Annotated in this window: 65 protein-coding genes and 1 riboswitch (2 of these 66 only partly in view); of the genes, 54 read left to right on the top strand and 11 right to left on the bottom strand. The window is 44.0% G+C overall.

All coding sequences use genetic code 11. The features are described 5' to 3' along the window. The 8 genes from FZC88_RS10180 to FZC88_RS10140 form a co-directional block, all read left to right on the top strand. A protein-coding gene (locus FZC88_RS10180) for a DUF488 domain-containing protein (protein WP_148994720.1) crosses the window boundary here: on the top strand, positions 1–355 show its 3' portion. 200 nt of this gene lie to the left of the window's left edge; 355 of the gene's 555 nt are visible here — the last part of the coding sequence; the start codon falls outside the window, past its left edge; its stop codon occupies positions 353–355. A 276-nt stretch (positions 356–631) separates the two neighbouring features. After that, the gene (locus FZC88_RS10175; protein ID WP_187443572.1) at positions 632–1,519 is read left to right on the top strand and encodes an alpha/beta hydrolase; all 888 of its coding nucleotides are present in this window, start codon (positions 632–634) and stop codon (positions 1,517–1,519) included. A gap of 241 nt (positions 1,520–1,760) precedes the next feature. Continuing rightward, on the top strand, positions 1,761–3,248 hold the full coding sequence (locus FZC88_RS10170) for a phytoene desaturase family protein (protein WP_148994718.1): 1,488 nt from the start codon (positions 1,761–1,763) through the stop codon (positions 3,246–3,248). Positions 3,249–3,263: 15 nt separating this feature from the next. Further along, positions 3,264–3,749, top strand: a complete 486-nt coding sequence (locus FZC88_RS10165) for a glycosyl-4,4'-diaponeurosporenoate acyltransferase CrtO family protein (RefSeq protein WP_148994717.1) — start codon at positions 3,264–3,266, stop codon at positions 3,747–3,749. A gap of 87 nt (positions 3,750–3,836) precedes the next feature. Continuing rightward, complete coding sequence (locus FZC88_RS10160) at positions 3,837–4,943, top strand: glycosyltransferase family 2 protein (protein WP_148994716.1); 1,107 nt, start codon at positions 3,837–3,839, stop codon at positions 4,941–4,943. A gap of 476 nt (positions 4,944–5,419) precedes the next feature. Next, positions 5,420–6,826: a right-handed parallel beta-helix repeat-containing protein gene (locus FZC88_RS10150; protein WP_187443571.1), complete on the top strand. Its 1,407-nt coding sequence runs from the start codon at positions 5,420–5,422 to the stop codon at positions 6,824–6,826. 140 nt (positions 6,827–6,966) lie between these two features. Next, positions 6,967–7,155 (top strand): hypothetical protein, encoded by a 189-nt coding sequence (locus tag FZC88_RS10145; protein ID WP_262371820.1) that lies wholly within the window; start codon positions 6,967–6,969, stop codon positions 7,153–7,155. A 121-nt stretch (positions 7,156–7,276) separates the two neighbouring features. After that, the gene (locus FZC88_RS10140) at positions 7,277–8,194 is read left to right on the top strand and encodes a TVP38/TMEM64 family protein (protein ID WP_148994715.1); all 918 of its coding nucleotides are present in this window, start codon (positions 7,277–7,279) and stop codon (positions 8,192–8,194) included. Between the two features lie 334 nt (positions 8,195–8,528). On the opposite strand, the gene FZC88_RS10135 is transcribed toward FZC88_RS10140, so the two are convergent. Then, complete coding sequence (locus FZC88_RS10135; RefSeq protein ID WP_148994714.1) at positions 8,529–9,020, bottom strand: hypothetical protein; 492 nt, start codon at positions 9,018–9,020, stop codon at positions 8,529–8,531. 242 nt (positions 9,021–9,262) lie between these two features. Here FZC88_RS10135 and FZC88_RS10130 point away from each other — a divergent pair, with 242 nt between their 5' ends. From FZC88_RS10130 to FZC88_RS10060, 15 genes are all read left to right on the top strand, one after another. After that, complete coding sequence (locus tag FZC88_RS10130) at positions 9,263–9,646, top strand: DUF6069 family protein (protein ID WP_148994712.1); 384 nt, start codon at positions 9,263–9,265, stop codon at positions 9,644–9,646. A 155-nt stretch (positions 9,647–9,801) separates the two neighbouring features. After that, positions 9,802–10,719: a sensor histidine kinase gene (locus FZC88_RS10125; protein ID WP_148994711.1), complete on the top strand. Its 918-nt coding sequence runs from the start codon at positions 9,802–9,804 to the stop codon at positions 10,717–10,719. 10 nt (positions 10,720–10,729) lie between these two features. Then, entirely contained in the window at positions 10,730–11,350 is a 621-nt protein-coding gene (locus FZC88_RS10120; protein ID WP_148994710.1) for a response regulator transcription factor, read from the top strand. Next, a complete protein-coding gene (locus tag FZC88_RS10115; protein ID WP_148994709.1) occupies positions 11,343–11,546 on the top strand; it encodes a hypothetical protein in 204 nt (67 codons plus the stop codon). Before FZC88_RS10120 ends, FZC88_RS10115 begins: the two co-directional genes overlap by 8 nt. Positions 11,547–11,712: 166 nt before the next feature. Further along, a complete protein-coding gene (locus tag FZC88_RS10110) occupies positions 11,713–13,500 on the top strand; it encodes a sensor histidine kinase (protein ID WP_148994708.1) in 1,788 nt (595 codons plus the stop codon). Beyond that, positions 13,475–15,067 (top strand): response regulator transcription factor, encoded by a 1,593-nt coding sequence (locus tag FZC88_RS10105; RefSeq protein ID WP_262371819.1) that lies wholly within the window; start codon positions 13,475–13,477, stop codon positions 15,065–15,067. Before FZC88_RS10110 ends, FZC88_RS10105 begins: the two co-directional genes overlap by 26 nt. Next, the gene (locus FZC88_RS10100; protein WP_148994700.1) at positions 15,064–16,401 is read left to right on the top strand and encodes an ABC transporter substrate-binding protein; all 1,338 of its coding nucleotides are present in this window, start codon (positions 15,064–15,066) and stop codon (positions 16,399–16,401) included. Before FZC88_RS10105 ends, FZC88_RS10100 begins: the two co-directional genes overlap by 4 nt. Positions 16,402–16,592: 191 nt before the next feature. Beyond that, positions 16,593–17,558 (top strand): ABC transporter permease, encoded by a 966-nt coding sequence (locus tag FZC88_RS10095; RefSeq protein WP_397541181.1) that lies wholly within the window; start codon positions 16,593–16,595, stop codon positions 17,556–17,558. A 15-nt stretch (positions 17,559–17,573) separates the two neighbouring features. Next, on the top strand, positions 17,574–18,452 hold the full coding sequence (locus FZC88_RS10090) for a carbohydrate ABC transporter permease (protein WP_148967672.1): 879 nt from the start codon (positions 17,574–17,576) through the stop codon (positions 18,450–18,452). A 28-nt stretch (positions 18,453–18,480) separates the two neighbouring features. After that, entirely contained in the window at positions 18,481–20,094 is a 1,614-nt protein-coding gene (locus FZC88_RS10085; protein ID WP_148994699.1) for an ABC transporter substrate-binding protein, read from the top strand. A 64-nt stretch (positions 20,095–20,158) separates the two neighbouring features. Continuing rightward, positions 20,159–21,676 (top strand): glycoside hydrolase family 32 protein, encoded by a 1,518-nt coding sequence (locus tag FZC88_RS10080; RefSeq protein ID WP_262371818.1) that lies wholly within the window; start codon positions 20,159–20,161, stop codon positions 21,674–21,676. Beyond that, positions 21,669–22,631 (top strand): carbohydrate kinase family protein, encoded by a 963-nt coding sequence (locus FZC88_RS10075; RefSeq protein ID WP_148994698.1) that lies wholly within the window; start codon positions 21,669–21,671, stop codon positions 22,629–22,631. The genes FZC88_RS10080 and FZC88_RS10075 overlap by 8 nt, the downstream gene beginning before the upstream one ends. A 577-nt stretch (positions 22,632–23,208) precedes the next feature. Then, complete coding sequence (locus tag FZC88_RS10070; RefSeq protein WP_148994697.1) at positions 23,209–23,445, top strand: hypothetical protein; 237 nt, start codon at positions 23,209–23,211, stop codon at positions 23,443–23,445. Between the two features lie 142 nt (positions 23,446–23,587). Then, on the top strand, positions 23,588–23,800 hold the full coding sequence (locus tag FZC88_RS10065; protein WP_148994696.1) for a hypothetical protein: 213 nt from the start codon (positions 23,588–23,590) through the stop codon (positions 23,798–23,800). A 527-nt stretch (positions 23,801–24,327) separates the two neighbouring features. Beyond that, a complete protein-coding gene (locus tag FZC88_RS10060; RefSeq protein WP_148994695.1) occupies positions 24,328–24,843 on the top strand; it encodes an SRPBCC domain-containing protein in 516 nt (171 codons plus the stop codon). A gap of 46 nt (positions 24,844–24,889) precedes the next feature. On the opposite strand, the gene FZC88_RS10055 is transcribed toward FZC88_RS10060, so the two are convergent. Both FZC88_RS10055 and FZC88_RS10050 read right to left on the bottom strand, forming a co-directional pair. After that, positions 24,890–25,234, bottom strand: a complete 345-nt coding sequence (locus FZC88_RS10055; RefSeq protein WP_148994694.1) for an ABC transporter — start codon at positions 25,232–25,234, stop codon at positions 24,890–24,892. A gap of 56 nt (positions 25,235–25,290) precedes the next feature. After that, complete coding sequence (locus FZC88_RS10050) at positions 25,291–25,725, bottom strand: hypothetical protein (protein ID WP_148994693.1); 435 nt, start codon at positions 25,723–25,725, stop codon at positions 25,291–25,293. A 195-nt stretch (positions 25,726–25,920) separates the two neighbouring features. On the opposite strand from FZC88_RS10050, the gene FZC88_RS10045 reads away from it, so the two are divergent. The 9 genes from FZC88_RS10045 (at position 25,921) to FZC88_RS10005 (ending at position 33,299) form a co-directional block, all read left to right on the top strand. Further along, the gene (locus tag FZC88_RS10045) at positions 25,921–26,616 is read left to right on the top strand and encodes a response regulator transcription factor (protein WP_148994692.1); all 696 of its coding nucleotides are present in this window, start codon (positions 25,921–25,923) and stop codon (positions 26,614–26,616) included. Then, a complete protein-coding gene (locus tag FZC88_RS10040) occupies positions 26,606–27,970 on the top strand; it encodes a HAMP domain-containing sensor histidine kinase (RefSeq protein WP_148994691.1) in 1,365 nt (454 codons plus the stop codon). Before FZC88_RS10045 ends, FZC88_RS10040 begins: the two co-directional genes overlap by 11 nt. A 218-nt stretch (positions 27,971–28,188) precedes the next feature. Next, positions 28,189–28,764: a type 1 glutamine amidotransferase family protein gene (locus tag FZC88_RS10035; RefSeq protein WP_148994690.1), complete on the top strand. Its 576-nt coding sequence runs from the start codon at positions 28,189–28,191 to the stop codon at positions 28,762–28,764. 106 nt (positions 28,765–28,870) lie between these two features. Then, positions 28,871–28,970: riboswitch (purine riboswitch) on the top strand. A 54-nt stretch (positions 28,971–29,024) separates the two neighbouring features. Next, on the top strand, positions 29,025–30,020 hold the full coding sequence (gene add / locus FZC88_RS10030; protein ID WP_148994689.1) for an adenosine deaminase: 996 nt from the start codon (positions 29,025–29,027) through the stop codon (positions 30,018–30,020). Between the two features lie 223 nt (positions 30,021–30,243). Beyond that, positions 30,244–30,585: a PadR family transcriptional regulator gene (locus tag FZC88_RS10025; protein WP_148994688.1), complete on the top strand. Its 342-nt coding sequence runs from the start codon at positions 30,244–30,246 to the stop codon at positions 30,583–30,585. After that, positions 30,582–31,568 (top strand): HAAS signaling domain-containing protein, encoded by a 987-nt coding sequence (locus FZC88_RS10020; RefSeq protein WP_148994687.1) that lies wholly within the window; start codon positions 30,582–30,584, stop codon positions 31,566–31,568. The genes FZC88_RS10025 and FZC88_RS10020 overlap by 4 nt, the downstream gene beginning before the upstream one ends. A 533-nt stretch (positions 31,569–32,101) precedes the next feature. After that, a complete protein-coding gene (locus FZC88_RS10015; protein ID WP_148994686.1) occupies positions 32,102–32,497 on the top strand; it encodes a DUF4181 domain-containing protein in 396 nt (131 codons plus the stop codon). Between the two features lie 13 nt (positions 32,498–32,510). Beyond that, positions 32,511–32,867, top strand: a complete 357-nt coding sequence (locus FZC88_RS10010; protein ID WP_262371817.1) for a cell division protein FtsK — start codon at positions 32,511–32,513, stop codon at positions 32,865–32,867. A 78-nt stretch (positions 32,868–32,945) separates the two neighbouring features. Further along, positions 32,946–33,299, top strand: a complete 354-nt coding sequence (locus FZC88_RS10005; protein ID WP_148994685.1) for a Na(+)/H(+) antiporter subunit C — start codon at positions 32,946–32,948, stop codon at positions 33,297–33,299. Positions 33,300–34,019: 720 nt separating this feature from the next. On the opposite strand, the gene FZC88_RS09995 is transcribed toward FZC88_RS10005, so the two are convergent. After that, on the bottom strand, positions 34,020–34,688 hold the full coding sequence (locus FZC88_RS09995) for a Type 1 glutamine amidotransferase-like domain-containing protein (protein WP_148995150.1): 669 nt from the start codon (positions 34,686–34,688) through the stop codon (positions 34,020–34,022). A 334-nt stretch (positions 34,689–35,022) separates the two neighbouring features. Here FZC88_RS09995 and FZC88_RS09990 point away from each other — a divergent pair, with 334 nt between their 5' ends. The 14 genes from FZC88_RS09990 to FZC88_RS09925 all read left to right on the top strand — a co-directional run bounded on the left by FZC88_RS09990 (position 35,023) and on the right by FZC88_RS09925 (position 45,997). Beyond that, the gene (locus FZC88_RS09990; RefSeq protein ID WP_148994683.1) at positions 35,023–35,442 is read left to right on the top strand and encodes a GNAT family N-acetyltransferase; all 420 of its coding nucleotides are present in this window, start codon (positions 35,023–35,025) and stop codon (positions 35,440–35,442) included. A 377-nt stretch (positions 35,443–35,819) separates the two neighbouring features. Beyond that, positions 35,820–36,821, top strand: a complete 1,002-nt coding sequence (locus FZC88_RS09985) for a LacI family DNA-binding transcriptional regulator (RefSeq protein WP_148994682.1) — start codon at positions 35,820–35,822, stop codon at positions 36,819–36,821. An 18-nt stretch (positions 36,822–36,839) separates the two neighbouring features. Next, positions 36,840–37,793 (top strand): sugar kinase, encoded by a 954-nt coding sequence (locus tag FZC88_RS09980; RefSeq protein ID WP_148994681.1) that lies wholly within the window; start codon positions 36,840–36,842, stop codon positions 37,791–37,793. Between the two features lie 9 nt (positions 37,794–37,802). Beyond that, on the top strand, positions 37,803–38,426 hold the full coding sequence (hxlA, locus tag FZC88_RS09975; RefSeq protein WP_148994680.1) for a 3-hexulose-6-phosphate synthase: 624 nt from the start codon (positions 37,803–37,805) through the stop codon (positions 38,424–38,426). Next, positions 38,423–38,971 (top strand): 6-phospho-3-hexuloisomerase, encoded by a 549-nt coding sequence (gene hxlB, locus FZC88_RS09970; protein WP_148994679.1) that lies wholly within the window; start codon positions 38,423–38,425, stop codon positions 38,969–38,971. Before hxlA ends, hxlB begins: the two co-directional genes overlap by 4 nt. A 16-nt stretch (positions 38,972–38,987) precedes the next feature. After that, on the top strand, positions 38,988–39,638 hold the full coding sequence (locus FZC88_RS09965) for a bifunctional 4-hydroxy-2-oxoglutarate aldolase/2-dehydro-3-deoxy-phosphogluconate aldolase (protein ID WP_148994678.1): 651 nt from the start codon (positions 38,988–38,990) through the stop codon (positions 39,636–39,638). Between the two features lie 22 nt (positions 39,639–39,660). Next, positions 39,661–40,683 (top strand): TRAP transporter substrate-binding protein, encoded by a 1,023-nt coding sequence (locus tag FZC88_RS09960; RefSeq protein ID WP_148994677.1) that lies wholly within the window; start codon positions 39,661–39,663, stop codon positions 40,681–40,683. A 69-nt stretch (positions 40,684–40,752) separates the two neighbouring features. Continuing rightward, entirely contained in the window at positions 40,753–41,229 is a 477-nt protein-coding gene (locus tag FZC88_RS09955) for a TRAP transporter small permease (RefSeq protein ID WP_148994676.1), read from the top strand. Continuing rightward, complete coding sequence (locus FZC88_RS09950; protein WP_187443570.1) at positions 41,226–42,515, top strand: TRAP transporter large permease; 1,290 nt, start codon at positions 41,226–41,228, stop codon at positions 42,513–42,515. The genes FZC88_RS09955 and FZC88_RS09950 overlap by 4 nt, the downstream gene beginning before the upstream one ends. Positions 42,516–42,564: 49 nt before the next feature. After that, positions 42,565–42,846, top strand: a complete 282-nt coding sequence (locus tag FZC88_RS09945) for a cupin domain-containing protein (RefSeq protein ID WP_148994675.1) — start codon at positions 42,565–42,567, stop codon at positions 42,844–42,846. A gap of 76 nt (positions 42,847–42,922) precedes the next feature. Continuing rightward, positions 42,923–43,903, top strand: a complete 981-nt coding sequence (locus FZC88_RS09940) for a Gfo/Idh/MocA family protein (protein ID WP_148994674.1) — start codon at positions 42,923–42,925, stop codon at positions 43,901–43,903. Between the two features lie 194 nt (positions 43,904–44,097). After that, entirely contained in the window at positions 44,098–44,295 is a 198-nt protein-coding gene (locus tag FZC88_RS09935; RefSeq protein WP_148994673.1) for a hypothetical protein, read from the top strand. A gap of 598 nt (positions 44,296–44,893) precedes the next feature. Beyond that, entirely contained in the window at positions 44,894–45,427 is a 534-nt protein-coding gene (locus FZC88_RS09930) for a GNAT family N-acetyltransferase (RefSeq protein WP_148994672.1), read from the top strand. A gap of 126 nt (positions 45,428–45,553) precedes the next feature. Beyond that, positions 45,554–45,997: a GNAT family N-acetyltransferase gene (locus FZC88_RS09925; protein WP_148994671.1), complete on the top strand. Its 444-nt coding sequence runs from the start codon at positions 45,554–45,556 to the stop codon at positions 45,995–45,997. A 124-nt stretch (positions 45,998–46,121) separates the two neighbouring features. On the opposite strand, the gene FZC88_RS24440 is transcribed toward FZC88_RS09925, so the two are convergent. Together FZC88_RS24440 and FZC88_RS09915 are read right to left on the bottom strand one after the other, a co-directional pair. Continuing rightward, positions 46,122–46,535, bottom strand: a complete 414-nt coding sequence (locus tag FZC88_RS24440; protein ID WP_262371864.1) for a hypothetical protein — start codon at positions 46,533–46,535, stop codon at positions 46,122–46,124. Continuing rightward, positions 46,442–47,008, bottom strand: a complete 567-nt coding sequence (locus FZC88_RS09915; protein WP_262371853.1) for an HNH endonuclease family protein — start codon at positions 47,006–47,008, stop codon at positions 46,442–46,444. The genes FZC88_RS24440 and FZC88_RS09915 overlap by 94 nt, the downstream gene beginning before the upstream one ends. Between FZC88_RS09915 and FZC88_RS24435 the strand changes: the two genes are divergently transcribed. The 3 genes from FZC88_RS24435 to FZC88_RS09905 all read left to right on the top strand — a co-directional run bounded on the left by FZC88_RS24435 (position 46,914) and on the right by FZC88_RS09905 (position 49,228). Next, entirely contained in the window at positions 46,914–47,156 is a 243-nt protein-coding gene (locus tag FZC88_RS24435; RefSeq protein ID WP_262371863.1) for a hypothetical protein, read from the top strand. The two genes, FZC88_RS09915 and FZC88_RS24435, sit on opposite strands and share 95 nt — an antisense overlap. Before the next feature lie 487 nt (positions 47,157–47,643). Next, on the top strand, positions 47,644–47,904 hold the full coding sequence (locus FZC88_RS09910; RefSeq protein WP_148994668.1) for a hypothetical protein: 261 nt from the start codon (positions 47,644–47,646) through the stop codon (positions 47,902–47,904). Between the two features lie 178 nt (positions 47,905–48,082). After that, entirely contained in the window at positions 48,083–49,228 is a 1,146-nt protein-coding gene (locus FZC88_RS09905) for a serine hydrolase domain-containing protein (protein ID WP_187443569.1), read from the top strand. 55 nt (positions 49,229–49,283) lie between these two features. Here FZC88_RS09905 and FZC88_RS09900 read toward each other — a convergent pair whose 3' ends face one another. From FZC88_RS09900 to FZC88_RS09890, 3 genes are all read right to left on the bottom strand, one after another. Then, positions 49,284–50,474 (bottom strand): MFS transporter, encoded by a 1,191-nt coding sequence (locus tag FZC88_RS09900; protein WP_148994666.1) that lies wholly within the window; start codon positions 50,472–50,474, stop codon positions 49,284–49,286. A gap of 158 nt (positions 50,475–50,632) precedes the next feature. Beyond that, positions 50,633–51,646, bottom strand: a complete 1,014-nt coding sequence (locus FZC88_RS09895) for a hypothetical protein (RefSeq protein ID WP_148994665.1) — start codon at positions 51,644–51,646, stop codon at positions 50,633–50,635. Then, positions 51,639–52,523, bottom strand: a complete 885-nt coding sequence (locus tag FZC88_RS09890) for an ABC transporter permease subunit (RefSeq protein ID WP_148994664.1) — start codon at positions 52,521–52,523, stop codon at positions 51,639–51,641. Before FZC88_RS09890 ends, FZC88_RS09895 begins: the two co-directional genes overlap by 8 nt. 112 nt (positions 52,524–52,635) lie before the next feature. Between FZC88_RS09890 and FZC88_RS09885 the strand changes: the two genes are divergently transcribed. Together FZC88_RS09885 and FZC88_RS09880 are read left to right on the top strand one after the other, a co-directional pair. Continuing rightward, positions 52,636–53,352, top strand: a complete 717-nt coding sequence (locus FZC88_RS09885; protein ID WP_148994663.1) for a hypothetical protein — start codon at positions 52,636–52,638, stop codon at positions 53,350–53,352. 371 nt (positions 53,353–53,723) lie between these two features. After that, a complete protein-coding gene (locus tag FZC88_RS09880) occupies positions 53,724–54,227 on the top strand; it encodes a DinB family protein (RefSeq protein WP_148994662.1) in 504 nt (167 codons plus the stop codon). 93 nt (positions 54,228–54,320) lie between these two features. On the opposite strand, the gene FZC88_RS09875 is transcribed toward FZC88_RS09880, so the two are convergent. Then, the gene (locus FZC88_RS09875) at positions 54,321–54,794 is read right to left on the bottom strand and encodes a GNAT family N-acetyltransferase (protein ID WP_148994661.1); all 474 of its coding nucleotides are present in this window, start codon (positions 54,792–54,794) and stop codon (positions 54,321–54,323) included. 14 nt (positions 54,795–54,808) lie between these two features. After that, positions 54,809–55,327, bottom strand: a complete 519-nt coding sequence (locus FZC88_RS09870; protein WP_148994660.1) for a hypothetical protein — start codon at positions 55,325–55,327, stop codon at positions 54,809–54,811. A gap of 164 nt (positions 55,328–55,491) precedes the next feature. On the opposite strand from FZC88_RS09870, the gene FZC88_RS09865 reads away from it, so the two are divergent. The 3 genes in view from FZC88_RS09865 to FZC88_RS09855 are tightly spaced (each overlapping or abutting the next) and all read left to right on the top strand, a layout consistent with a single transcriptional unit that may run on beyond the window. Further along, positions 55,492–55,989 (top strand): GNAT family N-acetyltransferase, encoded by a 498-nt coding sequence (locus FZC88_RS09865; protein ID WP_148994659.1) that lies wholly within the window; start codon positions 55,492–55,494, stop codon positions 55,987–55,989. Then, a complete protein-coding gene (locus FZC88_RS09860; RefSeq protein ID WP_148994658.1) occupies positions 55,976–56,530 on the top strand; it encodes a GrpB family protein in 555 nt (184 codons plus the stop codon). The genes FZC88_RS09865 and FZC88_RS09860 overlap by 14 nt, the downstream gene beginning before the upstream one ends. Then, positions 56,527–57,130, top strand: the 5' portion of a protein-coding gene (locus FZC88_RS09855; protein WP_148994657.1) for a hypothetical protein. 20 nt of this gene lie beyond the right edge of the window; 604 of the gene's 624 nt are visible here — the first part of the coding sequence; the start codon lies at positions 56,527–56,529; its stop codon lies beyond the right edge, outside the window. Before FZC88_RS09860 ends, FZC88_RS09855 begins: the two co-directional genes overlap by 4 nt.

The following is a 57,130-nucleotide window of genomic DNA, read 5'->3' as shown; positions in this document are numbered from 1 at the left end:
CAGGAGGCGTTTGTCTGGGGTGATTGGTGAAGACCTGAACGCCGGCTGGAACAACCGATCGTTTCACAATTATGCAGATTACACGTTGACGGATGAGTTCAAGGATGGACTGGAAGAGTTGAAGGAGGTTGCGGCTGAGACCAAATTGGCCTATATGTGCTCGGAACGCCACCCGGCCAGGTGCCACCGCCTGTTGATCAGCAACGTGCTGAAAGCAAATGGCTGGGATGTCTCCCACATCATCGATGATTCTGACGGAAAGGCTGAAGTGATCAGTCACGAACTCGGCCAATGGGGAGCCTTGCCGATCATTGAAGAAGATGGGACAGTCGTGTATCCGGGGCTGAATGGATAGTATGGAGTGGGTACGATGCCCACTTTACCCTTCCCCTTTTACTTGTTATGAACCACATTCTGGGTTCACAACATCTATCAGAAAATGAGCTAAGAACCATCCTGAGTTCACCCATAAAGAAGGGTAATATCACCTATTCATATCAAAATCTCTACATATTGCCTGAAATGTCGACCGTTAATACTTTTATCCGGGAAGAAGACGGACACGCCCCATTGCCGGAGCAGCACGTGTCGAAGAATGGAAGCTACTATACTACCAAGGGAGGTAACGTTTATGTTCCGTGTCATGATGGCAAAATTACTGCGTCTCTTTTCTCATCCATCCAACAAAACACCTATGATCCCTCGGCAGGATGTACAAACGAAAAAAGATGTGTTAGTTGAAACAGCTGTCGGGCGCACTTACGTTTCCTTCTATTATCCTTTGGCAGCAAATCAGAAAAAACTCCCTGTCTATATCAACTTCCATGGTGGGGCGTTCATTATGAATGATAAGGAGATGGATGATCCCTATTGCCGTTACCTGGCGAATCAGGCCGAATGTGTGGTTCTGAACGTCGAATATGGCAAGGCACCCGAGTATCCTTTTCCGAAAGCCATTGAACAGGGCTATGAAATCATTCAATGGGTGAAGGGAAGAGCGGAGGAGTTGGGCATTGAGGCAGAGAAGGTCATGGTTGGCGGACAAAGCTCAGGTGGAAATATTGCTGCTGCCCTTTGCCTCTATCTTGAAGAGAAGGGGGACGAGCAGCCCCTGCTCCAAGTGCTATCGTGTCCTATGCTGGATTTTGTCACCCCTCATGCTGAGAAGCCGGAACCAGACAAGTGGCGTTCCCTTTTTCCAAAAGCAGCCCATTTTATCCATATGTGTTACGTCCCAGAGAAGGGACAAGCGGGGCAACTTCTCGCTTCCCCTGTCCGTGCCGAGGTTAGCGGCCGCTTAGCCTCAGCCCTGATTCTCATAGCTGAGTCCGATGCATTCAGGCCGGAAGCCGAATGTTATGCGGAGAAATTAAAAGCAGCAGGGGTGAACGTTCAAGAGGCGATATTCAGGGGCTGTGCCCATGCGTTTACCCATCTGGGACCAAAAGAAAGGGCAGAAGATGCCTGGCGATTGATCGCAGGGAAAATCAAAGCTGTGGCTGAAGCCCCTCCATATTGAACCATGACCCAAACACATTCAACGTTTTTTCTTAGAGGCATTGAGGGTATAAGATAAGTGCAAAGGATACAGACTTGATGTATTGGAAAAAGCAGGCCAAACCGGGTCTAGTTCCATGATCCAGAGATGGGTAAGGAAGAGCTTGATTTGGAACTGGCACAAGGACAGGCGGATGTTGAATGTGTTTTAGATAAACATACATACTCCAATCAAGATTTCGGAACAGGAGGAACGGTAACCATTGAAAAATAAAACGGTACTTATCATTGGAGGGGGACTCGGCGGGGTGTCGGCTGCGATTACACTCGCACAGGCGGGATACGATGTCTCCTTATATGAAAAAAACGATCACATTGGAGGAAAGTTGAATCGGCTGGAGCAAGACGGTTTTGGGTTTGATCTTGGCCCGTCCATTTTGACGATGCCGCAGATCTTTGAGAAATTGTTTGCGGCCAGCGGTAAATCGATGAAGGATTATGTCCAAATTGAAAGGCTGGATCATCAATGGCGTTCCTTCTTCCCCGATGGAAATGTCATAGACTTGTATGAAGATATGAACGACATGCGAGAGAAGAACGCCTCTCTCAGTGAAAAGGACATTCGTGAATATCAACGTCTGCTGGAGCATTCGAAGACCCATTACGATATGACGGATAAAACCTTATTTAAAGGTGCGGATACGGCAAGAGGAATCGTCAAGCAGGCGGGACTGTTCAGTGTTATGAAAAACATTGACTTGTTATCCACGGTGCATAAATCCCTCGATAAGCGGATCAGTCATAAGCAATTTCGCGATATGCTCTCTTATTTTATCAAGTATGTCGGTTCGTCTCCTTACGATGCGCCGGCCGTGATGAATATGATGATCTACATGCAGCATGACCAGGGGGCATGGTATGTTCCCGGCGGATTGCACAAGCTCGCGGACGCTCTTGTGAAGCTGGCGGAAGAAGTGGGGGTGACCTTCCACCTTGGACAGCAAATCGTCAAACTTGAAAAGAAGGATGGCGACATTACCGGAGCCCTATTGGAAGACGGGACACTGGTGACGGCCGATCATTATGTTTCCAATATGGAAGTCATACCGGTTTACGAGCGATTACTGGAGGAAGACAGCGATTATATTGAAAAATTAAAAAAGAAATTCAAACCGGCCAGTTCCGGTCTTGTCATGCACCTGGGTGTGAAGAAGAGTTATCCGCAGCTGCGTCATCATAATTTCTTTTTCGCGGAAAATATGAAGGAGCAAATGGAATCGATCTTCCACCGCCATGAACTGCCGGAAGATCCGGTCATTTATCTCGTCAATGTGAATAAGACCGATCCGACTCAGGCCCCTTCAGGACATGAAAATATCAAGGTGCTGCCTCATATTCCTTTTATCCGGGATGAGAACCCGTATACGCAAAAGGACTATGAACAATTCGCTGAACGGGTCCTGATCAAGTTGGAGAAGATGGGCCTCGATGGCTTGCGTGAAAACATTGTCACCAGGGATATGTGGACACCGGAAGATATCAGGCGTACGTACGGCTCCGACCGCGGTGCGATTTATGGGACGGTGTCAGACAGTAAGAAGAATAAAGGGTTGAAGCATCCGAAACAGAGTGAACGCTACGACAACCTCTATTTTGTCGGGGGGACGGTGAACCCCGGCGGCGGAATGCCGATGGTTACCTTAAGCGGCCAGCTCGTAGGCGAGAAAATTATGGAGAGGGATTCTGGATAATAAAGGGGTGATGTCATGATCATCTCACTGCCTGACCATTGGATCATCCTCATTGATGTGATTGCCTGGACGTTCTTTCATCTCTTCATTTCAAGCATGTGCTTGAAACTGCCGTTGACGTGGTTCTTGAAAGACCACTTCTTGTTCCGGACGTTCCCTTTTGAACAGTCCGGGGCATTGTGGCAGCGTTTATTCCGGGTAAAGAAGTGGAAGGGACTTATTCTGGACGGTACGATTTTTTTCAAAAAGGGATACAGTAAAAAGGGGTTGCATGGAACGAAGTCGAAGGACTTGATCGTATTTGCGGCGGAAACGAAACGCGCGGAATTCACCCATTGGCTCTCCATTCTCCCTGCTCCGCTGTTCTTCATATGGAATCCAGTATCGATAGGATGGGTGATGGTCCTGTATGCAGTTGTCTTCAACCTTCCGATTATCGTGGTTCAACGGTACAATCGCGGGCGTATATCGGCCATTACGTCAGGCGGTGGGAAGAAATGAAGCAGACTACTGTAAGGAAATGCAGCTACATAAAGGGTGAACGGGGATTGTCACGTTGGTGAGTTCTAGGGGAAGGAGGCAGGTTACATGATAGCTTCAGAAGTGATCAATCTCATCCTGGGTTTCCTTGGGGTTATCATTGGCATTCTCATGTTTTGGTCCTTGCCGGTACCAGGTTTCACCGCAAGAAGTACGGCGGGCTTGCCGTTTCTGTCCATCATTATTCCTGCCAGGAATGAAGAAGGCAGGATCTCCCCGTTATTGCAGTCATTGCAGGAACAGCGATTCAAGGGATTTGAAATTCTGTTGGTGGATGACGATTCATCGGATCGTACCGTGGATGTCGCAGAAAGCTACGGTGTCACGGTCCTGCAGAATAAAGGGGCAGGAAAATCGTCTGCCTGCTGGCGCGGTGCCAAGGAGGCAAAGGGGAACTGGCTACTCTTCCTGGATGCAGATACAAGATTCACTAGTGTGGATGGATTACGTAATCTTCTGCATTACTACGAGAGGAAAGGAGCGAGGGGTATCCTCGCCTTGCAGCCCTATCACACAGTGGAGCGTGTGTATGAGCATCTCTCTATTGTATTTAACATCATCGTCGTGGTGGGGATGAATCTATTTACCGTCTGGGGATCCCGGTTCAAAGCCGCTGGCTCGTTCGGTCCTTGTATTCTATGTAATCGCGACGATTACTTTTTATCCGGAGGACATGAAAAGATAGAGGGGGCCATCATGGATGATCTGGCACTGGGAGAGGCCTTTCTTGATCAGAACCTTCCCGTTCGCTGCCTAGGCGGCAGAGGGATCATTTCGTTCCGCATGTATCCGGAAGGTTTGGGAAGCCTTATCGAAGGCTGGTGCAAAAGTTTTGCCGTTGGTTCCAAGTCCACTCATCCTGTCGTCATGTTGATGGTCATCCTCTGGATTACCGGAAGTTTAACCACCGCGTCTTCATTGATCTCTTCGATTATGGAGGAAAGAACCGCCGCTATGATCGTCAATGGGGCATTGTATATCCTCTATTCCGTTCAAACAGCATGGTTTGCCCGCAGGGTCGGGGATTTCAGATGGGTGTATTTCCCTTTTTATCCTTTGCTGTTTTTATTCTTCGCAGTGATTTTCCTTTATTCTTTCATCCGGGTGAATATTTTTCATTCTGTGAAATGGAAAGGGCGTAAAATAAAGGTGTGAAAGGCGTAGAGCTCTTTTCTAACTGGAAGGGTGAACCACGGGGATGGTCTCCGCGCTTCTCGTAATACAAAATTGTAAACTAGAAAAACGCGTCCCCACGCGTTTTTTCTTATGCCCTAACCAACAATCCAACAAATTTTTGCGCCATGGAAACAGGTCCCTTGGCTAAGGGTTAAATGATGAAAATGGGGGATTGATTGGGAGGGAGAGGGTTAGTGGGGGAAGTTGGGTGAAGCATACTGGCGGTTCGGCTTTATAAGTGTACAAAAAAAGAGCGATCCACTCAGGTTGCCCCCGATCGCTCTGCACTCCCACTTCAATATGGGTTTAATATCCTTGATTAGTCAAGGAGACAGGTACCATAGCCCCTTTTATATATAAGCCATGGTACTTGTCCCCTTGGTTCTTTTTTCGTCCAAGCATTACATTAAATTCATCATACTATTATATTAAATATTGTTTTTAGAGGTGATGAAATGTATAAAAAAAACCGAATCCAGTGTGATCCGAATCGTATACTCCCTCCTGAGGGGTGTGACTTTTACCCTCCTCCACCGGGACCACCAGGACCACCAGGACCGCCGGGACCACAAGGACCACCAGGACCACCAGGACCGCCGGGACCACAAGGACCAACTGGACCACAAGGACCGCCGGGACCACAAGGATCACAAGGACCACAAGGACCAGCTGGACCAGAAGGACCTGAGGGACCACAAGGACCGGCTGGTACTCCCGTTTTAACAGGAGTGGGATCACCAACATGCGATATTGGTAATGATGGAGATCTATATATTGATATATCCACAGGTAATACTTTTTATAAGCAACAACAACCTGTTCCTCCCACAACAAGGACGATACCTCCTCCAACAGGGAATACCCTGCTTGTAGGCTCCACTAGACCATTTACCACGATCCAAGCTGCTTTAACTGCGGCAGTAAATGGGGATCGATTATTACTCGACGCTGAAACCTTTATCATTAACTCCACCTTGAATGTGAACAAGTCGGTCACAATAGAGGGACAAGGTAAAGGCGCAACGACCGTTATTACTGCAAATAATGCTGTAACGTTCATGTTCAATGTCACGGTATCGAATGTAGTTTTCCAAAACATGTCCCTCGTTCAAAATTTCCCATCCATCGTATCCACTGAATCGATCATTCGAGTGGGGAATGTATCAGCTACCGGAATTTATGTCGATGATTGTGAACTCTCTGTATGTGAGTTCGGTATTTCACTGATTGCCTCTGAATTCCAGATCACCAATTGTGACTTTAATTATGCACCGGCTGCGGCGCTTAACAATAATTATCGGTATATCAGTATTTCTTCTACTTCAGGGCAAAGTATCATTGACACCAATACGTTTGTCTCTGATTCAGGGGCTGTCAGGTGCAGCTTCATCATTATCACGAATATAGCAGCCAGTTCAGGTACACTAAAGGGAGATTTGGTCATAAGGAATAATACACAATTAACCTCCCCCTTTACGCTGCGTCACCTTCTTCTCATGGAAGAATTTACAGGTGAAAATTTTGGATTGTATATCATCGATAATACGACCATCAGTGAAGGAAATGTTCCTGTCTTACTGTTTGGGCCCAACCTGAATATTTTTAAATTTTTAGCTTTTTATGGAAATACCGTTCAAAATACTGCAGGGAAAGGACTCGCTGGAATCGATAACAACTATTTGGGCAGCGCAGATGTTTTCAGTACGGGTAATACCATTGTAAATGAATCTTTCACTGCGGGATGGGCATCTGCGACTGATCCGGCAAGCTTTATCGTCGGATATAATTCAGCCGTTATTCCAGTACCGCCTAATCTGCCGCTAAATCCTTGTTATTGGTTATTGTTGAGTGAATTTATTTAGAGAGGGACTGCTTCTTGATTTAAGTAGTTCAGTTTTTGTGGGGAACATAAGAAATAACAAATCAATTTAAAGACCAAATCGCATAGTGATTTGGTTTTTTTCTTTTAATTGGACAACCATTTAAAGGAATGAAAAATTTCGTGCAATTCATCAAGCCTAAGAATAATAATGCTGATATAGTCGATTGGCAAATTTCTGAACAAGTTCGTGAAATTGTGAAGAATTATGCGGTATACTGCGAATATAGAGAGTGTGAAGTAGTGGATATGTTCTCAAAGGCGAAGAATTTCTTAAATGGGTTGATGGCATACGTAACAATAAAACAATGAGAAGAAAAATGGGTTAGAGGATGTCATGGAAGGACAAACAAAAACTTGACTAAATTACACAGATTGGTGATTGCTGATAAAGTTTACAATATAAACGGTATAATTTATAGTAGATAGATTAATGTGGACAAAAGGGAAACAAGGTTTCCTTCACAACCTAAGATGGGCTAAACCTGAATTTTATATGGAGTGTAAAATGATAACTAAAAACAATTTCAAGTATTATGTAGAACAACTTTTATTGACTTTAATACCGATTTTAATCTTTAACATAGGATTACCACATCTTTTACCTATTTTAAAAGTAGTTGGTTCCACTGTGTTCTTACTTATTTTAGTCATAGCAATGGCAGCTCTTGCTACTGGGAAAAGAAGATTTATCCAAGTTATTAGGTTAATATCAATAGTCAACTTCTTAGTTGTATTAGCCATGTTTCTTACCTTCTATATCAGCAGTTTCCTTGTACTGACTGACGCAATCGGATTCGAAAATTTTCTGAGACAAAACATTTCAACTGCTAAATATATATATTTTGCTATATGCTTTGCACAACCAATCATTTTACCTTTACCAGAAATGGTTACAGTGGTTGCGGCCAGTGCAGCATTAGGTTCATTCACGGCTTTTATTCTCGGCTTTTTTGGAACAATACTGGGGATTATTACAATGTTCTTTGTTTCGAGAATTGGTGGAATGAAGATAGTGAAAAGACTTGTCAACGAGAAACATTTAGAGCAGTACCATCAATATGTTCAAAAGAACGAATTACTAATTCTTGCGTTACTTTTTATTATTCCAATTTTACCTGATGAGATCATTTGTGTGGGTGCTGGTGTTAGTGGCGTTAGTGTTAAGAGGTTTTTAAGCGTTGCTATTTTTTCCAAAATAGTTACATCCTTCTCGCTTGCATATTCGATTGAATTAGCTTCTGCTCTTTCCTTAACTGCATCTCAATTAATGGTTTTTGTTTCGGCTGCTGCTTTACTTTTATTTGGTATTGGGATGTTGATCAAAAAAGTGTTGAATAAAAATGGTTAATTCAATTCGATTTGTACTCTGGAAAGGCATTTTCTCCACACAAATACACAGAGCGCATCTATCAATGAACATCACAATAAAGCCATTCTCATGGAATAGTGAGAATGGCTCTATTCATACTGAGACTATGGTTGATCCCTTGGCTTACAGAATCGTCTACGATCGGCCAGGTGCCTCATGAATTTTCACTTGCAGCGGATCAGGTATTTTAGGTTTTTCATTGTGGAAAGTCTAACAAAAGAAAAATCGAAGAAATGAAGTGTGGATCATGGTGAGAGGGAACGAAGAGTAGGTATAGGGGAACCGTCATTACTATTATATCGAGATATGACGATTACCCTTCAGCTCGATTCTCGAGGGTGAAAACCCGTTTATCAATATCTGTGATTCTTGTGTTCAGATAATGAAAGTCCGTTTCAGAACGTTGGTTACCTACTTTTAACAAAGCAATGACATCTTCTGTTTGTGAAACTTCGATTCTGTTAACCGTTTCCTTTATCTCTTTTAAGTCACTTCTGAACTCCTTCATATTTCCATCGAGTCCTTGCACATTACTTTCAAGTCCTTGCATATTTTGGACGAGTCCCTGCACATTACTGTCAAGTCCTTGCATTTTTTGGCCGAGTCCTTGCACATTACTTTCAAGTCCTTGCATTTTTTGGCCGAGTCCTTGCACATTACTTTCAAGTCCTTGCATATTACCTTCGAGTCCTACCATTCTTCCATCGAGCGCTTTCATATTACGGTCAAGCTCTTTCAAGTTTTGGTCGAACACCTTCATGTTCCGTTGAATATCGGATAACATGTTTATGATTTGCTTTTCCATTTTATCACCTCCCTCATACAATTATAATGGAAATGAATCGATGATACTACCCTGATATTTTGTGAACTTGCAAGCCAAGTAACAGGTACCTGAGTCCACAAATAGACGATAGTATAAGGGTGCCGACGGAAGCACGAGAACCGTCCCCACGCTTCCAAACAAATGATATATATAACTATTTCCTCCTACCTCTACATGCTACGATTTAAGCAGATTTTTAGTTTATGAGAGTAGGTGCATGTATGAAGAATGGTTTAAAGGTTGGCTTTATGGTGGGGGCGATTTCCGGTGTGGCAGCGATCGTGGTGTATTACTTGCTATGCTTTGTGTTAGACGTTACATTTGAAAAGATAACACCCGGGTCGATCCTCTTTATGTCGATTGTCGTGAATATGATCGGGACATTGATTTATATGAAATTAAAGAAACAAACGACGAGACCACGATGGATGTATGCTTTCATCACGATTGGGGTGGCACTGGCCCTTTCCCTATTTGACTGGGCTTTTCCTGCAGAGCCTGGCATAGCAGGTGTAGCGAATACGTTACATGGATTTGTGGCTACTCTTTCCATTGCATGGCTTCCGGGCTGGATGGATAGGACGGTCAGAAGAACAAAAGCTTGAGATGTAAGAATACGTATGAGGAGAGGGGGATGACCGATGCCATCTATCGTCAAATTTAACTGGTCAAGGCTGCTCATTATTCCTTCTTTCTATTGCTTGCCCTTGCCTTTTGGAGAAGCACCTCACACGTAAAATATCGTGAACTAGGCATAGTAATGCAGCATATGTGTGTGATGGTATTGATCGTCCTCTTTAACCCGTGGAATATCTGGTTCGGACTATACCCTTCTATTGTGACCGGATTCCTTCCCTCGTTTACACTGATCACGGTCTATACTGGATCGATGGTTGTCTTTTATATCGCTTCCGTATGGTATCATGTTGAATTTGACTTAGGAACACAGGATTTGTCCTGGATCCCAATCCTCATCCTTCTCATTGGGTTGCCGTATTTCCTCCGTAATCAACAGATATCGAATCAAATGAAATCAGAGCTTCTGGGGGCAAATGAAGAAATTGCACGACTCATCAAAATAGAGGAAAGAGAACGGATTGCCAGGGACCTTCACGATACGCTCGGTCATACATTGTCCCTCTTAACGTTGAAAGGTGAACTGGTGGAGCAGCTCATACGGCGAAATCCTGATGAAGCGATCCAGGAGGTACGCGAGCTTCAACACATTTCCCGAAATACGTTGATACAAGTGCGGAAATTGGTCAGTGATATGCAGTCTGTCCGACTATCAGAAGAAGTGGTTCAGGCATCGCAATTCCTTCAATCAGCAGGTATAGCGGTACATCTGAATTCGGTGGATTTGGAGAAAATACCCCTCGTGAATGGCAAAATACTCGGTTTGTGTCTTCGGGAATGTGTGACCAATATCGTGAGGCACAGTCAAGCTGCAAATTGCTGGATGACCATTCATGAAAATAGTGGCTCGTTCATCCTGGAGATTGAAGATGATGGAGTAGGCATGGAGAGTGTGAATAGAACCCATGAGGGGAGCGGTTTGATGGGGATGAAAGAGCGCCTCCGTATGATTGAAGGGACGTTACATTGGAAATCCAATTCCGGCCAGGGTATGAACATAACCATCTCTGTACCGAAAATCGAAAAACCATTTAGTGAATAGAGGTGAAAGCATGAGAATCGTAATCGCAGAAGATCAAGGTATGGTGAGAGGCGCTATCGGAAAGCTATTATCCTTAGAACCTGATATAGAACTGGTGGGTGAAGCTGAAAATGGGGAAGAAGCCTTGCGCCTAATAAGAGAGAAGTCACCCGACATTGCCATCGTAGATATTGAAATGCCCATCCTGAGCGGCCTTGAAGCGGCGGAGACATTGAAAGACGAAGGGCATCCTTGTCGCATTGTGATTGTGACAACCTTTGCACGAAGTGGTTACTTGCAACGAGCGATCCAGGCAGGGGTCTATGGCTATCTCCTGAAAGATTCCCCCGTTTCCCAATTGGCTGTGAATTTACGAACCATCCAAACAGGTCAAAAAGTATTCAGTCCGCAACTCTCCCACTCGATGTTCGAAGAAATGAATCCGCTTACGAAAAGGGAACAAGACATCCTACGCCATCTCGAGGAAGGATATTCCGTAGGCGAAATGAGTAAACTCTTATATCTTTCTCCTCCCACCATACGAAATTACATCTCTGAAATCATCCAAAAAGTAGAAGCGAAAAATCGTCTCGATGCGGTGATGATTGCGAGGATGAAGGGGTGGATTGGTTCTGGGGCGGGGAATGAGTAGCCCAATTGAAGATGAAAACGACTTACCCTGGACAGGAAGAGCAATGATTTGGCTCTTCTTTTTATTATTTCTTTCAATGAAAATAGTGATCCATGTAGAATTTTGCTTATGTGGTGATGGGTTTAACCCAGATGATTTAACTAAATGCCTTGTAATTGGTTGCCTTGCTCCCCAGCATGGTAAATCTTTAACGTAGCGGGGGCAGGCAACGCTTTTCATACTTCCTGGGATACTTTCTCGTATTCCCGCCTCTCCACATTTTTCTACCTTTTTACCCCACCTATTCTATGGTAAATTTAGTAGAATAGTAGTTTCACTTTTCAAACAATAGAATCCTATTCTGCATTAACCTTGGAGGCACTATGTTTTTCTCACTTCGCAACCGATTATTTATGATTTTCACCTTGCTGCTGACCTTTCCTTTTCTAGTTCTATCGATTCTCATTCCCAACTGGTTTACGTCCATAATGGAAGAACGTACCAAGAGTTCGACGATTGAAATGATGGAGCAGTATTCGCTGTATATTGATTCAATCACGTCACAGGCAGAGGATTTAGGAAAACAGGTACTGGTTAACCCTACGACTCAGGAATGGATCAAGTCCGAGGAGAATGATAGGGAGGTATCCGATGCCGAACGTCTTCTGATGAAGAACCAGTTAAAGGCGGAATTATCTTCGATGATGATCAACAATTCCAAGGCGATGTCCGTATCCGTTTACCTGAACGATGGAACCGGGACAGCTGGGAATCTTCCTCCTCTGGAGAAAACCATTTGGTTCGATGAATTCTATAAAGACGATCAACGCTGGCTTCGATCTCATAATGATCTGATGGCGGATCAGGTGAACAGTTACCTTCTGCCACTCTTTGATATCAATACCCTTGATTTATCCGGGGTGATCAAGGTGAATTTTCCATCGTCCCTTCTTGAGAATGCCTTAAGCAAGATCAAGCTGGGTGAGAACGGGAGAGTCTATCTCCTGGACAGCCTCGGAAGAAATGTGCTGACGGGCAGTGTCGATACACCGGAGAATGTAGTAAAGGAAAGCTTAAAGACTATTAAGACAGAGACGAACAGCTCGGGATTAATAGAGGTCCCTTTCGAGAAAGAAGAGTATATGATTTTCTATCAGAAGGCAAAGGTAGGAGAATGGGTGCTGGTCAGTGAAATTACCAAGTCCGAACTGTTCTCTCAGGTTAATGAGCTTCAGAGGAATCTCCTTTTGACGAGTGGATGGATATTCTTATTGACGATCATGGCGTCTTATCTCTTTTCTTCTACCATCGTAAAGCCTTTGGGGAAATTGACCGGTGCCATGAAGCTTGTTGAAAAGGGAGAATTTAAGAAAGCGAAGCAATTGATTCCTTCCATTAAGACAGCGAATGATGAGATTGGTTATGTGGTGGATGTGTTCGGCCAGACGGCCAACCGCCTCGATACCCTGATTGAAACAGAATATGAAGCCAACATACGCAGGAGGGATGCGGAATACAAGGCACTGCTACTGCAAATCAATCCCCATTTCTTAAATAATACCTTGGAAACCATCGGTGGTCTCGCAGCTCAAGGGAAGAACAAAGAGGTGATCGATGTCACGATCCATTTAGGGAGGATCATGAGATATTCCCTCAATACGGAATCTGACATGGTGACCCTTGGGGAAGAAATGACCTATATACGGAGGTTTATGGAAATTCTGAAGCTGCGATATGAAGAGGCGCTCTCCGTTTCCATTCAGGAGGATCCTGCAGCCTCTCCGCTCCCGATCATTAAGTTCGTTATCCAGCCACTCGTGGAGAATTCGGTTAAATATAGTTTCATAGAGAAAACGGAGGCCGTTCTTCGTATTTCGACGAAGAAAGTGAATGACTGGGTGGAGATTGTGATTGAGGATAATGGAATCGGGATCCCTGAGTCTATTGTGGAAGAATTGAAGCGTGACCACGGTCCTCATGAATCCAGTCATGTACTGGAAAGCAAAGGACGAAGCATCGGACTTAAAAATGTCCTGGGGCGTTTAAAGCTGTATTACGGAGAAAATTTCACCTATCATATTTCATCAAAAGAGTATCAAGGTACAACCATTGTCTTACGCATAAAAAGTGGAGAGGGGGATCTTCATGCTGAAGGTGATTCTGGTCGATGATGAAATTCAAATCCGAAGAGGGTTGAAGTGGAAAGTGGACTGGGAAGAAGAAGGCTTTGTTATTGCCGGCGAAGCCTCCAATGGCAAGGAAGCGTTACAGGTTATCGAAGAAGTGATGCCTGATGTTGTCCTGACCGATGTCAGGATGCCGGTCTTGGATGGGATGCAGCTTGTGAAAGCGTTATCGGGTAAGTATCCTGATATCAAGGTGATCGTCCTGTCGGGATACGCGGATTTCGAATATGTACGTTCCTCTTTGGTCGAAGGAGTGAAGGATTATCTGCTTAAGCCCGTCGATCCCGAGGAATTGACGGCTGCCCTCAGGAAGATCAGGGGCGAGATTGAAGCGGAGAAGCAGAGAAGAATGGAAACGGTCAGAATGAACCAGTTCCACGCCGAGGAAATGAGAGAGCAGTACCTGCTTCATTTGGTGAAGGATGAATGGGCAGGGAAGAATATTTCCGGGGAGAGACTGAGTCAGCTGAAGCTTGATGTGCTGGCAGGTGAGGACACGGTTGTTCAGTTCATCACCGTAGAGATTCGAAGTAGTGACCCCGAACAGGTTAGGGATTTGTTTCTGCCCTTCAGGATGTTGTGCCGGGAATTATCCTATGAGCATGAAGGAATCATGTCCTTCTACGACACGAGCTATCAGAATATGATTCATTTCTTATGTCTACAACACTCGGGAGGGAATTCAATCCATACTTTTGTTCAGGAACTGCAACGGAATGTCAGCAGCTATCTGAATGTTGAAACGGTCATTGGGGTGGGGAAAGTAGTCATTGGTTTATCTCAATTAAAGAACGGATACATATCCTCCCTTCTCTCCTGGAGCCAAAGTTCCGCTGATGCCACGTCCCAATTCATTGACGGGTCAACGAGTAAACAGACGGTGGAATTCACTGACGATGTGGAATGGAAGTTGTCAAACAGCATGGAGCAGGGCGATTATGAGACTTTCAAGAAACATCTACTGACTACCCTTGCTGAATGCGACCGGCAATCGGTGATGTCTTATTCCTTTGCAGCCAGCCGGGTGCTCTTTATGCTTGGATCCATGGCAAGGAAATATGATCTGTATACCGAGGATTTAGAGAAGAAGATGTGGAATTGTCAATTGGGTATATGGGAACTGACTTCCCGGTACCGGGTTAAAGGACAACTGCTGGACCTTTCAAGAATGATTGCGGATAAGGTGAGTGAAACCCGGCATTCCTCTAATGGAATTGCCATCGTGGAAAATGTAAGGCGGTATATGGACAAGCATTACACCAATGAAATTTCACTCTCCTCCCTTGCTGATCAATTCCATATCAACTCGGCCTATTTATCGGAGATGTTCAAAGAACTGGTAGGACAGAATTTCAGTGATTATCTCGTCAACCTCCGAATGGACAAAGCCCGTTCCCTGTTGATGGATGAACAGTTAAAGATCATCGAGATTGCACATCTTGTCGGCTATTCCAATTCCGGCTATTTCAGCACTGTATTCAAGAAGCGATTTGGACAAAAGCCACTTGATTACAGGAAATCCAGGACAGTGGATAAGGGGGAGGCACGATGAAGTATAAGTTAACTGCCATCTATGTACTGGCTGCGCTACTCATGTTGACAGCAGGGATCTACAGCATCTTAACTTTTACCTCATTCCAGGAAACCAGCAGAGAGAAGGACGGAGAAAAGCTGGATGAACAAGCCCAGATCCAACTGACATTCTGGAGAAACAAGGGGACAGAGCTTGAGAATCAGGCGTATGAAGAGCTGGTGGCCGACTTTAATAAGGAGCATCCCGCGATCGAAGTGGAGATGGTCCCCATCCCTTATGGGGATTATGAGTTGAAGCTTAGAACTGAGATGGCAGCAGGTGACCCACCTGATATTTTGACGATCGATACGCCGACTCTTGCCCTTTATGCAAGTGCGGGTGGTCTTCTGTCGTTGGATTATTATATGAGACAAGATGGTCATATTGAGGATCTCGCAACCCCTACGTTGAAGGGGATCACATACGAGGATGAAATCTATTTATCACCGATTGCAGAATCAAGTGTGGCTCTCTTTTATAACATCCATTTGTTTGAAAAAGCAGGGGTTCCCCTCCCTTCCAAAAATCCACATGACCCGCTGACTTGGGATGAGGTTCTCGAGGCTGCTAAGAAAATCTCTGCTTTAGCACCCGACATCACGGGAATAGACCCGGGCCAGGGATTTCCGGATGGGGAGTCGCCATCCTACTTCAAGATGCCTATCCTTTGGCAATTTGGAGGAGATGTACTGGATCCGGGCAATCAGACAGCGAGTGGTTATTTGAACTCCACGGCTTCACTGAGAGCCCTACAGTTTTATCAGGATCTCTATCAGAAACACCGGGTAGCCAAGGTTGAACTCCCCGAGGAAGCATTGGAGACCGATAGGCTCGGTATGACGGTCCTCGGTTCCTGGATGGTGGAGAGTCTCAGTATGATGAACCCTGATTTCCGGCTGGGTGAGGATTTCGGGATTACCGCCCTGCCGAAAGGGAGCGAACAGGCGGTTCCAAACGGAGGGTGGTCCCTCGGGATTTCGTCTGACACTGACTATCCCGATGAAGCATGGGAGTTTATCCAGTATGTCACCAGCTTTGAAGGTGCAAAGAAGTATGTGGAGATCACCGGGGATGTTCCGGCTCGTTATTCTGTTGCAGAAGCCTTTCCCGAGTTCAATGAGTATCCGAAGAATATTTTCGTGGAACAGGCACAAAAGTACTCAAGGAATCGACCGATCACCCCAGCCTATCCTGTCGTGAGCGAAGCAGTCAAAGCGCTATTTGAAGATGTGGGTATCGGAGGGAAGGACGTCAAAACTTCGGCAGAAGAAGCGGTCAAAAAGATCAATGAAGAACTGAATGATTTGGAATAAAAACCTTTGGCAGCTGCCAGAGGTTTTTTTTGTGTGCAGTAAACTTCCAAAAAATTTAAACTGTTTCATCCGAAAATAGTAAACGTTTTCATTCTGGGATTCTAGTAAAGTGAACTCAACGGACATCCTCACCTAAATGGGGAGGATCATTGTTTCTGAACAAAGTGATTTATATAAAGGGGGTCAAAAGATTGCAAGAACTTGCCAAGGCAGATACACCAGTCATAACGGAAACAAAGAAAAATTCGAAGCTCAAAACCAAGCTCCATTATATGAAGAAAAACTATATTCTCTATTTGTTTCTTGCACCTGCCATCATTCTTACGATCATTTTCAAGTATGTTCCCATGTATGGGGCATCCATCGCATTTAAGGATTTCAGTCCCATCAGGGGGATCAATGGAAGTGAATGGGTGGGGTTCAAGCACTTTACGGACTTTTTATCGTCTCCGAATTTCATGGATATCCTGGTCAATACTCTGAAATTAAGTTCCTTCGAGCTTCTGATCGGGTTTCCGATCCCGATCATCCTTGCACTGATGCTGAATCAGCTCCGGAAAGCAGGGGTGAAGAAGAATATTCAACTCATCCTTTATGCACCACACTTTATCTCAGTCGTCGTCATCTCCGGGATGATCTTTCTCTTCCTATCACCTACAGGACCGATTAATGCGATGCTGTCGGTTTTTACGGATAAGCCGATTTCATTCATGTCTGATCCTGATGCCTTCAGAAGCATCTATATCTGGTCAGGAGTTTGGCAGGGCGCGGGGTGGGCATCGATCATTTATGTGGCGGCACTCGCCAATGTGGATCCCCAGCTTCACGATGCAGCAACCATAGATGGGGCATCCCTTCTGCAACGCATCCGGCATATCGATCTTCCGACGCTGAAGCCTGTAATGGCGGTCCTGTTCATCCTGGCTGCAGGAGGCATCATGGCGATTGGATTTGAGAAAGCCTATCTGTTACAGACTTCTATGAACCTTCCAACCTCGGAAATCATTTCAACCTATGTATACAAGCGGGGGCTGCAGGCAGGTGACTATTCATTCGCCACGGCAGTAGGGTTGTTCAATGCCGTCATCAATGTCATCTTATTGGTTTTCGTAAACCGTGTGGTCAAGAAATTAAACGAAGGCGAAGGTCTTTTATAGAAAGGGGGAAACGAGGTGTACCAATACACCAGGAGTGATAAACTCATTCTTTTCATTAACAAAATCCTGCTTGGGGGAATCGTGATCATTGTTCTGTTCCCTTTGATATACGTGCTACTATCCTCGGTTCTTGAGCCGAATGTTCTGGTGAAAAAAGGATTCCTCATCAGCGGTTCGGATTGGACACTCGAGGGTTATAAACGGATCTTCGAGGACGGTACCATCGTCAAAGGATTCATCAACTCGATTCTCTATTCTGTCGGATTCACGCTCATCACCGTGAGTGTCTGCATCTTTGCCGGCTATTCCCTCTCGGCTGAAGGGCTTGTCGGACGAAAGTTCATCATGGTGTTCTTTCTCATCACGATGTTCTTCAACGGGGGGTTGATCCCGACGTATATGGTGGTGAAGGACTTAGGGATGCTGAACACGATTTGGGCGATCATCCTTCCCAATGCCATCAACGTTTGGTTCATTATTCTTGCAAGAACTTACTTCAAATCGATTCCGAATGAGTTGAAGGAAGCAGCAAGGATCGACGGGGCATCGGAGTTCAAGATCTTCTTGAACATCGTGTTTCCGTTGTCAAAGCCGATCATCTTTGTCATCGCACTCTATGCGTTCATCGCACAATGGAATTCATATTTCGATGCGATGATCTACCTTGAAGACCGGGATTTGTACCCGTTACAGCTCGTCCTGCGATCGATCCTCATCCAGAATGAGGTGCAGCCGGGAATGATCGCTGACCAGCAGGCTGCTGCGGAACTCCAAAGAATTTCAGAGATGATCAAGTATTCATCCATCGTATTAGCAAGCTTGCCGCTGATCATTATGTATCCATTCTTCCAGAAATACTTTGAAAAAGGTGTTATGGTGGGATCTTTAAAATAATCTATATTTTATCAATGGGGGTTTAACAATGGGGAAAAAGACGAAGACAATGTCGGTACTTCTGATGTCAGGCATGCTTCTTGCAGCCGGGTGCAGCAACAACAGTGAAAATGCTTCTTCTGAGAATTATGAACTGGAAAATGTAAAGTTTCCGTTAGAGGAACAGGTGACGCTTAAGATGATGACATCCAGCTCACCACTTGCTCCGGATGATCCAAATGAAAAGCTGATCTTCAAAAGGCTCCAGGAAGAAACGGGAGTGAAGATCGACTGGACCAATTATACAGCGGGGGAAACCTTCAATGAAAAGCGGAATCTGGCTGTCGCGAGCGGCGAGCTTCCAGACGCGATCATGAATGCGGGATACAGTGACTATGAGCTATTGAAGCTTGCGAAGGATGGAGCGATCGTTCCTGTTGAGGATCTGATTGATGAGCATATGCCCAATCTGAAAAAGGTGTTGGAAGATGCGCCTGAATATCGCTCGATGATGACGGCACCGGATGGGCATATTTATTCCTTCCCTTGGATTGAAGAGCTTGGTTCAGGAAAGGAAAGCATTCACTCCGTTGATGACTTCCCATGGATCAACGTCGAATGGCTGAATAAACTGGGGCTTGAAATGCCGAAAACAACAGATGAACTTAAAGAAGTCCTGAAAGCATTCAAGACTCAGGATCCAAACGGGAATGGTGAGGCAGATGAAATCCCGATGTCCTTCATCATCAACCATGGAGGTGAAGATGTGTCCTTCTTGTTCGGTTCATTCGGACTCGGTGAGAACTGGGATCACACGGTCGTCACCAATGACGGTGAAGTGAAGCTGACGGCAGCCGACGAAGGGTATAAGGCTGCCATCAATTACTTAAATGAATTATATAAAGAAGATTTGATTGACGTAGAAGCCTTTGAACAGGATTGGAATACCTACCTGTCGAAAGGGAAAGAAGGACGTTACGGCATGTACTTCACATGGGATAAAGCCAACATCACGGGTATGAACGATCAATATGACCTCATGCCAGCCCTTGAAGGCCCTGATGGAACGAAGAATGTGGCGAGAACGAACGGTATGGGATTTGACCGGAACAAAATGGTCATCACGAGTGCGAACGAGAACCTTGAACTGACGGCGAAGTGGATCGATCAATTCTATAATCCGCTTCAATCGGTTCAAAATAACTGGGGAACATATGGGGATGACAAACAGCAAAACATCTTCGAAATGGATAGTGCAAGCAATTCATTAAAACACCTTCCATTAGAAGGAACGGCTCCTGTTGAGCTCAGGGAAAAGACATCCGTCGGCGGTCCACTGGCAATCTTGGACGAATACTATGGAGCCGTGACGACGAAACCGGATGATGCTGCCTGGAGACTGGGGCTCATGAAGGATGTCATGGTACCGGATATGAAGGCGGATAACATCTATCCAAAAGTATTCTTCTCCCTTGAGGAGTTAGATAAGCTTTCGAAGATCGAGACCGATCTGCTTGCTTATGTGAAGCGTAAAAAGGCAGAATGGATCACCAACGGGAAAGCCGATGAAGAATGGGCGGATTACTTGAAACAACTCGATCGCCTCGGGTTACAGGAGTGGCTGAAAATAAAGCAGGATGGATATGACCGTAACCAATCATAATTAAATTCAGGCTGTACCTTGCCCAGGCAATCGTGCAGCCTTTCGAATGCAAAGGAGAATCCTTATGACGAATCATTATCAAGAAAAAATGAGCCTTTATTCAGAAACCTATCGTCCGCAATTTCACTTTTCCCCGAAGGAAAAGTGGCTGAATGATCCGAATGGGATGGTCTATTTCGAAGGGGAATATCATCTCTTCTTTCAATATCATCCACAAGGAACCACGTGGGGACCGATGCACTGGGGGCATGCGGTTAGTCGGGATTTGATCCATTGGGAGGAGCTGCCGATCGCTCTTTATCCTGACGAGCACGGTGCTATTTTCTCTGGAAGCGCCGTGGTGGATTGGAAGAATACATCGGGTTTCTTTGAAAAGGGGAATGGCGGGCTGGTCGCCATTTATACAAGTGCGGACTCATATCCGGATTCCGATCGTCCAAGACAGAGACAAAGTCTAGCCTTTAGTCTTGATCATGGCAGGACGTGGGAGAAATACGAGGGAAATCCTGTCCTGTCAGATGAGGATATTACCGATTACCGGGATCCCAAAGTGTTTTGGCATGAGGAATCTGAACGTTGGGTCATGGTGCTGGCGACGGGTCAGACGATTACCATATATACGTCCCCTAACTTGATCGACTGGGAGTTTGCCAGTGAATTCGGTCAGGACGAAGGCTCCCATTCCGGAGTATGGGAATGCCCGGATCTGTTTCCACTCATGGTTGACGGAAATCCCGATCATGTGAAATGGGTGATGCTGGTGAGCATTGGTGACAACCCCGATTTCAAGGAAGGTTCAAGGACCCAGTACTTTGTTGGGGACTTCGACGGCAAGACGTTTATCAACCATCATAATGCAGACACCATCCTCTGGCTCGATCACGGAAGGGACAATTATGCGGGAGTGAGCTGGTCCGATATCCCTGAAAAGGACGGAAGACGAATCTATCTTGGATGGATGAACAACTGGAGATATGCAAACCAGGTTCCGACTGAAACGTGGAGAGGAGCCATGACATTGCCTAGAGAAATGACCTTGATATCTACTCCAGATGGGGTTCAGCTTTTACAAAAACCTGTATCTGAAATGAATAGAATCAGAAAAGAATCAAAGGTCATCAAGGCAATAGGGCTAACGGATGAAGCGTACTCAATGGATGTAAATCATGAATTAATGGAAGTGAATCTGGCTGTAACGTTGGAAGAGGCAAAGGAGTTCAGGCTGACTATCCACCATTCATCCGATGAGAAAACGAGTATCCGGTACAATCGAATCACCCAAGTGTTATCGATCGACAGGACTCAGTCAGGAGAACACGGGTTTTCGGATTCATTTCCGGGAATTTCCGAATGTCCTGTGGAATTAATGGACGATACGCTCAACCTTCATATATTCCTGGACTCATCTTCCTTAGAGGTATTCGCACAGGGAGGAGGGGGAGTATTAACCAACCTGATCTTCCCACAGGGAACGAATCACACCCTTTCCCTCACTGCCCTTGGAGGTGGTGCCAAGGTAGAAGAGCTCATGGTTACCGAGCTTTCCTCTATCTGGGGAAAGGAAGTACGAGAGCATGAATGACCCATCGATTTTATGCATCGGTGAACTGCTCATCGATTTCTTTTGTACCGATATCAATAAAGACCTGGCACATGGCCAACATTTCTCAAAGCAAGCAGGAGGGGCTCCTGCGAATGTGTGTGCCACCATTACCACACTTGGGGGGCGCGCCAGATTCCTGAGCAAGGTAGGAAATGACCCGTTCGGCCATTTCCTGAAAAACACCATGAAGGATCTTACCATTGATGATTCTTCCATTCTTCTTGATGAGCATCATCCTACAACTCTGGCGTTTGTATCATTGAAAGAAGATGGGGAAAGAGATTTCGTGTTTAATCGAGGGGCGGATGCCCATCTGAACAAGGAAGACCTTCATCAAAGCAGCTGGAGGGAATCTTCCATCATTCACTTTGGATCTGCCACCGCCTTACTGGATGATCCCTTTAAATCCGCGTACGTATCCTTCATCCAAATGGCCAAGGAAGCAGGGAAATTCGTCTCCTTTGACCCGAACTTCCGAAGCGATTTATGGAAGGGGAGAGAGAGGGACTTCATTGAGGTGGCGGAGCAGTGCATCAGTCAAGCAGACTTCGTCAAAGTAAGCGAAGAGGAATGTAAGATCATTTCTGGATTCGCCCATCTATCAGATGGAGTCGAACATTTTCATAGACTGGGAGCAAATACCGTAGCCGTCACCCTTGGGAAGGATGGAACACTGGTTTCAAATGGAAAAGAATCGTGTATCGTCCCAAGCATTCCCGTTCATTCCATTGATTCAACGGGGGCAGGCGATGCATTTGTTGGGGCGACACTGCATCAATTCAATCACTATCAGGATCCGAAAGCCCTCCTGAAGGATTTCGAAGAATTAAAAAACGTCATTTCAACCAGCAATCGCGTGGGGGCAACTGTTTGTACAAAAATAGGGGCGATCAGCGCGATTAGGGAATTAGAGGGACGGACCTCTAAATGGTGATAGTTATACATTAGCGCACTGATTGGTGTCTGATGACCAGCATGGTAAAGCTTTAGCGTGTTGGGGGTCAGGCACCGTTTTTCGTCATGAGCTAACAGGAAGCAGGAGAACCGTCCTTGTGCATTCTTGAATTCATATATTCAAAGAAGGTTTAGATAAATGATACATAAATTGTCAGGGGCAGACCCTCACTGTGTGACGGAGGGTTGACCACTTTTCTCATTGTTCAATACAGTGTAGAACCTTAAAAAAACTTAATGTTCGGTATTTTGCGGAATTCTCTAATTTTGTATGGTAAGTTATTATTTGGAAATACAGATTCTACTCTATTAAGAAAGTGTATTATGAATAGAGTTGTAGTGTTAATGATAATGAATTTTGGATGAGGGATTAAGCAGGTCTTAGAAGAAAAGGGTGAAAAAATGCCAATTCTTTTCATCATAGGGGAATTTCATTTTTTCATTAATCTATTTTTTCATTAATGATTACTGCTTTTATTTTTGCTATCTACTAGTATTCTTAGATTTCTGGCATCGTTCTTGGAAATGAAAAAAAAATTGGGGGAGAATCCTGTGATATGAATAAACAGATAATCGGTTCTATTTTTTTCCTAATGACAACGATCCTTTATAGTACCAAATACATCACAGCAGCAATCGCAGGTGCCGATAATGGTGCATGGGGTGAAAAAGATTTTGTCCTATATCTATCCTTTACACCAAGTATTTTTAATGTATTTATTTACTTTACAATGTTAATAGGTATTATATATTTTGTTTGGGGGATTAGTGATAGTAAAAAAGAAACAACTTAACCCAGACAGGAAGAGCAGATTATTTTTGCTCTTCTTTTATTATCATCTTAATGAGCACTGAATAGTGCCTGACCCAATCACGGTAAAGCTGGCGCTGTTTTTCATATCTGGTTCTACATTAATATCTGAAAGGATGATGTTGATGAAAAAAAAGCAACTATACTTCCTGGGATACTTTCTCATATTCCCACTTATATTTATCACGAGCTTCTTATTATGGGGGAGTGTGATAAAAGGAAATGGTCTATGGACCGTGATGACAGATGCGTTATCGATCATAGGAATCTATTATATCCTCACGAGTATTATATTTAGCTTTGTTATGAGGAAACAAGTGAAATTCGAAAATGAATGAAATAAAAATGCCCCCGAACGTAGAAAGTTTCAGCGGTCGGGGGCATTTCATTTTTAGTTAAATTCATGATCTATCATACTAGGTTCCATCACTTATCAATCACAATATTTGAATTGATTTTTAATAGTTCCTCAATAAATCTCTCTTTCTTCTTATATTGTTGCCAAACCCTCAGCACGGGAAAACTGGAGGTCAAACACCGTTTTTAGTTACCCCTTCCTGTAGGAAATCAGAACTCACCAAGAATCTCAAAACCAAAGAAGGAAATAAGGAATCTTTGAAGAATAGTAATAGCGGATACTGATTTCTTACAGACTGTTGATCCCATTCATGCTTCTAGATTCTTTTCCAGATATCATGTCGGCTATTGATTTGACGGGCGTCATGTATTCCATATTGCAATGGGTGATCCTTGGATATTTTTCATCATAGGCGATTGCAGTGTCTAAGTTTTTCACCGTAAACACGATATACCGTTTTATGATGTGATTCGAATCAACATACTCTAATGTTCGGGAGGAAATGAAATGTCCAACAATACGTTGACTTCAAAGGTGGAGAATGATCGGGTACTTGTGCTTGAGCGAGAATTTGATGCGCCCCGTGAGCTAGTGTTTACTATGTTTAAAGACTCTGAACATCTCAAACAGTGGTGGGGACCAAGGGGCTGGGAGCTTCCCGTGTGTAACGTGGATTTCCGCCCGGGAGGTGTGTGGCACTTCTGCATGAAGTGCACTGATCAGAATCAAGGAGAATTCTTCGGAATGGAATCTTGGGGAAAAGGGATTTACAAGGAGATCATCGAGCCGGAGAAGATCGTCTACGTCGATTCCTTCTCAGATCCTGAAGGCCATACGAATGAAGACATGCCGTCGACAACCAATACATTGGAATTCATCGATTTGGGTGGCAGGACGAAGCTGATCAACCATGCTGAATATGATTCGGCAGAGTCTCTCAAGACCGTTACTGACATGGGTGTGATAGAAGGCATCTCCGAAACGTGGGACCGCTTGGAGGAAGCCCTTCAGAAGGTGAAATAATGAAGTTAGGGACGGACCTCCACCTTTAGAGAGGTCCGTCCCTCTTTCATTTCCATCGCAACGATTTCTTAAACTCACTAAACGCCTGCTGAGAGTACTCATCCCCAAATTTCCGAATGTTTCCTTCAAGGTTTTCTTTTTCCTGAATTAAGACTGGATGGATTTCCGTTGTATTGGCCACTTCATAGACGGCATGAAGAAAATCGACCATTTCCCCTATTAAAAACCCATTTCGCAATTTCACTAATTCCTGGATGACGACAGGTATGTACTGAAAAGCTTCCACTGAAGTCATGCTAGTAGTGATCTCCTCAAAGAAATGGCCGAAATACCATTCATCCTGATCGAGTTTCTCCTGCCAGTTATGGAATACCTCATGAAGTGGTTTCATGGAACTCATCCCTTTCTTAGGGACGGACCTCCTCTTTAGCGAGGTCCGTCCCTCTTTCACTTATTCAAAAACTCTTTAGCAAGTACATGATCAGGATCTAATGCAAGCATCCTTTTCGCCGTATCATAGGCTTCTTCTTCACTGACGACTTTATCGGGGATTTGATGCAAGAATAACAGGTTGGATAAGTACTTGATATCTTGTCGATCTGTTAATTCCACACAGCGCCTTGCATGATAAAGGGCAGCGTAATAAGCACCGTCCAGGTAACTTAGTGGAACCACCATCAATCGAAACGCCATCTCATGTAACGCAACGTGTTCCTCTTCGACTAGTAAACTCATAATGAAGGCGTAATTCGTTATACTAGAATCCTTGAAGGCTGTTTCCATGAGCTTTCCATCAAGTTCTGAATAGGAAAGCTCATTCGTCATTTCTTTTGCCTTTTCAAAATGTCCTTTTATGATGAACTCATTTAGTTTGTTTGTCATGTTCATACCCACCAATTACTACTTTTTTAAAAAAATGAGCCTTATATTTCAAAGCCATTAACTAGTTCATTGTACACGACTTCCTTAACCCCAACCTTAAAGCAACCTTAAATTAACCATAAATCTCAAAAAACGCTGACAATTTCATGGTAAAATAGGATGAAAATTTGATTTTACAAGACTGGGAGTAAGGGTATGGCAGAGTTGATTTATATAGCAGAAGATGATGTGGAAATTAACCACTTGATCAGCCTTCATTTGCGGAATGAAGGGTATCGGGTGGAGCAGAGTTATGATGGAGATGAAGTGATCCGTAAATGCAGGGAGAAGCGGCCGAGTCTTCTCATCCTGGACTTGATGATGCCGAAAGTGGACGGGTTTCAGGTGATCAAGGAAATTCGGAAAAACTGTAAGGTCCCGATCATGCTGCTGACAGCGAGGGCCGATGATGCGGATAAAGTCCTGGGGTTCGGGCTGGGGGCAGATGACTATGTGGTGAAGCCCTTCAGTATGGTGGAGCTTGTGTCGAGAGTGAATGCCCAGATTCGAAGGTATACGGATTATAGTGTGGTGGAGGAAAATGGAGTCATCCGTAACGGATCCCTTGAATATGACCCCATCAATCAGACGGTGACGAAGGACGGGGAGCGGCTCTTACTGACCCCTAAGGAGACGAAGCTGCTTTCAATTTTCATGAAGAATGTGAACCGGTTGTATACGAAGGCCCAGTTGTATGAGCTTGTATGGAATACGGACTACATCGGTGACAGCAATACGATCATGGTTCATATCAGTCGGATCAGGGAACAAATTGAATCCGATCCCAAATCCCCGACGTACATTACGACGGTGAAAGGACTCGGTTATCGGATGGAGAATCATGAAAACTAATCCGATCCTCCTTAAAAAGCCCATCTCCATCACCAAGCAATTTTTTATCAACTATGCTTTATTGTTTATCATTCTACTCGGAGTAGGGACGTTCACGCTGGTGGCAAACTTTGTGTATGTCGAGGCCGTGTATGAGGATTTGGATCAGGACTTCCTGAAAGGGACGTATGAAGATGCGAAGAAATTGGGGATGAAAGCGGCATTCAAGAAGAATGAGCTGCCGGATCATGCCTATCTTGAAATCGTCAGTCCCGATTATAAGGTGATCGATCAATTCAATAGTCCTCACAAGATCGGATTTGACTATGGGTTGAATGAATTTCTGAAAAACACCGATACGTATGATACGGATTTATATATACCTGAAAACGGTGAAGAGTACCTATTACTCTATTTTCCCGCAGATGACTATTTCCAATTGGATGATGTGTTCTTCTTCACCATCATCTTTTTCATGGTGTGCTTGATCGTCATTCTGTACTGGTATGTGAAGAGAACATCGGTCCAGCTCATTCAGCCGATCCAGAAGCTTCTGAAGGGGATCGATTCGATTTCAGCAGGAAACTATGGAGAGAAAATTGAGTTCGAGGCGAATCAGGAATTGAATCAGTTGAAACATAACATTAACCAAATGGCAGAGACGATCGGCACGGAAATCGCATTGAAAGAAAGATCCGAGAACTTGAGGAAGCAGCTGATTCTGGATATTTCCCACGATCTGAAAACCCCATTGACCAATATACAGGGTTACGCTGAAACGTTGACCAGCTTGACAAATCTGAGTCGAGCAGATCAGAAGAAATATACCGACATCATCGTGTCCAACAGCAAGAGAGCAAACCGGCTCATACATGACCTGTTCGACCTGTCCCATATGGATATAGACTGCGATTCGGTTTCGCTTAAGGAAAAGGATATGGCCGAATGGCTTCGTACCATGCTGTCTTCCTTTGTAGAAGAGTTCGAGGAAAAAGGGATGGAGTATCACCTGGATATTACCGAGGATCCCCTGATGGTGAAGTTCGATCCTTCCAAGCTTGAAAGGGCGCTTACGAATATTCTCCATAATGGGATGGCGTACAGTGATGGGTATCTGTCTATTTCACTCAAGCAGAAACAGAATCAGGCTGTGATGATCATTGAGGATAAGGGAACAGGGATACCCGCCGCCTACCATGACAAAATATTCGAACCGTTCGTGCGGATGGACGAATCGCGAAATGGTGAGACCGGGGGAACGGGCCTGGGACTTGCGATTGCGAAGAAAATTATCGAACAACATGATGGATCCATTGAATTGGATAGAGGATATGATGAGGGATGCCGGTTTGTGGTTGTGCTTGGCATTCAATAGATAGTGGGACCTGACCTCCAGCCGGCATGGGGGTCAGGTTTTTTTAGATTATTTAAACTATTTCAATAGAAAAGCGAAACTACGTGTTAAAATATAGGAGGTTATACAGTCTGTTGTAAGTTCAATAAGATCCTTAGGATGGAGTTTTGTTGATTGAGAACGAAGGTCAGCTCCTTTCTTAGGTACATTTGTAATGAACAAATAAGGGGGACATGCAAATGAAAAAAGTGTTGGTATTTGTTACGGATGGTTTTGCTGATTGGGAAGCAAGTTACGTGACGGCGGAGATTAATAAACCAGAAACGGGTTATCAAGTTAAGACCATTGCGATCGACAAGGATCCTAAGGTGTCAATGGGTGGATTCACGGTTCTTCCCGACTTTAGTTTACAAGGCGCTCCTCTGGAATTTGAGATGCTCATCATTCCTGGTGGTACCGGGTGGAGAGAGGAGAAGAATCAGCAGGCGAAGAAGCTTGTGGATTATTGCTTTGAACATGACATTCCGGTAGCCGCGATTTGTGATGCGACGACTTTTCTAGGAATTCACGGGTATCTTGACCAGCTGAAACATACAGGTAATTCACTGCCTTATTTAAAAGAGGGGGCACCTGATTACAGGGGTGAAGAGAACTATATAGCCGATCAATCCGTTAGTGATGGCTGTCTGATCACAGCAAATGGAAGTGGAGCAGTGGAGTTTTCAAGAGATATCTTACGTAAGTTGGGTGTGTTGGAGGGTGAAGAACTAGATAGATGGTATGATATATTTAAGAATGGATTTATAAAGAAGTAAGCATGGGGATGGTTCTGCTGCTTCGTTTTGATCTAAGAGGAAGCACGAGAACCGTCCCCGTGCTTCCCCTTGACAATGAATGAAAATTTTATTATCGTAATAAAAAACCTAATACGTTTCTCACATTCGTATAACTCCAATAATATGGTTTGGAGGTCTCTACCAGGAACCAATAAATCCTGATTACGAAGAAGATACATTTATTTGTATTTTCTTCGTAATCAGGATTTTTTTTGTTGAAAAATTGAGGAGGTACAACAATGAATTATTCTACAATGCCTAAAATTGAACTGCACTGCCATTTGGATGGAAGTGTCCGACCCGAGACTATTATTGATATTGCAAAGAGAGAGGGCATCCATATCCCTTCCTTTGATATAGAAGAGATGAAAGAAGAGCTCATTGCCCCATTAGACTGTGAATCACTGGATGAATACTTAGAGAAATTCTCGATCCCTAATGCCGTTATGCAGTCAAAAGAGAATTTAAAGAGAATCACTTTTGAGCTTTATGAAGATGCAGCCAAGGAAAACGTGAAATATATGGAGGTCCGGTTCGCTCCATTGCTTCATACACAGAAGGGGTTATCTGTAAAAGAAATCATTGGAAGTGTAATTGAGGGAATGAAAGAAGCAGAAGAACAATTTGATATTAAAGGGAATATCATTTTGTCCTGTATGAGAATGATGTCGGCGGAACGTGCATTTGAGGTTGTCGAACAGGGGAAGAGCTTCCTTGGAAAAGGAGTCGTCGCGATTGATTTATGTGCTTCCGAAGAAGAAGGGTTCTGTGGGAAATTCATTGAACCCATCGCTCTGGCGAGAGAATATGGCTACAGAGTCACGATCCACGCCGGTGAAACGGGAATCGGAAGAAATGTGCTCGAGGCTGCTGAATGGCTGGGGGCAGAAAGAATCGGACACGGTGTATATATTACAGACTGTCCGGAAGCGTATCAGGTTGTAAAAGAAAAACAGATCGTGCTTGAAATCTGCCCAACGAGTAACGTTCAAACGAAAGCCGTTAAAGAGTTCCGTGATCACCCCCTTTACAATTTTCACAGGGATGGGATCAAAATCACCATCAATACTGACAACAGAACCGTATCCGATACAACGATGGCGAAGGAATGTGAGTTGGTCTGGAATGAATTTGCGATGAGTGATGAGGATTATAGGGAGATTTATATGAATAGTGTGGAAGCTTGTTTTGCGAGTGATGAGGTGAAGGAAGGTTTGAAGAAGTATGTGTTGTAAGCCATGGGGACAGGTTCCTTGGCCCCGTTTTGTATGAGAGCCACGGTACCTGTCCCTGTGGTTAGGAAAGAGAAGGATCAAAGAACAACCCAACGTTCTTTGATCCTTCTTTTTTACTTTTTTAAAAAAAATCTTTCTTTTACGCACGTCCATAGTGTATGATACATAGTATAAACTATATAGTGTACGACACACAGTATAATTCAATCAAAGAGGTGAACATATGGATAAGTCACTGCTGACATCTCTGACGACGGAACTGCGGAGGGGGACATTGACCCTGGCGGTATTAAGTCAATTGCGGACACCGCAGTATGGATATTCACTTGTCCAATTACTGGAGAAAAGCGGAATTTCGATGGAGCAGAGTACACTCTATCCGCTGCTGCGCCGTTTGGAGAAACAAGAACTGGTCACAAGCAGCTGGGACCGGTCGGAAAGCAGGCCGAGGAGATATTATGTGCTGAGCGAATACGGCATTGAGATCCTGGGACAGTTACAGGCCGAATGGGAAAAGATGTCTGGGGAATTGTCCATTTTATTAAAGGGGGATGAGGAAGGATGAAACTTGTTGAACTCTATATTCAAGAAGTGATGAGAAGGCTGCCGGAGAAGAACCGGGATGATATTGCCCTTGAATTGAAATCAACGATTGAAGACATGCTGCCGGAGGAGTATACAGAGGATGATGTGAGAGAGGTACTGACTTCACTCGGAAATCCTGCCGTGCTTGCCTCGAATTATCAAGACAGGCCGATGCACTTGATCGGGCCAAGATATTATGATTTGTATAAGACGCTCTTGAAGATCATTCTCCCCATTTCTGTTGCTGTCACGTTCATCGTTTTAGCCGTATCATCTGTATTGAGCTACTCAGGGGAATCAAGTCCGATTGAGATATTTCTGTCCATCGCAGGAAATGGTGTGATCGAGGCCATCGGAACAGGGATGCAGGTCTTCTTTTGGCTGACCCTCACATTCGCCATCATCGAGCGGACCGTTTCCTCGGACAGTAAGCTTCCGATCACCATGAAAGGAACAGAGTGGACGCCTGATGACTTGAAAGACATCCCGTATGTCCCAAAAGAAAAACGAATTTCCAAGCTGGAGATTTTCGGAGGTCTGATTTGGACGGTCATCTGGTCAACCTGTTACTTTAAAGCGTCAAGTATCGTCGGATTGTATGAAAAAGGTGACAACGAAAGAACGTTCACTCCTTTCTTTGATGGGGAGGTGCTCATCGGATACTGGCCGTTGGTCGTGTTCCTGATCGGCTTGGAACTTCTCCTGCTACTTAGAAAATGGAAAGCGGGGGTCTGGACCAGGAAGCTTGCGATCGTGAATGCAGTATATCAGTTCATTCCTGTTCTAGCCTTTATGTTTGTTTTCAGGAACATGGATGTGCTGAATACAGATTTCATAGATAGGGTACAGGAACTGTTCGACGCCTCTTTCAATTTTCAGTGGCTGTACCTGACCGTATCGGTTGGATTATTGATCACAGCGGTGGTCAACAGCTATGATGGGTTTAAGAAGGCTTATAAATGAATGGGGGAGCCATGGGGACAGGTACCATGGCTCCATTTTGTCTACGTGGTTTTTCATAAAGAAAATTCGACACGGAGGATCAATTATTTAAAAAGAGGATTAAATAAACCAAAAAGAGGATCGATAAATTCTGAACAGGATTAATAATTGAAAATCAGGATTGAATGTGGGCAAATCGGGATCAATTCCGTAGCCGAAGGGATTTCTTTCGGGGATTCACACTCTACATCTGGCACCTCATACCCACCAAAGAGCCGTCTCCAACTAAAAAAGGACAATCTAACATCCTTTCCCCTCGATAAGCAGAAATAAGGGGACCGATGAACTTCAATTCGGGCAGCAATCCCAGAACCGGAGCCGTACACTGAGATGGGACCTTGGCCACATTTTTGTCAAAGAGCCACGGTACCTGTCTTCGTGGCTCATAGAATTTGCATAAGAATGGAACAATTCGAAACTTAAACAATTGTGCTTTCGTCTAATTACGAAAATCTTATTCAAGGAAAGAGCAGTTTTTTACTAGGAGTGGTGTTATGTTCTGGGTAAAATTTAGTTTGATGGCGATACTTGTTTTCAGCATTATCTCAATAGTTAAGTTTCTTTTAAGAAAGATTTTTAAAATAGATAAAGTGAAAAGGAAATTCTTTTCCAATAATCATATCAATGAGTCCCATCGTAATGTTGACAAATGGGTGAGGATTCTAACTGCAATCACTTTGATAGTTTTAGGGGTCATGATGATAAACGATGAAGACTTAACCTACTTATACATACTAGGGTTTACCACCTTATCTGCATTGGATTATGCTGTAAAGGCATTCTTTGAATGGAAATCCAGCGAATATCCTAAACAAGCTATTTTAACGTTAGCTGAAATGTTCTTGGTATTAACAGCCGTCTTAATTGTATTTCAATTTTGGATTGCTTAGAAAAGGGAGGGAAATGAAACCGGCACACATGGGCGTATATAAAAGGATAGTTACACTCTTAAATAGATTCAAGCAAGTATTTTATTATTATGACGATGAAGATTTTTCGACCTCTGAGAAAGAGTATATTGATAATATCAAGAAAACAAATCCGTATGGGCTTTTGGTGTTAATCTTTGGTGGGGTTTCATTCACATTTGGACCACAATATGTCATTCTGCCTGTCGCAACTTTGATTATTGCCATACTTACCATTGGAACTTTTGATAAAGAAAAAGAAGACAATCCGTGGACATTTATGTTGGGATCGATTCTATCTCTCATAGGATTATATATGAATATTGTTGGGGCTGTTCATATTCTAATATGATTAGAGGTATTCTTTTGGTTTGCTGAACAAGGAAGTACCTCTAGTTTGTTCCAGTAAATAAGGTCAGGGGGATTTTAAGTGGAAATATTAATGTCCGTAGTAATAGGAATTATTATGATGTGTGCGGTTTATTTAATTCTTTCTAAAAGTCTGCTTAGAATAATTATCGGCACAGGACTTCTCAGTCACGGGGTTCACCTTTTGCTTATAACAATGGGAGGATTACCAAAGGGAGAAGAAGCACCCCCTCTACTGGGTGAGCATTCTGTTAAAGGGTATATAGATCCTCTCCCTCAGGCGTTGATTTTAACTGCGATTGTAATCAGTTTTGGAGTAACTGCATTTTTCTTAGTGTTAGCGTACAGAGCTTATCAGGAGCTCGGAACGGATGATATGGAGAGAATGAGAGAAAGCGAGGATTATTGGGGGTAAAAGAGTTATTCATTTTCCGTAAGATGGTTAGGGCAAAAATAATCATAGGATAAAGTTTGGTTAGGGTAAATCAGGCTGTCGTTCTTCGGCATTTCTTTAGTGAATTAAAGGCCAGATACGATTAACAAGCAATAACATTAGAAGGTGTGTACTGGGTAAGATACGACTTCATATTAAAGAGGAGGGCTATTCAGAATGGAATTCAAGTTTAGTGACTTTTCTATTGTTCTACCGCCCTTCCACATTACAATCATTGCACTAATTATTATCTACTTATTAATAAGGTGGAGTAAGCAATTAGAAACACGTCGTTATACGGTTTTTATTTACTTTTTGATTAGCACAAACGTGGGTCCAATTTTTTCACTAGGTAGAAAAGAAGGGGTCTTCGAGCTGTGGGTTCCTTTAGGGTTTATAGTAGTTTTCATTTACTTGCTTTTTAGTAAAGGAAACCATCCATCAAAAATGAAAGCCAGTATTTTAGGACTTTGCGTAGCATTATATCAGTTGATTCTCCATTACGTTGGTTAATTTTTTGTATTCAATTAACGGGGATGTTTGTAGAATGAAAAATGGATAACGTCAGGAGGATGCGAATTTACAACGTTTATGGAAACTCAATATGAAAAAGCCTAATTCCTCAATTCAAGTGAAGAAATCAGGCTTTTTTCAATAATCCATTACCGTACCTTGCCTAAATCTGAGCTGACCGTCTCGATATTAAGGGGTGAATAGCTTCCATTCCCCCTCGGAAACAACTTCAATGGCCCCACCAGTCACTTTGATGGCAGTCTGATCGTCAATCGCGTACCCTGGCACTGAGACGCCGGCAGCCCACTTTTCTGCATTGGCCAAGGTATTGTCGGGTAACATCTCGTGACCCAGGTGAGGAAACAACGCGAAATCCACCAGACCCAGTGTTTTATCTCCCCCTGTGGGCGGACGCCAGCCTACGAATTCTTCTCCGATATTCGGGGCCATCACCATGCTTCCGGCGCTCATTCCCACATAGACTGCATCCAGTGATGGTAAAAGGTCTGCAAGCCCCGATTGCCGCATCCAGTGGTGCAGGTAGAGGGCGTCGCCTCCAGACACCAGCAGGACGTCCGTCTCCCTGACAAGGGGCACCCAGCGGTCTTCGTCGATGCTTGGCAGGGCTGTGAGCTCTAGAACGCCGACAGACTTCCAGCCCAGGTCGACCATGGGATTCTCGGAATTCCCGCTTATGAACTGCCAGGCTTTGTCACCGGGACCGACCCAGGGGTGTCCGTACATGGCGGTGGGGATGCACAGAGCGTTGGAGTCGGCGATCGGCTTGTCGAGCATGTCCACCAGCGCGTTGTGGATCGTCGGGTTATTGACGCCCGCGGACGTTAGCAGAAGTTTCATTCCCGACGTTTTTGAATCCTCTAAATGATTTTGCGACATAAGTTTTTCCTCCTTATGGTCCGAACTTTTTCGTGTAATCCTTTAAGATTATTACGTATTTTTATCCTGATAGGTCGTGCATAGAAGTCACTTCTTCGATGATTAATTATCTCCTATTCATTTTATCATGTTCCCTTCAAATGTTTTTGTGTATTTACGATAAATAGCAATCTATCTGATCTTTCATTTAAGTACTGTTCAATAAAAATGATCGCTTATTCACGAAGGGCAGGTTAGATTGAAATTATGGGAAAATTTTTTAAAACTTAGATACGCGATTATAGGGGGAGTTTAAATGGATATAGAAATTCATAGTGATTTTGCTAATGCAAATATTGATGAAATTAAGGATGTTTATGCTTCTGTTGGGTGGATGAAACATACAAACGAGATAATCAGGCAAGTCTTTGAAGCAAGTAATGTCATAGCTTTAGTTAAGCTCAATGGAAGAATTATTGGGATTGGTAGAGGGATGACAGATGGCGTTTTTAATGCCGCCATTTATGATGTAGTGGTTCATCGAGATTTTCAAAGGCAAGGAATTGCCAAAAAAATTATGGAGTTTTTACTTGATAAGCTAAGTAATGTTTCTTGTGTCCATTTAATATCAACCACTGGTAATGAAGGATTTTATCGGAAATTTAGATTGAAAAAGCTGAAAACTGGAATGGCAAGGTATTTAAATCCCAGTCTAAGTGATGAGTATTTAGAGTAAAAGCTCAGAGCAGGTATGAATTGCTCCCCTTAAGAAAGACTGTAAAAAAATTAGGGGACTTCTCATAAACTCTGAGCTTTTTCCTTACATCTGTCATCTATCTTGTTATAAGATTTCATCAAAATAATCAAACCACTTCATTATACATAAGAACCGTCCTTTACTTTGTAAAAGCAATTATTAAATAAAGAAACTGAATCAATAACCCTTTAGAAACCGCGTTACCAACGCGTTTTTTTTTTGCTTAAAATTTATTATTCAAAAAAAATTTAAAAACATATTGTAAAGCGCTTTCAATTATCATATAATTTCAATAAATCGATTTAGTAAACCGGTTTAGTAAATCGGTTTAGGAAATGAAAGTTGGAGAGAATGGAATGAAAAAAGTAACGATTGCTGATGTTGCTCAGCACGCGAATGTATCTAAGAGTACCGTTTCCCAGTACTTAAATAATCGTTTTGATTATATGAGGGAAGGCACGAAGAATCGAATAGAAGAATCCATCAAAGAGCTCGGGTATCGTCCAAATATTGTGGCGAGAAGCCTCAAGCAGAAGTCGACGACGACGATCGGGGTGATTGTGGCAAATATTCTACATACGTTCTCGACTCAGGTGATCCGGGCCATTGAAGACACATGCCAGGAAGCGGAGTTTCACACGATTGTCTGTAATGCAGATGATGATCCTGACAAGGAGCGAAAGTATATCGAAATGCTTCGCGCCAAACAGGTAGATGGCATCATCCTGCTGCCAACTGGGGATAATGCGACATTATACAATGAGATGCTGAAGGAAGGCTATCCGATCGTGTTCGTTGACCGGACGGTGCCGGGTGTACCGATTCCATCTATGCTCCTTGATAACGAGAAAGCATCTGGGATTGGGGTCCAGCATTTTATCGACAGGGGATACACGAAGATCGGTATCATCACGAATGTGATCCGGAATGTTACGCCAAGGATGGAGCGGATCAACGGCTATAAGAACACGATGAATGCCAATGGTCTGGACATCCGGGATGACTATATTAAGAGCCTGGAAGTGAACAGGATTAGAGAAGGGGTTCACGATCTGCTATCCCTCGATGATCCCCCAGAAGCCATCCTTGCGGGAAATGATTTAACGCTCATTGAAATATTGAAATATGTCAAAGAAAATCATGTAAGGATTCCTGAAGACTTAGCCATCATTGGAATTGATGATGTGTCCTTTGCCGGATTTTTTGAACCGGGATTGACGATCGTGGCTCAGCCTACTTTTGAAATAGGGAAGAAAGCAGCGGAATTCTTATTAAACAAAATCCAGAAAAAAGAGGATCAGGATGAGGGCTTGGTTTTCCGTTTTGATCCGGAGTTAATCATACGAGAATCTTGTTAGACAGAAAGGGTGTTACCCATGAATGATGTAGTGACGATAGGCGATGCGATGATCACTCTCGATCCGTCATCGACGGGCCCGATGCGGTTTGTCTCTTCTTTTGAACGGAAAATCGGGGGAGCCGAGCTGAACTTTGCTATTGGCTGTGCACGGCTTGGATTAAAGACTGGTTGGATCAGCCGTCTGGGGAATGATGAGTTTGGTAGGCATATCTTCAACACCGTCCGCGGTGAAGGAGTGGATGTTTCCGAAGTGGAACTGGTGGATGGATATCCGACTTCCCTGAACTTCAAGGAAATCATGGGAGATGGGAGCGTGCGGACCTTCTACTACAGAGACCGTTCTCCTACAACGGTGTTGACGAAGGAAACCTTGAATGAAGAGTTTTTGAAAAACACGAAGATCCTCCATATCACAGGGGTATTCCCTGCAGTGGATAAAACAAAAAATATCGAGTTGATCCGCCACGCGATCATCGAAGCCAAAAAGCATGGTGTGATGATATCATGCGATCCGAATATCCGACTGAAACTGTGGGGTGAGGATGAAGCGAGGGACGTGCTGAGAAGCTTCCTCCCATATGTCGACATCCTTGTGACAGGGATCGAGGAAGCCGAGCTGCTATTCGGAACAACAGACACCAATGAAATCATCGAGCATTGTAAGCAATTCGGCATCACGCATCTCGCCATCAAGAAAGGTGAAGAAGGTTCAATTGGTTATGTGGACGGTGAATATGTTGAAGCTCCTGCTGTTAAAGCGAAGAAAGTGGTGGATACGGTAGGCGCAGGCGACGGATTCGATGCAGGCTTCATTTACGGGATCCTGCAGAACTGGCCGTTAGACAAAGCGCTTCATTTTGCGAACATCATCGGGTCGATGGTCGTCAGTGTGACGGGTGATAATGAAGGGCTGCCTTATTTAGAAGATGTCCTTGTCCATTTGGGTGAAAAAGAACGAGTGGAAAGATAGGGGGATGGGATGAATATACAAGTGGCGCTTGACCGCCTTACGAGGGAAGAATGCTTTCAGATTTTGGAGAAGACGGCTCCTTACGTGGATTGGATTGAGGTAGGAACCGGTGTGATTAAGGAATATGGAATGACGATCATCCAGGAAACCCGTGAGAAGTATCCCGATAAAACGATTGTTGCAGATATGAAAACATGCGATGCCGGGAAGCATGAGACGATACAGGCACTTGATGCCGGGGCAGATATCACGACCGTCATGGCCTTCTCTGCCGACAAGACGATCACCGATACTCTCGAAGTGGCAGCCTCACGTGGAAAGAGAGTGATGATCGATCTATTGGGAGTTTCAGAGAATAAGAGAGTCCGGGAATTACAGGAACTTGGTGTTTCCATGGTCAGTCTGCACATCGGGAAGGACATGCAGGAAACAGGTGAAAGCACCGGCAGCCTGTTCGATTTGATACAAGGGATTAACGGACTCGAGACGGCCGTAGCCGGGGGGATCACATTCGAGACACTGCCTGGCATTGTGGAAAATAACCCCGATACAGTCATTATTGGCAGCGCTATCACAAAGGCAGCCGATCCTGCAGAAGTTGCAAGGGCAATGAAAGGACTGGTCAATAAATGAAATCAATCATCACAACGGTAGCCGATGAAATCTCAGAAGTTTTATCAAAGGTGGAGGAAGAAGAGGCGATCCATCTTTCAGAGCAGTTGAAAAAAGCAAAACGGATATTTGTCTACGGTGAAGGACGTTCCGGGTTGATGGGGAAAGCCTTTGCGATGCGTCTGATGCACGGAGGCTTTCAGGTCTACGTCATCGGGGAAACAATAACACCAAGCATGGAAGAAGGGGATCTTCTCATCGCCATTTCAGGCTCCGGCTCTACAGGAGCCATTGTCCAATTTGCCTCGAAAGCAAAAGAAATTGGGGCGAGCGTGTTCCTCGTCACCACGAACCGGGGATCAAAGCTTGCGTCGATCAGCGACGGGATTATGGGCATACCCGCAGCAACGAAGTACCGGAGAGCGGAGGAGCCTGCTACGATTCAACCTCTTGGCAATCAGTTTGATCAGTCGGTCCATCTTGTGCTCGACGCGGTCATCATCGGGACACTGGAAGATGGGGATACGAATGAAACCATGGCCAAACGGCATGCGAATATAGAGTGAAATGGGAGGTGATCATGTGAACCCGATAGAGTTTATAAAAGAAGAAATCCTTGTGGCTGTCATCCGGGAAGCCACTCCACAGACGATTCTGCCAATCGCAGAAGCCCTGTATGAGGGCGGAGTGAAAGTGCTTGAGATCACGGCCGAGACACCGAAGTTTACAAGATTGATAGAAATCATAAGAGAAGAAATGGACGGCAGGGTCCTGACTGGTGCGGGCACCGTCCTCGATCCGGAAACGGCAAGGTCTGCGATCATGGCCGGGAGTGAATTCATCGTTTCCCCGACATTAAATGCAGACACGGTGAAGATGACAAAACGCTACGGCATCGCAAGTATACCGGGAGCCCTGACACCGACGGAAATCCTGACGGCATATGAGCTCGGGGCGGACATGATCAAGGTATTTCCGGCAAATACATTCGGACCGGGCTATGTTAAAAGCATTCACGGTCCTTTCCCAGCTGTCCCATTGATGGTGACCGGGGGGATCAATATGGATAATCTTACGGAATATCTGGAAGCCGGGGCTCTGGCAGTGGGCCTAGGGGGGAACCTGGTAAATCCGAAACAATTGCAACATGACGAAGATTTTCAGGGCTTGACGCAGAAAGCCCGCGAATACACACGAATCGTTCAGAAGGTAAAGGCTGTTCAAACCATTTAATCATAATAAGGGGGAACTAGGGATGAAGAAATTTTTCTCAATTTCATTTGTATTATTGTTGGCTGTTTCCGGCATTCTGGCCGGATGCGGAAGTGACGAAGCCGGGGGAGAAGCAGGCAAGAAAATCAAGATTGTAGCGGCACACAACCAGACATCACCGGATAATCCATATCAAACAGGGCTGGTTAAATTCAAGGAAGTGGCTGAAAGTAAGTCAAACGGCGATATCGAAGTCGAAGTACACGCAGGGACAATAGGAACGGAAGAGTCAGAACTTGTTGAAAAACTGAAGCTTGGCGGAGCGGATGTGGTGCTCGTATCACCTGGTTTCATGACTCAGACCGGAATCAAGGAAATCGACCTATTGGCGCTTCCTTACCTTTTTGACAGTTATGATCATTGGGAAAAGACGGTAGACGGAGAAGTCGGGGAAGAAATGGCGAAATTGATCAACGAAAAGTCCAACAATGATTTTAAATTGATCGGATACTGGTCTGCCGGTGTGAGACATTATTACGGGAAAAAGCCGCTTGAAAAAATGGATGACATTAAGGGAATGACGTTTAGAACGCAGACCTCAGGTGTTGTGGCGGATTATTGGAAGAAAGTAGGGGCCATCCCGACATCGATTGCTTGGGGGGAACTGTATCAGGCGCTTCAGCAAAATGTCGTCGATTCATCTGAAAACTCGTATCCATACTTCGTACAGCAGAACCATCATAAAACGGACAACGGGAAATACATCACTGAAACAGCGCATGATTACACTACACGCTTCTTACTGGTGAACGGAAAGAAATTTGATTCCTATTCGAAGGAACAACAGGATATCATCATCGAAGCAGCAGAGGCGTCTGTGAAAGCAGAAAGAGAAGCGGTATATGCTCAGGAAGATGAGTACAAACAAAAAGCCATCGATGAAGGGGCGAAAGTGAACGAAATTGACCGTGAACCATTCATTAAATTGGCAGAGCCTCTTCATGAGAAAGCAGCCAAAGACATGGGAGCAGAAGACCTGCTTGAAAAGGTTAAAAAGCTTAAGTAAAAACGCTTGGTAAAAGGGAAGAGATGGTCTGTTCTTCCCTTTAATTGTGAAAGGGGGAAGACGATCAAGATGATTAAGGCTCTTGAAAAAATCCAAATGACCATCGGTGCTATTTTCTTACTTATCTTTTTTGCAGCGATTATGGTTCAAATCATCACCAGACATCTTGGCATATCTGTCATATGGACAGAGGAGGTAGCCAACTATTCCTTCATTTGGTCTGTCTTTATGGGGGCATCCGTCATGGTGAGCAAAAGGGAACACTTCAGCTTCGACTTCCTTGTAGAGAAATTGGAAGGGAAATCGAAAGTGTCATTACTGATCGTGATTGATGCTGTGATCTTATTATTCTCATTTGCTCTTTTCTACTATGGAATTGAAGCCGTACAGAATTTCTGGAACTACAATTGGACGTCCATCCCTGAGTTGAAAATGGGATATGTGTGGATTGCCATCCCAATCATGGGGGCAACCATGATGATTTACTCGGCGAGTCAATTAGTCAACAATATCAAAGCACTTAAAGGAAGGGGGGCACAATCATGATTGGTATAGGGTTGGTTGGATTATTTCTCATTCTGATGTTGATAGGTGTACCGATTGCCTTTGTCATCGGCATCATTGCCCTCCTCGGTATTTTTACGGTTCCTTATATCCCAGAGGTGACGGTCCCAATGAAGATGCTGAATGGGATCGACTCGTTCGTCCTGCTGGCGGTGCCGTTATTCATCCTGGCTGCAAACCTGATGAACCACGGGAAGATTTCACAAAAGCTGATCGACCTCTCCTTGACGATGGTTGGTCAAATCAGGGGGGGCCTTGCTCACGCAAACATCCTGGTCTCGATGATATTTGCCGGGGTGTCAGGAGCGGCGCAGGCTGATACTGCCGGGGTCGGTAAAATTCTTATCCCGAACATGAAGAAACAGGGATATGATACCGAAACCGCTGTAGGTGTAACGGCAGCTTCTTCCACAATCGGTGTAATCATCCCTCCGAGCATACCGATGATTATTTTCGCAGGTTTGACGAATGCATCCGTGGGTGCGTTATTCCTAGGAGGAATTGTTCCCGGCGTCCTGATTGGGCTTGGCATGATGCTCTTCATTTATATCATGGCTTTAAAAAAGGGGTATCCAAGATCGAAACGTGCGACCTTCGGCGAATTTTTCAAACTGGTGTACGAAACGGTACCTGCCCTGATCACTCCGATCATCATTATAGGAGGAATCATCTCCGGGTTTTTCACCCCGACTGAAGCCGCAGCCGTTGCTTGCTTGTATACATTATTGATTTGTATGTTTTTCTATAAGACATTGAAACTTTCCGATCTTCCAAAGATCATCAAAGATACACTGGCACTAAGCTCGCTATCACTCTTTGCCCTTGCTGCCGCAAGTGCACTTGGTGAACTGATGAGCTACTATCAATTATCAGTTAAGGCACAGGAATTCTTCGTGAACAACGTTGGGGCAGAGTGGGTATTCATCCTGATCATCATCGCATTCTTCCTGTTCGTTGGTACGTTCATGGATGCAATTCCGGCCATGATCTTATTCGTACCGGTCATCTTGCCGACAGCCAATCTATTCGGAATGGAACCCGTGCACCTTGGACTGATCGTGGTCATGACTCTGGCGATCGGACTCGTCACCCCACCTTATGGGTTATGTCTCTTACTGGCGGCGAAAATAGGCAATCTCAGCATCGAGAAGTCCTTCTCTGCTGTCATGCCGTATATATTGATTGTCCTCGTCGTCCTGTTGTTCGTAGCATTTTTACCGGAAGTGGCATTCTATCTTCCAAAATTAATAAACCCAAGCCTATTCTGACAATCGGGCTTGTGTGACTGAAATGATTTGAAAAGGGGAGTGGACCGTAATGGTGAAAAGGGAAATATTAAGCAGCGAAGGATCCATGATGCTCGTGAAGGTGGAACTGGCGGAAGGATTCGTCGGTGACATCGACCAACATCCAGAAGAACAACTAAGCTTCATTGAAAAAGGACAAGTGGAATTCGAAGTCGGTGGAGAAAAAAGGATCCTGAATCAAGGGGACACGCAGTATATTCCATCGAGTATCCAGCATCGTGTCAGAGTGCTTGAGGAATGTGTAATTTTGGATATGTTCTCGCCGATTCGGAAGGATTTGCTGCAGGGATAAGGTAGAGGTCATCCTCACCCCGTTTTGGGTGTGAGGCTCTTAAAGAAAAATGACATTCAAGAGGAGGGATCCACACATGCAATATGAAAAAGTCCGATGGGGAATAATCGGCTGCGGAGATGTGACAGAAAAGAAAAGTGGCCCTGCTTTTCAAAAGGTTAAAAACTCAGATCTTGTTGCAGTCATGCGGAGGACGGGTGAACTGGCAAGGGATTATGCGGAAAGACATCAGGTACCGGAGTGGTACGATGATGCGGAGGCTCTTATTAACGATCCTAAGGTAGATGCGGTTTATATCGCTACGCCGCCAGACTCTCATAAGGAATATACACTGAAGGCAGCCGCTGCGGGGAAACCGGTTTATGTTGAGAAGCCGATGGCTCGTAACTACGAAGAATGCTGTGAGATGGTAGCTGCCTGTAAAGAGGCTGGTGTTCCTTTGTATGTAGCTTATTACCTCCGGGGACAAGAGCGCTTTTTGAAAATTAAAGAATTGCTGGATCAGGGGGCGATCGGAGACGTTCGTTTTGTCTCATCGACGCTGTATCAAAAAGCAGGGGACGATGTGAAAGATTCAGAAGACCTCCCTTGGCGTGTCCAGCCTGGTGTTGCTGGTGGCGGATTATTCTTCGATTTGGCCAGCCATACTCTCGACATTCTTGATTTTCTTATCGGCCCCATACAAGAAGCAAAAGGGTTTGCGTCGAATCAAGCGGGCTATTATGAGGCAGAAGATATTGTGACCGGTACATATCGATTCAAATCTGGCGTTCAAGGTATAGGAAAGTGGTGTTTCACGGCTTTTGAAGATGTGGACATGAATGAGATTGTCGGAAGTAAAGGGAAGATCAGCTTTTCTACTTTTGGAGATGATCCAGTCACGTTGACGACTGTTGAAGGAAAAGAGCAATGGAGTTTTGAACACCCCCTCCATGTTCATCAGCCGCTTGTTGAAACTATTGTAAGAGAGCTGACCGAGGATGGCGTTTGTTGTCCGAGTACTGGAGATTCTGGTGCGCGAACCAACTGGGTGATGGATTCAATCATGGGGAAGTAGATGTTTACTAATTGGATTTAAGGGGCTCATCCGGAACAAGGATGAGCTTCTTTTTGTTTAATGTTTTTCTTGAGTAAGTAACTTGATTTTGAAATAATTGGTAATAAGTTAAAGGTCAGCTCAATTGAAGAAGAAAATGAGGTGTAATAATAATTAAAATCCTAATTTTAAGTCTATCAATCCTTGTGTTCATAATGAGTGGTTGTTCGAATGGTGAACAAGTTATTGAAATTGAGAATAAAGAAAAAGCGAGTTCATTATTTATTCAAAAAGTAGAAAACGATACATCTTCTGAAGAATTAACAAAGGTAGTGAGTGATAAGCAACAAATAGAACAGGTTTTGACTATGGCAGAAGGTCTTGAAGTCAAAAAAATCAGCTTCGAAGTCTAGCCATATGCTAAATGAAGAAAGAGTGTTTATGAAATATGCCATCAAGATTTCTTCGGATACCCCTGTTACAATTTTTTCGATTACAATCATTCCTTTTTTGCTTGCTTCCTTAGGGATATTCATGGTTACGGCAATCTTAACGGTGAAATGTTACTGATACCATTTTCAACCATAAGTAGACGGTTACTTTTGAAGCATGGAGCATAGGGACGGTTCTCGTGGTTCCTTTTCAAAAAGATGAATCATTAGAGCTGAATAACATAAACTCTAATCCATTACTTAAACTAGATATAGGGCTTTTCATCTTCCTTGTCCTTTGACCGATAAAACTCTAAAACTGCTTTCTCATACTCGTTTTCAGATCTAAAATTTTATTTTATCATGTTCCCTTCAGTGTTTTTGTGTATTTACGATAAATAGCAATCTATCTGATCATTAATTCAACTGTTCAAGAATCATTATTTATTCACTAAAAAGGCAGTTATCAGGAATAAAAGATACTTATATGTAATCCACAATAGAGTCAGATCGTTGAAGAAGGATATTATAATCGGATGTCGTATTTATTTCTTAGAGATCATCACTTAGGAGGGTTTAAATGCCAGTGTCTAAAGGTCATGTAGAGTACATAATTCGAAATGTGAAAGTAGAGGATGCGGAGGTACTTTTGGATATTGAGAGCTCTGTTATTTCTGAAGGTGATTATTTCATCGCAGTATCAGAAGAGGTAGAAATAAAGCCATTACAGGAGAAGAAAGAACGAATACAAAGTATATTGGATAACATAAAAGAAACTCTTATTATAGCGGAAGTGAATGGGGTAGTTGTCGGATCGATAGAATTTCGTTCACAAATTAGAAAGAGATTATCACACACTGGCTCTGTTTCAATGTCGATAAGTAAGAATTACAGAGACATGGGAATAGGGAAGGCGCTTTTAAAGGCATTATTAGACTGGGCAGAAGAAAATCCATTAATTGAAAAGGTAAGTTTAGGGGTCTTTTCAACAAATCAAAGAGCAATTTCCCTGTACAAGCAGATGGGTTTTTTGGAAGAAGGTCGTTTAATTAAAGAATACAAGTTAAATCATGGTGAATATATTGATGATATTCTTATGTACAGATTTGTATAATAAACTAATGAATCGTAAGCATGGGGACGGTTCTGCTGCTTCGTTTTTACGAACAGGAAGCACGAGAACCGTCCCCGCGCTTCTCTAACCCAACAAAAAAACAGTACATAAGAGGTGTCCAATATCATGAACTGGAAATTAAAGAGCTTTAATGAACTATCCACTCACGAGTTGTACGGGATTTTACTAGTGAGGACCCAGGTCTTTGTGGTGGAACAGGAATGTCCCTATCTGGAAGTGGATGGGAAGGATCTGCACGCGTATCATCTTTATAAAGAAGAGAACGGGGAAGTGGTTGCTTATACGAGACTTTTACCGGCAGGTGTTTCGTATAAAGAAGCGTCCATTGGCAGGGTTCTTGTGAAGGAAGACTATCGTGGTAAAGGACTGGCAAGCGAATTGGTAAAAAGAGGATTGGATTTCATTCATGATGAATTAGGGGGAAGAACGGTGAAGATTCAGGCTCAGGAATATTTGCGGGAGTTCTATGGGTCATTTGGATTCAGGGCGATAACGGAAACCTATCTGGATGATGGTATCCCTCATATTGATATGATTTTGCAAAAGTAATGGAGGTCCTTTTCGTCAGGTTATAGATGAGACTGATAAACGATTGTTAAGCCAATGAAGTTGCCAGACAGACTAATCAGTTTGTCTGGCATTTTTTCTTTTCTTTCGGTTGATTTGATTTTCGTTAAGGACGTTCCAGTACAGCGGCAAGCATCCCATGCACAACCTCATGATCACGCACATCATGCAGACGGTACTCCTCACCCGGAAGCGAATACCACTCCTCAGCTCCCACATATGTAATAGCAAGAGTCAGCACACCATCATCATCGCAGGTGGTGACAAGTTCAAGCTCGCCGCTGATGACGCCGACCTCAGAGGTCATGACACCATGGGTTGCGGTAAAGATCGTTGATTTCTTATCCATATGTATTCCTCCATTCTTGTGTTTGGTATGAACAATGCCCGTACGAGCCGATCGTACGGGCATTGCTGGTATTAAAATCAGTAAACGCAGCTGTTCAGCATTCCCTGAAGCGCGGTCTTTTCTGAAGACTGAAGGCTTAACCCCCATTTGTACTTGGTACTGATCCACCACTTAGAGTACCCACAGTCTGCTCCGGAACGCGGTGGCTGCCATGTCGATGGATCCTGGTCGCCTTTGGAGCGATTGGAGCTGGCGCTGACCGCGATTAGTTGCGGACCGCTCAGGTCGTTCGCGAAGTCTTCGCGCTTCTCTGTCGACCAGCTGCTGGCACCGGAGCGCCACGCTTCAGCAAGGGGGACAACGTGATCGATATCAAGGTCGGACGGATCGTAGAACGTAACACCATCGTAATAGCTGTACCATTTGCCGGACGTGACAGGACAGCTGCCGCTGTAGTAGTCGGCGTCACGCTGGAGCACAAGCTGGCGGGTGTCGCAGCCGCTGCCTTGCCCGATCCAATGGGGAAACTTGTCCCGGGAGTAGCCGGTCATGGAGCTTTCGGATTTCACAGTCAGTGAGTTCAGTTGTGATTGGGCCGTGGACTTGGACGGTGTGCCAGGCGGGAATGCTAGGGCTGACGGCAGGAATAAAGCGAACGAGAGAAGTAGTGCAACAACAAACAACATCGATTTCTTTAGCATGGGAATGCCTCCTGTATGTATTTTTTTATATCAACATCTCATTCTGAGAGAATGGGATATTAATAGTAAGCCTGCAGGCATAACAATGTAGTACATTCAGAAAAGGGAGTGGATCGGGTTTCATGTTGAAGTGATTTTCATAGAAGATTGACTATAGCGTTAGTTCGCCTCTACTTGAAATGATAGAGGATGGAATAACCTTCTAACAAGTTAATATTTTGTAAATCCCCACACTTTCCGAAGGTTGAATCCTTCTTCCTATTCCATCAGGATCAGTTGTTCATCACGGTTCGGCTTTTCGTGAGTCATTACACCTATAGAGGGTGATCATTTGAAGAGATTGACTCCAACATTTTCTTGGAATATTGGGAAGGGTATTTTTTTATGATGAGACGATGATGTATCGGTCTCTGATTCGGTTAGCTTATAGAATTGTTTAACAGGTTAGTGTGAAACATGGTGACAGGTATCCTTGGCCCTATTCTTTACAGGAGCCGCCGTCCGCAAGAAATAATTTTGAATAAATAACGAAAAAGTAATATAATGGAAAAAAAGTAAAGGGGAATGGGGGATATAGAATGAAGAAGTACGGGTTACTGTCAGTTCTGTTCTTTTTAGCAGTATTTTCGGTTTATTTTATATCGATGTTTATAACAGGGGACTTATTCTCTGGAAAAGGAATGATAATGATCGTCATAGTGCTTCCGATGATCGGACTGATATTGGGTCTTAAAGCCAAAGGTGGATTTAAAACATTCGGAATCATAGGTAATTCTTTCATTCTTCTCATTTCCGTAGTTGTTCCACTTGTTTCAACATTCTTTTGGAGTCAGCCTTAACTATATTACAATAATCATATATTGGTGCCTGATCCCAAGCCCCGTAGAGCTTTAGTGAATTGGGGGTCAGGCACCTTTTTTTTTGGTAACATAAAGAGAATGGATAGAGAGAGTACTCAAAAAGTGTACGAAGCGATCGTACGATTTAGAACCCGGAAGCGAACATATGGAGGTCAGTATGAAACAAATTAATGAACAATATAACCAACTAACAGACTACATAAGAGACTTACTTCCTGATCACCATGGAGTCGGAGTAAGCGTAGCCATTGTGAAAGACACAGAGACAATCTATTCTAAAGGTTTCGGGAACGCCCGGATCGGTAACGCAGAACGCCCGATTGACGGCGATACTAGGATGAGCATTCAAAGTATTTCCAAGAACTTTATGGCCCTTTCCATTATGCAGCTTATAGAGAAGAATTTAATTGCATTGGACGATGCGGTTGTTACCTATTTGCCATACTTCAGAACGAAGAATAAAGAACAGAGTGACGCAATCACGATCAGGCATGTGTTGTCCCACACGGCAGGTTTTCCTTCAGAAGTGGGAATCGCCAATATGATTGCTCCGAATGTGAGGGAAATCTTCTCAGATACACCGACGGAATTTCAGGAAGCATTGGATCATTATCAGCTGACAGAAGAAGAGATTGCTAGTATAAAGAATCGCGAAGATATCACGAAATGGTTTGAAAAAGTAGAATTGGAATACCCACCAGGAGAAGGATGGAATTATTGCACAGATGCGTATGTGATTCTTGCTGATCTGTTTGAAAAGGTGACAGGCAGCAAATGGGAAGCATCCCTTCACGATGACATCCTCACACCCCTTGATATGAAGCGGACGACGAGTGACTCATATGAGGTTGAGGAAGATCAGAACAGTGCCAGATATTATGTAGGCGAGGATAAAATAGAAACGCCTTTTCCCATCAATCCAATCTCGGCGCCAATCGGGTATTTGTATTCAACCGCCAATGATTTAGGTAACTATTTAACATTTCATTTAAATAAAGAATCGACTGTTTTACAATCAGAATTAATAGAAGAAATGCAAAAGCCCGTCCATCTTGTAAGCGAAGAATGGAGGGCGCCTGGATGTGATGTCAGGAGCTATGGTCTTGCATGGTTTACAGATACGTATAGGGGATATAAAATCGTCGAACATGGTGGGGGCCAGTTAGGTGTAAGATCCCTGATGACCATGGTACCTGAACTCAATCTGGGAGTGGTGGTTTTATTGAATTTTGACGGGACTATTCATCATGATATTTGTGATAAGATCATGGACGTTTTTATTGATTCATCACATGACATTTAAGAAATGTTTATGGCCGGACCCTCAACACGTAGAGGGTCCGGCCAAGTTTTTATATCTACGCTAATGTCTCATGCTTCCGGTCCAATCGATGACTCAAGAATGTCAACAGACTCGCACAAAGCGCAACCACTCCACCGACAAGTGACACATTCATCAATGGCCCTTGATGGTAGACAAGGCCCCCGAGTGCTGACCCCATGGCGATACCGACATTACTTGCAACGGGCATCAAGGAAGCGGCGAGTCCTGTCGCTTTCGGTTGATACACACCGGCAAGGTCAATCAAGTATAGCTGGGTTGAGGTCGTTAGCAGGATCGCCATCAAGGACATCAATCCAATGTTGATCAAACCGATGATAAAATGACCGGTCGTAAAGTACAATCCGATCAGGACAAAGGCCTGGATAAGGAAAACGAATCGGAGGCGTCCGATGGCATTGTGACTGGCAATCTTTCCGGCCAGTATGTTGCTGAATATCGAGATGAATCCGTAAGCGAACAGGATTAAGCTGATGGAACTGCCTGGTGCTCCCATCATGTGCAGAATCGGGACAAGATACGTAAATACCGCGTAGGTTGCACCGAATCCAAGAGCCGGGATGAAGAAAGCCATCAAGATCCGCGGGTGGGTCAATAAAGAGAACTGATCACGCATGGAACTGCGGTATTGACTGAGCTTACTGGGCAAATTCATGAACGATGCCAAAAAGGCAAACCCGCCAAGAATGGTCGTCAACAGGAACGTGGCATGCCAGTCGTACCACTCCGCGATGACGGTACCGATGGGAACTCCGATCACGTTTGCCAGTGTGAACCCGCCAAAGACGAATGAAATGGCCACTCCCCGTTTGGTCACTGGAATCGCTTCGCTCGCGATCGTCATGGCAAGGGAAATAGATACGCCTGTGACGATGGCTGTCAGCATTCGAAGGACAAGGAGCATGATGTAACTCGTCGAAATCACACACAATACATTCAGAATGATAAACGACCCTATCAAAAACAACATCCATTTCCGCTTAGGAAAATGACTTGTTGCGGACATCACGATCGGGGTGGCAATGGCAAAGGTAATCGCAAACGCCGACACCAGCGTACCTGCCTTTGCGTTCGTTATATGAAGGCTCGAAGAAATCTCCGTTAAGATCCCGACGATGACAAATTCGCTTGTCCCGAGAACAAACGTTAGTAAACTAAGTGTGAAGATAAGAAACCAATGCTGTTTGGTTAATACAGTCTCTTGCATAAGTACCTCTTTTCTAGGATGGAAATACATCAGTATTAGTATGGGCAAACAATTTAATTATCATATCATAAAATGGGGAAGCATAGGGACGGTTCTGATGCTTCCTCTTAATCAAAAAGGAAGCACGGGAACCGTCCCCGTGCTTCTCTTCCTTCAATTCAACCTTTAAAAGTAAACAACTCTTCCGAACCCACCACTTTTTCTTTTGCTTCCTTTTCTGCTTTCTCCTTTTGTTGGACAGGTAGATCACTGTCAATCAACATCTTCTTCAACGTGGAGCTGATGGAATTGATGGAAAGGATCAGGATGGAGAAAAGTATTAATGGAACGACAACGAGCAAGGGAGTGGAGAACACTTGCTGGATGTTCATGCTGATGGTCGCAGCCCATTCATTCGTTTCTGAAAAGCAAACAGGGTTGCTTGGTTCATAGGGACCTATTGAAAATTCCGCCACCTTCATACCTCCAAGGGCCATTAAGATGATCCCAAGTTGAATCAGCAGGGAAAGAGCCTGTGATACCTGCTCCGAAAATAACACGATCGAGTGGCGCAGAAATTGGGGCAGGAGATGTTTCCGTACGAGATGAAAACGGCTCGCACCCATCGTCTTAGAGACATCGACAAATTCCTGCTTCATAAAGAGCTTCATTTCTTCCCCGAGATAGATTCCGAGGGAAGGAATGGTGATGGCCGCAATCCCTGCAAGCTGGATGAAAAAGTAGCGGCCGGAAGGAAGGGCATCTCCCTGGAATGCCCCCTCTAGTGGTGCCAATAGTCCAAACACGACAATGGCAAGGGGGAGGTATTGGAACGATTCCCCCAATCCTTTTAATGTTCGGGTGAATGAACCGGGCAGAAACGTATAAAGGACGGCAAATCCAAATCCAAAGATCATCCTGAGGGCTGCTATGACAAGGGCCGCAAAGATCGTGAATTTAGCACCGGCAATCAGGAGCAGCAAAAAGTTCCTTCCCAATCTGTCACTGCCGAGCAGCGGCATTTCTTCAGCCGTAAAAGGCGGCGCGGCAATGACTTTATTATTTTCATCTGTTAAATAGGGTGTGATTTCCTCATAATCAGGATACAGGACGGGAACAAGGAAACTCGCCACAAGCAGACCAATGATGATCAACACTGGGAAAGCCAATCGTCTGATGATGGTACTAGACATTGTATTCTCCCCCTTTCAGCCATTTTTTCAATAGCCGGGAACCGATCGTAAACACGATGTAGAATGGTACGAAGATCAGAAGCATCCCAAAGAAAAAGGCCGGCGATGACGAGGTTGCCGTTCTGAACAAGACCGTCATGAAGCCTTTTATGTTGAATAGAATCTCAATGACGAGCAGGTTGGAAAGCATGAGCAGGAAAATAGGCTTCAAATGCAGGAAAAAATGAATCCAGACATTCCGGAACACATGAAACCAGATGGTGTATGCCTTTTTGAAGCCTTTTGAATATGAAAATTCTACATAAGGCTTACTTTCTTCTTCCTTCAGTTGAAATAAGAACTGTTTCACTAAAAACACCACAGGCAGAAACGAGAGGCAAATGACCGGAAGCATATAGATCCGTTCTTCACCGGTTGTATAAATGTCGAATAAGAGGAAGTTTGTTTTTTTGAAAAGCCAAATGATCAACAGTTGGAATAACACAACGAGAAATACATCCGGTATTCCGTCAAGGATATTGACCCCTTTTTCTGAAGCTCTGTATAGTTTTCTTGGCATCAGCATTATCAAATAACTCATCACAACCGAAATCAGGATGGCTGCCAAAAATGAGATGAACAGGATGGTGAATGAATACGGATAGGTACTGAGAAAGATGTCGAACATGTGGTATTGTTTATCGTCTGCTCCCCACAGGACGATGATGGAAGAGGGGGAAGCGAGTTCAAGAATCGTCTGCCATAACCTTAACCCGTAAGCACCGACATTGATGACAAGCTCTGTATCATAATCCAATAAAGCGCTAATACCGCTGAGTAAAAACAAACCTATTAACACAATCACAAAATGAAAGGGCGTGCGCAATACTTTATTCATAGAAGTTCCCCTGCCTTACTCTCGAAAAATTACAATTTTTACTAGTTAAATGGTACAATAAAGAAATTCAATAGTAAACACTATTCTGAAAATATTGTCGAAGGTGATATAAATGTATAGTCATAGATTTGGAATTGTCCTACTCATCCTTTCATCTTGCTTGTTCCTCTCAGCCTGCAGGATTGTATTTGACCCGACCGCTCAAAATGAGGAGCAAAAGGAAATCCAAAAAGAGCATCGCCAAAAAGTCAAAGTGCAGGAACAGGAAGAAGTGGCACAAGAAGAGGCTGAAGAAGAACCTGCATTCACAATCCATGCCTCTCTCACATTGGATGGGGAAAATATGGTGATATCAGGTGACACGGATCTTCCGCCTGACACATTTTTAAAGATAAGCCTGAAGCCTTATAAAGGAAATGAAACGGTTGAGGAAATTGAGGAGAATAATGCTGTGACCTTGAATGAAGTTCCTGCCAATATTGTGGGAATTGGTACATCGGTTCAGGAGGACGGAACCATTTCGACAAAGACATTTGTCAGACCGGACACGTCAACCCGCTACCGATTTGAATTGATCTTTGAGCCAGAAGGACAAGAGGAAAAGATCAAGCAGCAATTAATCGAACAAGCGGGGAGTCTGGATGAACTGTCGGGGCTGCAGGTGATAAAGGAAGCGGATCCTGAAGATTCCATGGTCCATGGCGATGACCCGGTCAAGGGATATATCCAAAACGTCAACATCATGAAGGCTGATGAAGAGAATGGGGATGGAGTGACGTTGGAGTTTGAAAGTGGGAAGCATGGGGACGGTTCTGGTGCTTCCTATTAAATGAAAAGGAGCAAGAGAACCGTCCCTGTGCTCTAAAAGGGCCGACCCTTTAAGCGGACCTTTTTTTAATATAGGCTCTGTTTAAGGTAAATGACGTTATTTGATACCTGTCCGAATTCTTGATAGTATTAGAATGAGAACAATTGTTCTGGCGGGGGTTATCAAGGTAAGCAAAACGTTTAGCAACGCTTTTAAGTATAGCGACATATTACCGCAAACCAAAAATGAGCAAGTAATTCAATGAGTTAAACGCTATGTTGAACCTTCTCCCTCTGCTGGTGTTCATTCGAATGAATAATGCGAACGAATGTTTTGAAATCTGTTTTCAAAAATAAAAAATTCATTGAAAAGTGGTTATGGAGGTAATGTATATGTATGTAACGATTGCAGACTTTATAAGAGAATGGAATTGGGAGGCAACGCTAACTCAAAAGGTTTTGGAAGGATTAACCGATCATTCATTGAATCAAAAAGTTTACCCAGAAGGTCGTACATTGGGAAGGATTGTTTGGCATTTTACAACAAATATCCCAGAGTATTTAGCTCATTTCGGGCTGGAAGTAAACGAAGTAGAAAATGCAAAAAATGTCCCTAACTCAGCTAAAGAAATTGCTGAAACATTTAAACAGATAAGTTCTTATGCAATCAAAGTCATTGAAGAACAATGGACAGACGAATCCTTGAAGGAAGTGCAAACCGCATTTGGCAGAGAAGAAACAAATGCTCAAATTTTGATGGGGCTAATTAAGCACATTGTTCATCATCGTGGACAAGTTACAATTCTTATGCGTCAAGCTGGCATCAAACCTTTTGGGGTTTATGGACCACCAAAGGAAGATTGGATTCACTTAGGTGTGGAAAATCCGCCACTTTAATGTTAATACGAATGGGAAACCCAATTGAAATAGGGTTTCCCTGAATGTTAATTTATTATTAACATTAAAGGTTAAGATAGCCTTTTTTAAAAACTACTCCCAATCCTTAGACATGATAACAAACTGATACACCTGACCCCTTATTTCATTTTCAAATTCTCCTCTTTTTCTGAATCCTTCTTTCTCATACGTCCGGATGGCCCGTTCATTAAAATCTGCGACGGCCAATTCCAAATGAGTGAACTTCAGCCGTTCCCGTCCTTGATCGATGATCGCTTTCACAAAGGTTGAACCGTATCCCTTTCCTGTCATGGAAGGCTTCATTTGCACCCCAAGGACCAGGATGTCTTTCCCGTCTTCTTCTATATCATAAAACTCACAATTCCCGATCAGATTCTCTTTTTCATCAACGACTGAAAAGGCTCTTTCCAGATGAACACTCTCTTTCAATCCTTCGATTTTTTCTGCCTGACTATTGTTATCATAAAACAAATAGATTCCATCATAGGTCCAGGTAATGAATTCTTTGATATCTTCTTCGGTCCTTCTTCTAATGGTCAGTTCCATGCTTGTCATCCACCTTAGGATTCTTTGTCTTGTTTCTCGATCCATTTTTCCACTTTTCTCTCCATCTTTTTTTGCAATCCCCCAATATTTCCACTGTCACGCTGAGCGGATTTAACGTATTTCGCCGGGAACATTTTTTCCAAGGAGGACTGGTACATGCTGCCGTCCTTTGGTTCTATGTATTCAATCACAGAATACGTCCCCTCTTTTTTGCTTAACCGGATCACGGCGGGTAAGGAATGCCCGGACTGGGCCTCTATTCCGGTCGCTTTATTAAATCCTCCAAAATAGGACCACATATATACACTCAGGATCCCATCCGTTTCGCTCGTTCCATAGACTTTGTGGACTTCGAACTGCTTTTCTGTGCCGTAGTAGGAGGTAGAGTAGTTCTGGATGATATATTGGGAAATCGCGTCATCGATCTGTTGGGTTATCTGTTTATCTCCGTCGATCAAATTCAGTTCTTTCCCGTAACACCCGGTAAATAAGACCGCTGCCATTAGTAAAAGTAAAACCCGTACCTTTTTCAAAATGTCCATTGCTCCTTGTATACATGTATTTTTGAAGTTTATAAAACATGGAGAATTTTATTCCATTCTACCATATGGTTTCTTGTATTTTCCTTTTTTTACAATTAAATCTATGGTATCTTCCAGTAGAGTAGCTCACGAAACGGATAAGGGGGAGAAGACGAATGAGGATCGTATCACTTAAAGAGATGCCGAAAGAGAACCTGGTTGAATTCTTCAATCGGCATTGGGGCATTCCGGAGATGGTCATTTCCAGTGGGATTTATGACTGTGCTGCTTTAGACGGATTTGCCTACCTGAATGAAGAAACCGTAATCGTAGGTTTGATTACATATGTGGTAAAAGAAGAAGAATGCGAGATTATTTCCCTTGATAGTTTGGAAGAAAAGAAGGGAGTCGGCACCGCACTGATGAAAGAAGTAGAAAAGGTGGCTGCCGGGAATCGATGTAAACGCATCACGCTGATTACGACCAATGACAATCTGCAGGCACTGAAATTTTACCAAAAGAGGGGCTTCATGATTTCAACTATTCACCGGTTCGCTGTGGAGAAGGCGAGAAAGGTAAAGCCTGAGATCCCCTTGATCGGGAATGACGGGATTCCAATTAGGGATGAAATTGAACTGGAGAAGGGTGTGACTCTGACGGATGGAAAATCGTAAGTGGCCAAAATGGGCTGTGGAAGCAATCGAGATTGAACCTCCAAACCCGGACTGGATCGAGGCGGGAAGAGCTGAAGTGAAGGAGCTCTTACACTCTTTGAGTCCCTTTGGTGTAAAGGAAGTAGAGCATGTTGGAAGTACCGCGATCCGCGACCTTCCTGCGAAGCCAATTATTGACGTGATGGCTATGATCCCATCCTTTGACGATCTTGACGAAATCGCCGGTAGACTTGCGGAGGATGAATGGCATTATGTACCGGCAGAGCTTGACAACCGGCCGTGGAGAAGGTTTTTCATAAAAGTGGAAAACGAAAAACGTGTTGCACATCTACACCTCATGCTGACAGGTGAACCAAGGTGGGAACAGCAGCGGTCATTCCGGGATCGTTTGAACGTAAATCCTTCATTAAGAGAAGAATATGCCGAGCTGAAAAAGCATCTGGCCCATCAATTTCCCGACGATCGGGAAGCCTATTCGGAAGGGAAAGCAGCATTTATTCAAAGAGTATTAGATAGCTCGGAAATGGGGGAGAGAAAATGAAAAAACGACTGCTGGTGATGATGATTGTAGTCACTGCATTCCTTTTAATGGCGTGCAGTGGGGAAGCGAAGCCAACAGGAAGTACAAAGCAGGAGGAGACTGGACAGGAAAGCAAAAAGGAAGATAGCGGGGGAGACACATTAGAAGAAGCACAAGCTGAAGAACCGGTCGATTCGGTGGACTTGGAAGACGCAGCGTCCCAGGATCAATCGAGCAGCACAGAAGACCCTCTGTCTATATACCCTTCAGAGAAAATCGAATACGCCCGCGTCTGGTTACAAGTGATCGGGAATAAAGGTGTAGGGGAACTGAATGTTCGACTTATTTCAGCCGGGGAGCAGCTGAATCCTTATGATGACAACAGCGTGGATTATCCTGAAGACGTCATTGTGTTAAGCGGGAAAATCACGGCAGATGGGATCGTCACCTATAGCGGTAATGGGGACGGCACGATTAATGTGTATGATGTACCTTCCCATTGGCCGAGTAGTGAGCAGATAGAGGGGTCAATGGAAGAGTATACGAAGGGGATTGTGGAGGATACGGAGCAGGTTTCGGTTGGTGCGGGGGAGGAAGACGAGATTATTGAGTTAATGGGTA

It is taken from the genome of Rossellomorea aquimaris (genome assembly GCF_008180865.1).
In the GTDB taxonomy this organism is placed as follows: Bacteria; Bacillota; Bacilli; order Bacillales; family Bacillaceae_B; genus Rossellomorea; species Rossellomorea yichunensis.
This window is presented reverse-complemented; position numbering and strand designations above follow the sequence as displayed.

Bases quoted from the DNA above. Each gene is read 5' to 3' on its own strand.
- FZC88_RS10025 (WP_148994688.1), top strand. From the start codon at position 30,244: ATGGATAAGTCACTGCTGACATCTCTGACGACGGAACTGCGGAGGGGG.
- FZC88_RS09905 (WP_187443569.1), top strand. From the start codon at position 48,083: ATGAAACAAATTAATGAACAATATAACCAACTAACAGACTACATAAGA.
- hxlA (WP_148994680.1), top strand. From the start codon at position 37,803: ATGAATATACAAGTGGCGCTTGACCGCCTTACGAGGGAAGAATGCTTT.
- FZC88_RS09865 (WP_148994659.1), top strand. From the start codon at position 55,492: ATGAGGATCGTATCACTTAAAGAGATGCCGAAAGAGAACCTGGTTGAA.
- FZC88_RS10125 (WP_148994711.1), top strand. From the start codon at position 9,802: ATGCAGCATATGTGTGTGATGGTATTGATCGTCCTCTTTAACCCGTGG.
- FZC88_RS10130 (WP_148994712.1), top strand. From the start codon at position 9,263: ATGAAGAATGGTTTAAAGGTTGGCTTTATGGTGGGGGCGATTTCCGGT.
- add (WP_148994689.1), top strand. From the start codon at position 29,025: ATGAATTATTCTACAATGCCTAAAATTGAACTGCACTGCCATTTGGAT.
- FZC88_RS09930 (WP_148994672.1), top strand. From the start codon at position 44,894: ATGCCAGTGTCTAAAGGTCATGTAGAGTACATAATTCGAAATGTGAAA.
- FZC88_RS09960 (WP_148994677.1), top strand. From the start codon at position 39,661: ATGAAGAAATTTTTCTCAATTTCATTTGTATTATTGTTGGCTGTTTCC.
- FZC88_RS10045 (WP_148994692.1), top strand. From the start codon at position 25,921: ATGGCAGAGTTGATTTATATAGCAGAAGATGATGTGGAAATTAACCAC.
- FZC88_RS09910 (WP_148994668.1), top strand. From the start codon at position 47,644: ATGAAGAAGTACGGGTTACTGTCAGTTCTGTTCTTTTTAGCAGTATTT.
- FZC88_RS09950 (WP_187443570.1), top strand. From the start codon at position 41,226: ATGATTGGTATAGGGTTGGTTGGATTATTTCTCATTCTGATGTTGATA.
- FZC88_RS10105 (WP_262371819.1), top strand. From the start codon at position 13,475: ATGCTGAAGGTGATTCTGGTCGATGATGAAATTCAAATCCGAAGAGGG.
- FZC88_RS09885 (WP_148994663.1), top strand. From the start codon at position 52,636: ATGTATAGTCATAGATTTGGAATTGTCCTACTCATCCTTTCATCTTGC.
- FZC88_RS10135 (WP_148994714.1), bottom strand. From the start codon at position 9,020: ATGGAAAAGCAAATCATAAACATGTTATCCGATATTCAACGGAACATG.
- FZC88_RS09985 (WP_148994682.1), top strand. From the start codon at position 35,820: ATGAAAAAAGTAACGATTGCTGATGTTGCTCAGCACGCGAATGTATCT.
- FZC88_RS10065 (WP_148994696.1), top strand. From the start codon at position 23,588: ATGAAAAAAAAGCAACTATACTTCCTGGGATACTTTCTCATATTCCCA.
- FZC88_RS09940 (WP_148994674.1), top strand. From the start codon at position 42,923: ATGCAATATGAAAAAGTCCGATGGGGAATAATCGGCTGCGGAGATGTG.
- FZC88_RS09945 (WP_148994675.1), top strand. From the start codon at position 42,565: ATGGTGAAAAGGGAAATATTAAGCAGCGAAGGATCCATGATGCTCGTG.
- FZC88_RS10010 (WP_262371817.1), top strand. From the start codon at position 32,511: ATGAAACCGGCACACATGGGCGTATATAAAAGGATAGTTACACTCTTA.
- FZC88_RS10040 (WP_148994691.1), top strand. From the start codon at position 26,606: ATGAAAACTAATCCGATCCTCCTTAAAAAGCCCATCTCCATCACCAAG.
- FZC88_RS24435 (WP_262371863.1), top strand. From the start codon at position 46,914: ATGGAGCTTTCGGATTTCACAGTCAGTGAGTTCAGTTGTGATTGGGCC.
- FZC88_RS10060 (WP_148994695.1), top strand. From the start codon at position 24,328: ATGTCCAACAATACGTTGACTTCAAAGGTGGAGAATGATCGGGTACTT.
- FZC88_RS10055 (WP_148994694.1), bottom strand. From the start codon at position 25,234: ATGAAACCACTTCATGAGGTATTCCATAACTGGCAGGAGAAACTCGAT.
- FZC88_RS09935 (WP_148994673.1), top strand. From the start codon at position 44,098: ATGAGTGGTTGTTCGAATGGTGAACAAGTTATTGAAATTGAGAATAAA.
- FZC88_RS10035 (WP_148994690.1), top strand. From the start codon at position 28,189: ATGAAAAAAGTGTTGGTATTTGTTACGGATGGTTTTGCTGATTGGGAA.
- hxlB (WP_148994679.1), top strand. From the start codon at position 38,423: ATGAAATCAATCATCACAACGGTAGCCGATGAAATCTCAGAAGTTTTA.
- FZC88_RS10115 (WP_148994709.1), top strand. From the start codon at position 11,343: ATGAGTAGCCCAATTGAAGATGAAAACGACTTACCCTGGACAGGAAGA.
- FZC88_RS09895 (WP_148994665.1), bottom strand. From the start codon at position 51,646: ATGTCTAGTACCATCATCAGACGATTGGCTTTCCCAGTGTTGATCATC.
- FZC88_RS10075 (WP_148994698.1), top strand. From the start codon at position 21,669: ATGAATGACCCATCGATTTTATGCATCGGTGAACTGCTCATCGATTTC.
- FZC88_RS09900 (WP_148994666.1), bottom strand. From the start codon at position 50,474: ATGCAAGAGACTGTATTAACCAAACAGCATTGGTTTCTTATCTTCACA.
- FZC88_RS10050 (WP_148994693.1), bottom strand. From the start codon at position 25,725: ATGACAAACAAACTAAATGAGTTCATCATAAAAGGACATTTTGAAAAG.
- FZC88_RS09890 (WP_148994664.1), bottom strand. From the start codon at position 52,523: ATGAATAAAGTATTGCGCACGCCCTTTCATTTTGTGATTGTGTTAATA.
- FZC88_RS10070 (WP_148994697.1), top strand. From the start codon at position 23,209: ATGAATAAACAGATAATCGGTTCTATTTTTTTCCTAATGACAACGATC.
- FZC88_RS10120 (WP_148994710.1), top strand. From the start codon at position 10,730: ATGAGAATCGTAATCGCAGAAGATCAAGGTATGGTGAGAGGCGCTATC.
- FZC88_RS10110 (WP_148994708.1), top strand. From the start codon at position 11,713: ATGTTTTTCTCACTTCGCAACCGATTATTTATGATTTTCACCTTGCTG.
- FZC88_RS09955 (WP_148994676.1), top strand. From the start codon at position 40,753: ATGATTAAGGCTCTTGAAAAAATCCAAATGACCATCGGTGCTATTTTC.
- FZC88_RS09880 (WP_148994662.1), top strand. From the start codon at position 53,724: ATGTATGTAACGATTGCAGACTTTATAAGAGAATGGAATTGGGAGGCA.
- FZC88_RS09875 (WP_148994661.1), bottom strand. From the start codon at position 54,794: ATGGAACTGACCATTAGAAGAAGGACCGAAGAAGATATCAAAGAATTC.
- FZC88_RS10080 (WP_262371818.1), top strand. From the start codon at position 20,159: ATGACGAATCATTATCAAGAAAAAATGAGCCTTTATTCAGAAACCTAT.
- FZC88_RS09980 (WP_148994681.1), top strand. From the start codon at position 36,840: ATGAATGATGTAGTGACGATAGGCGATGCGATGATCACTCTCGATCCG.
- FZC88_RS09990 (WP_148994683.1), top strand. From the start codon at position 35,023: ATGGATATAGAAATTCATAGTGATTTTGCTAATGCAAATATTGATGAA.
- FZC88_RS09995 (WP_148995150.1), bottom strand. From the start codon at position 34,688: ATGAAACTTCTGCTAACGTCCGCGGGCGTCAATAACCCGACGATCCAC.
- FZC88_RS10160 (WP_148994716.1), top strand. From the start codon at position 3,837: ATGATAGCTTCAGAAGTGATCAATCTCATCCTGGGTTTCCTTGGGGTT.
- FZC88_RS10085 (WP_148994699.1), top strand. From the start codon at position 18,481: ATGGGGAAAAAGACGAAGACAATGTCGGTACTTCTGATGTCAGGCATG.
- FZC88_RS10140 (WP_148994715.1), top strand. From the start codon at position 7,277: ATGTGGACAAAAGGGAAACAAGGTTTCCTTCACAACCTAAGATGGGCT.
- FZC88_RS09860 (WP_148994658.1), top strand. From the start codon at position 55,976: ATGGAAAATCGTAAGTGGCCAAAATGGGCTGTGGAAGCAATCGAGATT.
- FZC88_RS10100 (WP_148994700.1), top strand. From the start codon at position 15,064: ATGAAGTATAAGTTAACTGCCATCTATGTACTGGCTGCGCTACTCATG.
- FZC88_RS10020 (WP_148994687.1), top strand. From the start codon at position 30,582: ATGAAACTTGTTGAACTCTATATTCAAGAAGTGATGAGAAGGCTGCCG.
- FZC88_RS10150 (WP_187443571.1), top strand. From the start codon at position 5,420: ATGTATAAAAAAAACCGAATCCAGTGTGATCCGAATCGTATACTCCCT.
- FZC88_RS10165 (WP_148994717.1), top strand. From the start codon at position 3,264: ATGATCATCTCACTGCCTGACCATTGGATCATCCTCATTGATGTGATT.
- FZC88_RS09925 (WP_148994671.1), top strand. From the start codon at position 45,554: ATGAACTGGAAATTAAAGAGCTTTAATGAACTATCCACTCACGAGTTG.
- FZC88_RS10175 (WP_187443572.1), top strand. From the start codon at position 632: ATGTTCCGTGTCATGATGGCAAAATTACTGCGTCTCTTTTCTCATCCA.
- FZC88_RS10015 (WP_148994686.1), top strand. From the start codon at position 32,102: ATGTTCTGGGTAAAATTTAGTTTGATGGCGATACTTGTTTTCAGCATT.